The 55,013-nt window shown below is 68.2% G+C and carries 56 protein-coding genes (2 of these 56 cut by a window edge); 33 read left to right on the forward strand and 23 right to left on the reverse strand.

The window, feature by feature from the left end; genetic code table 11:
• From EEY80_RS02280 to EEY80_RS02300, 5 genes are all read right to left on the reverse strand, one after another.
• Positions 1–1,082 carry the 5' portion of an ABC transporter ATP-binding protein gene (locus tag EEY80_RS02280; RefSeq protein ID WP_126974919.1) on the reverse strand. The gene continues 559 nt to the left of window position 1, outside the view, so the window shows 1,082 of its 1,641 coding nt (coding positions 1–1,082); its start codon is at positions 1,080–1,082; its stop codon lies beyond the left edge, outside the window.
• Positions 1,079–2,182, reverse strand: a complete 1,104-nt coding sequence (locus EEY80_RS02285) for an ABC transporter permease (RefSeq protein ID WP_126974920.1) — start codon at positions 2,180–2,182, stop codon at positions 1,079–1,081. Before EEY80_RS02285 ends, EEY80_RS02280 begins: the two co-directional genes overlap by 4 nt.
• Positions 2,179–3,270 (reverse strand): microcin C ABC transporter permease YejB, encoded by a 1,092-nt coding sequence (locus EEY80_RS02290; RefSeq protein WP_126974921.1) that lies wholly within the window; start codon positions 3,268–3,270, stop codon positions 2,179–2,181. The genes EEY80_RS02285 and EEY80_RS02290 overlap by 4 nt, the downstream gene beginning before the upstream one ends.
• A gap of 30 nt (positions 3,271–3,300) precedes the next feature.
• Entirely contained in the window at positions 3,301–5,319 is a 2,019-nt protein-coding gene (locus EEY80_RS02295; protein WP_235829681.1) for an extracellular solute-binding protein, read from the reverse strand.
• A 164-nt stretch (positions 5,320–5,483) separates the two neighbouring features.
• Positions 5,484–6,014, reverse strand: a complete 531-nt coding sequence (locus EEY80_RS02300; RefSeq protein ID WP_126974922.1) for a c-type cytochrome — start codon at positions 6,012–6,014, stop codon at positions 5,484–5,486.
• A gap of 133 nt (positions 6,015–6,147) precedes the next feature.
• Here EEY80_RS02300 and EEY80_RS02305 point away from each other — a divergent pair, with 133 nt between their 5' ends.
• Entirely contained in the window at positions 6,148–6,993 is an 846-nt protein-coding gene (locus tag EEY80_RS02305; RefSeq protein WP_126974923.1) for a prephenate dehydratase, read from the forward strand.
• Positions 6,994–6,998: 5 nt separating this feature from the next.
• On the opposite strand, the gene EEY80_RS02310 is transcribed toward EEY80_RS02305, so the two are convergent.
• The 4 genes from EEY80_RS02310 to EEY80_RS02325 form a co-directional block, all read right to left on the reverse strand.
• Positions 6,999–7,202 (reverse strand): DUF1737 domain-containing protein, encoded by a 204-nt coding sequence (locus EEY80_RS02310; RefSeq protein WP_126974924.1) that lies wholly within the window; start codon positions 7,200–7,202, stop codon positions 6,999–7,001.
• Complete coding sequence (locus tag EEY80_RS02315) at positions 7,199–7,753, reverse strand: NnrU family protein (protein WP_126974925.1); 555 nt, start codon at positions 7,751–7,753, stop codon at positions 7,199–7,201. The genes EEY80_RS02310 and EEY80_RS02315 overlap by 4 nt, the downstream gene beginning before the upstream one ends.
• 20 nt (positions 7,754–7,773) lie before the next feature.
• Positions 7,774–8,643 (reverse strand): HpcH/HpaI aldolase/citrate lyase family protein, encoded by an 870-nt coding sequence (locus EEY80_RS02320; protein WP_126974926.1) that lies wholly within the window; start codon positions 8,641–8,643, stop codon positions 7,774–7,776.
• A gap of 69 nt (positions 8,644–8,712) precedes the next feature.
• Complete coding sequence (locus EEY80_RS02325; protein ID WP_126974927.1) at positions 8,713–9,459, reverse strand: sulfite exporter TauE/SafE family protein; 747 nt, start codon at positions 9,457–9,459, stop codon at positions 8,713–8,715.
• Positions 9,460–9,627: 168 nt separating this feature from the next.
• Between EEY80_RS02325 and mdh the strand changes: the two genes are divergently transcribed.
• Together mdh and EEY80_RS02335 are read left to right on the forward strand one after the other, a co-directional pair.
• A complete protein-coding gene (mdh, locus tag EEY80_RS02330; RefSeq protein ID WP_126974928.1) occupies positions 9,628–10,590 on the forward strand; it encodes a malate dehydrogenase in 963 nt (320 codons plus the stop codon).
• Between the two features lie 136 nt (positions 10,591–10,726).
• Positions 10,727–11,611: a glycosyltransferase family protein gene (locus EEY80_RS02335; protein WP_126974929.1), complete on the forward strand. Its 885-nt coding sequence runs from the start codon at positions 10,727–10,729 to the stop codon at positions 11,609–11,611.
• Between the two features lie 72 nt (positions 11,612–11,683).
• Here the strand turns inward: EEY80_RS02335 and EEY80_RS02340 are convergent, their stop codons facing one another.
• From EEY80_RS02340 to EEY80_RS02360, 5 genes are all read right to left on the reverse strand, one after another.
• Positions 11,684–13,291, reverse strand: a complete 1,608-nt coding sequence (locus tag EEY80_RS02340; RefSeq protein ID WP_126974930.1) for a bifunctional 3-(3-hydroxy-phenyl)propionate/3-hydroxycinnamic acid hydroxylase — start codon at positions 13,289–13,291, stop codon at positions 11,684–11,686.
• The gene (locus EEY80_RS02345) at positions 13,288–14,139 is read right to left on the reverse strand and encodes a fumarylacetoacetate hydrolase family protein (protein ID WP_126974931.1); all 852 of its coding nucleotides are present in this window, start codon (positions 14,137–14,139) and stop codon (positions 13,288–13,290) included. The genes EEY80_RS02340 and EEY80_RS02345 overlap by 4 nt, the downstream gene beginning before the upstream one ends.
• Before the next feature lie 10 nt (positions 14,140–14,149).
• The gene (locus tag EEY80_RS02350) at positions 14,150–14,992 is read right to left on the reverse strand and encodes a VOC family protein (protein ID WP_126974932.1); all 843 of its coding nucleotides are present in this window, start codon (positions 14,990–14,992) and stop codon (positions 14,150–14,152) included.
• A gap of 89 nt (positions 14,993–15,081) precedes the next feature.
• On the reverse strand, positions 15,082–15,834 hold the full coding sequence (locus EEY80_RS02355; protein WP_126974933.1) for an IclR family transcriptional regulator: 753 nt from the start codon (positions 15,832–15,834) through the stop codon (positions 15,082–15,084).
• A gap of 65 nt (positions 15,835–15,899) precedes the next feature.
• Positions 15,900–16,898, reverse strand: a complete 999-nt coding sequence (locus EEY80_RS02360; protein ID WP_126974934.1) for a type 2 periplasmic-binding domain-containing protein — start codon at positions 16,896–16,898, stop codon at positions 15,900–15,902.
• Positions 16,899–17,204: 306 nt separating this feature from the next.
• Between EEY80_RS02360 and EEY80_RS02365 the strand changes: the two genes are divergently transcribed.
• The 4 genes from EEY80_RS02365 to EEY80_RS02380 all read left to right on the forward strand — a co-directional run bounded on the left by EEY80_RS02365 (position 17,205) and on the right by EEY80_RS02380 (position 21,541).
• Positions 17,205–18,185 (forward strand): type 2 periplasmic-binding domain-containing protein, encoded by a 981-nt coding sequence (locus EEY80_RS02365; RefSeq protein ID WP_164738107.1) that lies wholly within the window; start codon positions 17,205–17,207, stop codon positions 18,183–18,185.
• Between the two features lie 62 nt (positions 18,186–18,247).
• On the forward strand, positions 18,248–18,760 hold the full coding sequence (locus EEY80_RS02370; RefSeq protein WP_126974936.1) for a TRAP transporter small permease: 513 nt from the start codon (positions 18,248–18,250) through the stop codon (positions 18,758–18,760).
• Complete coding sequence (locus EEY80_RS02375) at positions 18,757–20,073, forward strand: TRAP transporter large permease (RefSeq protein WP_235829682.1); 1,317 nt, start codon at positions 18,757–18,759, stop codon at positions 20,071–20,073. Before EEY80_RS02370 ends, EEY80_RS02375 begins: the two co-directional genes overlap by 4 nt.
• 22 nt (positions 20,074–20,095) lie before the next feature.
• Positions 20,096–21,541, forward strand: coding sequence for an aldehyde dehydrogenase family protein (locus EEY80_RS02380; protein ID WP_126974937.1), 1,446 nt, complete (start codon positions 20,096–20,098; stop codon positions 21,539–21,541).
• 37 nt (positions 21,542–21,578) lie between these two features.
• Here the strand turns inward: EEY80_RS02380 and EEY80_RS02385 are convergent, their stop codons facing one another.
• Positions 21,579–22,598 carry a glycosyltransferase family 2 protein gene (locus EEY80_RS02385; RefSeq protein WP_164738108.1) on the reverse strand — a complete coding sequence of 340 codons (1,020 nt, stop codon included), beginning with the start codon at positions 22,596–22,598 and terminating at the stop codon, positions 21,579–21,581.
• A gap of 210 nt (positions 22,599–22,808) precedes the next feature.
• Here EEY80_RS02385 and sucC point away from each other — a divergent pair, with 210 nt between their 5' ends.
• The 10 genes from sucC (at position 22,809) to EEY80_RS02435 (ending at position 32,991) form a co-directional block, all read left to right on the forward strand.
• Positions 22,809–24,002, forward strand: coding sequence for an ADP-forming succinate--CoA ligase subunit beta (gene sucC / locus EEY80_RS02390; RefSeq protein ID WP_126974939.1), 1,194 nt, complete (start codon positions 22,809–22,811; stop codon positions 24,000–24,002).
• A gap of 1 nt (position 24,003) precedes the next feature.
• On the forward strand, positions 24,004–24,510 hold the full coding sequence (locus tag EEY80_RS02395) for a hypothetical protein (protein ID WP_126974940.1): 507 nt from the start codon (positions 24,004–24,006) through the stop codon (positions 24,508–24,510).
• 13 nt (positions 24,511–24,523) lie between these two features.
• A complete protein-coding gene (gene sucD, locus EEY80_RS02400) occupies positions 24,524–25,408 on the forward strand; it encodes a succinate--CoA ligase subunit alpha (protein ID WP_126974941.1) in 885 nt (294 codons plus the stop codon).
• Positions 25,409–25,466: 58 nt separating this feature from the next.
• Positions 25,467–28,424, forward strand: coding sequence for a 2-oxoglutarate dehydrogenase E1 component (locus EEY80_RS02405; RefSeq protein ID WP_164738109.1), 2,958 nt, complete (start codon positions 25,467–25,469; stop codon positions 28,422–28,424).
• Positions 28,425–28,429: 5 nt separating this feature from the next.
• Positions 28,430–29,965 (forward strand): 2-oxoglutarate dehydrogenase complex dihydrolipoyllysine-residue succinyltransferase, encoded by a 1,536-nt coding sequence (gene odhB, locus EEY80_RS02410; RefSeq protein WP_126974943.1) that lies wholly within the window; start codon positions 28,430–28,432, stop codon positions 29,963–29,965.
• A gap of 48 nt (positions 29,966–30,013) precedes the next feature.
• A complete protein-coding gene (locus EEY80_RS02415; RefSeq protein ID WP_126974944.1) occupies positions 30,014–30,259 on the forward strand; it encodes a hypothetical protein in 246 nt (81 codons plus the stop codon).
• Positions 30,260–30,263: 4 nt separating this feature from the next.
• The gene (locus tag EEY80_RS02420; RefSeq protein WP_328590482.1) at positions 30,264–30,674 is read left to right on the forward strand and encodes an MAPEG family protein; all 411 of its coding nucleotides are present in this window, start codon (positions 30,264–30,266) and stop codon (positions 30,672–30,674) included.
• Positions 30,675–30,676: 2 nt separating this feature from the next.
• The gene (locus EEY80_RS02425) at positions 30,677–31,072 is read left to right on the forward strand and encodes an MAPEG family protein (RefSeq protein WP_126974945.1); all 396 of its coding nucleotides are present in this window, start codon (positions 30,677–30,679) and stop codon (positions 31,070–31,072) included.
• A gap of 44 nt (positions 31,073–31,116) precedes the next feature.
• On the forward strand, positions 31,117–32,505 hold the full coding sequence (gene lpdA / locus EEY80_RS02430) for a dihydrolipoyl dehydrogenase (RefSeq protein ID WP_126974946.1): 1,389 nt from the start codon (positions 31,117–31,119) through the stop codon (positions 32,503–32,505).
• Between the two features lie 129 nt (positions 32,506–32,634).
• The gene (locus EEY80_RS02435; protein WP_126974947.1) at positions 32,635–32,991 is read left to right on the forward strand and encodes a DUF305 domain-containing protein; all 357 of its coding nucleotides are present in this window, start codon (positions 32,635–32,637) and stop codon (positions 32,989–32,991) included.
• Positions 32,992–33,003: 12 nt separating this feature from the next.
• Here the strand turns inward: EEY80_RS02435 and EEY80_RS02440 are convergent, their stop codons facing one another.
• Positions 33,004–33,348 carry a DUF2794 domain-containing protein gene (locus EEY80_RS02440; RefSeq protein WP_126974948.1) on the reverse strand — a complete coding sequence of 115 codons (345 nt, stop codon included), beginning with the start codon at positions 33,346–33,348 and terminating at the stop codon, positions 33,004–33,006.
• Between the two features lie 179 nt (positions 33,349–33,527).
• On the opposite strand from EEY80_RS02440, the gene EEY80_RS02445 reads away from it, so the two are divergent.
• Complete coding sequence (locus tag EEY80_RS02445) at positions 33,528–33,965, forward strand: c-type cytochrome (protein ID WP_126974949.1); 438 nt, start codon at positions 33,528–33,530, stop codon at positions 33,963–33,965.
• A gap of 50 nt (positions 33,966–34,015) precedes the next feature.
• On the opposite strand, the gene EEY80_RS02450 is transcribed toward EEY80_RS02445, so the two are convergent.
• Positions 34,016–34,327, reverse strand: coding sequence for an I78 family peptidase inhibitor (locus EEY80_RS02450; protein ID WP_235829683.1), 312 nt, complete (start codon positions 34,325–34,327; stop codon positions 34,016–34,018).
• A 102-nt stretch (positions 34,328–34,429) separates the two neighbouring features.
• Here EEY80_RS02450 and EEY80_RS02455 point away from each other — a divergent pair, with 102 nt between their 5' ends.
• The 3 genes from EEY80_RS02455 to EEY80_RS02465 all read left to right on the forward strand — a co-directional run bounded on the left by EEY80_RS02455 (position 34,430) and on the right by EEY80_RS02465 (position 37,999).
• Entirely contained in the window at positions 34,430–35,560 is a 1,131-nt protein-coding gene (locus EEY80_RS02455) for an S-(hydroxymethyl)glutathione dehydrogenase/class III alcohol dehydrogenase (protein ID WP_126974950.1), read from the forward strand.
• A 144-nt stretch (positions 35,561–35,704) separates the two neighbouring features.
• Positions 35,705–37,153, forward strand: coding sequence for a sensor domain-containing diguanylate cyclase (locus tag EEY80_RS02460; protein ID WP_126974951.1), 1,449 nt, complete (start codon positions 35,705–35,707; stop codon positions 37,151–37,153).
• Positions 37,154–37,240: 87 nt separating this feature from the next.
• Entirely contained in the window at positions 37,241–37,999 is a 759-nt protein-coding gene (locus EEY80_RS02465; protein WP_126974952.1) for an NYN domain-containing protein, read from the forward strand.
• A 30-nt stretch (positions 38,000–38,029) separates the two neighbouring features.
• Here the strand turns inward: EEY80_RS02465 and EEY80_RS02470 are convergent, their stop codons facing one another.
• The gene (locus tag EEY80_RS02470) at positions 38,030–38,680 is read right to left on the reverse strand and encodes a TetR/AcrR family transcriptional regulator (protein WP_235829684.1); all 651 of its coding nucleotides are present in this window, start codon (positions 38,678–38,680) and stop codon (positions 38,030–38,032) included.
• A 55-nt stretch (positions 38,681–38,735) separates the two neighbouring features.
• Entirely contained in the window at positions 38,736–38,891 is a 156-nt protein-coding gene (locus tag EEY80_RS19970; RefSeq protein ID WP_164738110.1) for a hypothetical protein, read from the reverse strand.
• A 148-nt stretch (positions 38,892–39,039) separates the two neighbouring features.
• On the opposite strand from EEY80_RS19970, the gene mbfA reads away from it, so the two are divergent.
• From mbfA to EEY80_RS02500, 6 genes are read left to right on the forward strand one after another with little or no spacing between them, the layout of a single operon-like run.
• Positions 39,040–40,017: an iron exporter MbfA gene (gene mbfA / locus EEY80_RS02475; RefSeq protein WP_126974953.1), complete on the forward strand. Its 978-nt coding sequence runs from the start codon at positions 39,040–39,042 to the stop codon at positions 40,015–40,017.
• Between the two features lie 52 nt (positions 40,018–40,069).
• A complete protein-coding gene (locus EEY80_RS02480; RefSeq protein WP_126975100.1) occupies positions 40,070–40,996 on the forward strand; it encodes an AEC family transporter in 927 nt (308 codons plus the stop codon).
• A gap of 26 nt (positions 40,997–41,022) precedes the next feature.
• On the forward strand, positions 41,023–41,853 hold the full coding sequence (gene fghA / locus EEY80_RS02485; protein WP_126975101.1) for an S-formylglutathione hydrolase: 831 nt from the start codon (positions 41,023–41,025) through the stop codon (positions 41,851–41,853).
• A complete protein-coding gene (locus tag EEY80_RS02490) occupies positions 41,850–42,311 on the forward strand; it encodes a YaiI/YqxD family protein (protein WP_126974954.1) in 462 nt (153 codons plus the stop codon). The genes fghA and EEY80_RS02490 overlap by 4 nt, the downstream gene beginning before the upstream one ends.
• On the forward strand, positions 42,308–42,928 hold the full coding sequence (locus EEY80_RS02495; RefSeq protein WP_126974955.1) for an HAD-IA family hydrolase: 621 nt from the start codon (positions 42,308–42,310) through the stop codon (positions 42,926–42,928). Before EEY80_RS02490 ends, EEY80_RS02495 begins: the two co-directional genes overlap by 4 nt.
• Positions 42,925–43,851 (forward strand): ornithine cyclodeaminase family protein, encoded by a 927-nt coding sequence (locus EEY80_RS02500; protein WP_126974956.1) that lies wholly within the window; start codon positions 42,925–42,927, stop codon positions 43,849–43,851. Before EEY80_RS02495 ends, EEY80_RS02500 begins: the two co-directional genes overlap by 4 nt.
• A 78-nt stretch (positions 43,852–43,929) precedes the next feature.
• Here the strand turns inward: EEY80_RS02500 and EEY80_RS02505 are convergent, their stop codons facing one another.
• Positions 43,930–45,174 carry an MFS transporter gene (locus EEY80_RS02505; RefSeq protein ID WP_126974957.1) on the reverse strand — a complete coding sequence of 415 codons (1,245 nt, stop codon included), beginning with the start codon at positions 45,172–45,174 and terminating at the stop codon, positions 43,930–43,932.
• A 219-nt stretch (positions 45,175–45,393) separates the two neighbouring features.
• On the opposite strand from EEY80_RS02505, the gene EEY80_RS02510 reads away from it, so the two are divergent.
• Together EEY80_RS02510 and zapE are read left to right on the forward strand one after the other, a co-directional pair.
• Positions 45,394–46,056, forward strand: a complete 663-nt coding sequence (locus EEY80_RS02510) for a VPLPA-CTERM sorting domain-containing protein (protein WP_126974958.1) — start codon at positions 45,394–45,396, stop codon at positions 46,054–46,056.
• Between the two features lie 66 nt (positions 46,057–46,122).
• Positions 46,123–47,211 carry a cell division protein ZapE gene (zapE, locus tag EEY80_RS02515; protein WP_126974959.1) on the forward strand — a complete coding sequence of 363 codons (1,089 nt, stop codon included), beginning with the start codon at positions 46,123–46,125 and terminating at the stop codon, positions 47,209–47,211.
• On the opposite strand, the gene EEY80_RS02520 is transcribed toward zapE, so the two are convergent.
• The 3 genes from EEY80_RS02520 to EEY80_RS02530 all read right to left on the reverse strand — a co-directional run bounded on the left by EEY80_RS02520 (position 47,208) and on the right by EEY80_RS02530 (position 49,211).
• A complete protein-coding gene (locus EEY80_RS02520) occupies positions 47,208–47,588 on the reverse strand; it encodes a hypothetical protein (RefSeq protein WP_126974960.1) in 381 nt (126 codons plus the stop codon). The genes zapE and EEY80_RS02520 overlap by 4 nt on opposite strands.
• Before the next feature lie 25 nt (positions 47,589–47,613).
• On the reverse strand, positions 47,614–48,375 hold the full coding sequence (locus EEY80_RS02525; RefSeq protein WP_126974961.1) for a DUF6478 family protein: 762 nt from the start codon (positions 48,373–48,375) through the stop codon (positions 47,614–47,616).
• A 194-nt stretch (positions 48,376–48,569) separates the two neighbouring features.
• Positions 48,570–49,211, reverse strand: a complete 642-nt coding sequence (locus tag EEY80_RS02530) for a cation transport ATPase (protein ID WP_126974962.1) — start codon at positions 49,209–49,211, stop codon at positions 48,570–48,572.
• 219 nt (positions 49,212–49,430) lie between these two features.
• Here EEY80_RS02530 and accD point away from each other — a divergent pair, with 219 nt between their 5' ends.
• The 4 genes from accD to EEY80_RS02550 form a co-directional block, all read left to right on the forward strand.
• Positions 49,431–50,486 carry an acetyl-CoA carboxylase, carboxyltransferase subunit beta gene (gene accD / locus EEY80_RS02535; RefSeq protein ID WP_126974963.1) on the forward strand — a complete coding sequence of 352 codons (1,056 nt, stop codon included), beginning with the start codon at positions 49,431–49,433 and terminating at the stop codon, positions 50,484–50,486.
• 46 nt (positions 50,487–50,532) lie between these two features.
• On the forward strand, positions 50,533–51,771 hold the full coding sequence (locus EEY80_RS02540; RefSeq protein ID WP_126975102.1) for a bifunctional folylpolyglutamate synthase/dihydrofolate synthase: 1,239 nt from the start codon (positions 50,533–50,535) through the stop codon (positions 51,769–51,771).
• Positions 51,772–51,873: 102 nt separating this feature from the next.
• Positions 51,874–52,917 (forward strand): LLM class flavin-dependent oxidoreductase, encoded by a 1,044-nt coding sequence (locus EEY80_RS02545; protein WP_126974964.1) that lies wholly within the window; start codon positions 51,874–51,876, stop codon positions 52,915–52,917.
• Positions 52,918–53,093: 176 nt separating this feature from the next.
• Positions 53,094–55,013 carry the 5' portion of an oxidoreductase gene (locus tag EEY80_RS02550; protein WP_235829685.1) on the forward strand. It continues 132 nt past the right edge of the window, so only the first 1,920 of its 2,052 coding nucleotides appear in the window; the start codon lies at positions 53,094–53,096; its stop codon lies off the right edge, out of view.

A 55,013-nucleotide genomic window follows, 5' to 3' on the forward strand; every position in this document is an offset into this window, starting at 1 on the left:
CGGCGCAGCCGGCGCAGGGCGGTGCCCGACAGGCCGGTGATGTCCTGTCCGGCGAACTCGATCCGCCCTTCCGAGGCGATCAGCCGCATCACCGCCAGCGCCAGCGTGGTCTTGCCCGACCCGCTTTCGCCGACGATGCCCAGCGTCTCGCCCGCGCGGACCGACAGGCTGGCGGCATTCACCGCCTTCACATGGCCCACGGTGCGGCGCAGCAGGCCGCGCTGGATCGGGAACCAGATGCGCAGATCCTCGGTCCGCGCCACCACCGGCGCATCGGCCGCAACCGGCCCCGGCCCGCCCTGCGGTTCGGCGGCCAGCAGGGTCCTGGTATAGGGATGCTGCGGATCGGCGAAGATTCGCGCCGCCGGCCCCTGTTCGACGATCTCGCCGCCCTGCATCACGCAGACCCGGTCGGCGATGCGGCGGACGATGTTCAGGTCATGGCTGATGAACAGCAGGCTCAGCCCCTCGCGCGCCTTCAGGTCGGCCAGAAGGTCGAGGATCTGCGCCTGGATCGTGACGTCGAGCGCGGTTGTCGGCTCGTCGGCGATCAGCAGGTCCGGCCCGTTGGCCAGCGCCATGGCGATCATCACCCGCTGCCGCTGTCCGCCGGACAGCTGATGCGGATAGTCGGCGAGCCGGCCTTCCGGGTTGTCGATGCCCACCTTGGTCAGCAGGTCGATGATCCGTGCCCGCGCCGCGGCCCCCGTCAGCCCCTGATGCAGCGCGAGGCTTTCGGCCAGCTGCCGTTCCAGCGTGTGCAGCGGGTTGAGCGATGTCATCGGCTCCTGGAAGACGAAGCTGATGTCATTGCCGCGCACCTTGCGCAGCCGCGCCTCGGGTGCGCCGACCATCTGCTGGCCCTGATAGTCGATGGACCCGGTGACCTGCGCCTGAGAACCCAGCAGCGACACGGTGGACAACGCCGTGACCGACTTGCCCGACCCGCTTTCCCCGACCAGGGCTACCGTCTCGCCCTTGGTGACGGTGAAGCTGACGCCCTTCACCGCCTCGACCAGCCGGCCATCCTGACGGAAGGCCACGCGCAGGTCGCGCACGTCCAGAAGCACAGGCTCGGTCATGCGAAGGTCTTTCGCGGGTCGAAGGCGTCGCGGACGCCCTCGAAGATGAAGACCAGCAGCGACAGCATGATCGCGAAGGTGAAGAAGGCCGACAGGCCCAGCCAGGGCGCCTGCAGGTTCGACTTGCCCTGCAGCGACAGTTCGCCCAGCGACGGCATCGACGAGGGCAGGCCGTAGCCCAGATAGTCCAGCGCCGCCAGCGCGCCGATATTGGCGGTGACGAGGAAGGGCAGCATGGTCAGCGTCGCCACCATCGCGTTGGGCAGGATGTGGCGGAACATGATCGTCCGGTCCCGCACGCCGAGCGCCCGGGCCGCGCGGACATATTCGAAGTTCCGCGCCCGCAGGAATTCCGCCCGCACCACGCCCACCAGCGCCGGCCAGCCGAAGACGATGGAGATGATGACCAGCAGGGTGAAACTTCGCCCGAGGATCGCGAACAGGATGATGATGACGTAGAGCGAGGGGGTGGAACCCCAGATTTCCAGCACACGCTGGAAGATCAGGTCGGTCCGGCCGCCGAAATAGCCCTGCACCGCCCCCGCGGCGATGCCGATGACCGCCGAGGCGCCGGTGACGATCAGCGCGAACAGGACCGACAGGCGGAACCCGTAGATGATCCGCGCCACCACGTCGCGGGCGGTGTCGTCGGTGCCCAGCCAATGCGCGGCATCGGGGGCCGAGGGCGCGGTGCCCACGTTGTTGATGGTGCGGAAGCTGTAGGGGATCGGCGGCCACAGCGCCCAGCCCCGGTCCACCGGCTGCCCCGCCACCTCGCCATCGGCCGCATCCTCGATCGTGCCCTCCGGATCGTCCCAGCACTCCGGCAGGCCGCCGGTGCGGATCAGGCAATCGACGCCGGGGTCGGAATAGATCGCCTCGGTGCGGAAATCGCCGCCGAAAGTGGTTTCGGGATAGAAGCGGTAGACGGGAAAGTAGAGCTCGCCCCGGTAGCTGACGACGATCGGGCGGTCATTCGCCAGCAGTTCGGCGACGAGCGACAGCCCGAACAGCGCCGCGAAGATCCACAGCGACCAGAAGGCGCGGCCATTGGCCCGGAAGTTGCGCCAGCGGCGGGCGTTCAGCGGCGACAGCCTCATCCCTGCCTCCGCTCGAAATCGATGCGCGGATCGACGAAGACATACATCAGGTCCGACAGGATCCCGACCAGGAGCCCCACGAGGCCGAAGACATAGAGCGTGCCGAAGACCACCGGATAGTCGCGCTGCACCGCCGCCTCGTAGCCAAGCCGCCCCAGACCGTCGAGCGAGAAGATCGTCTCGATCAGCAGCGACGAACCGAAGAAGACGCCGAGGAACAGCCCCGGAAAGCCCGCGATCACGATCAGCATGGCGTTGCGGAAGACATGGCCATACAGCACCCGCCCCTCGGACAGGCCCTTGGCGCGGGCGGTCATCACGTATTGCTTGTTGATCTCGTCCAGAAAGCTGTTCTTGGTCAGCAGGGTCAGGGTGGCAAAGCTGGAAATCGTGGTGGCCAGCACCGGCAGGGTGATGTGCCACAGGTAGTCCAGCACCTTCTCGACCGGCCCGAGGCTCGACCAGTTGTCCGAGGTCAGCCCCCGCAGCGGGAAGATCTGCCAGTAGCTGCCGCCCGCGAACAGCACGATCAGCAGCACCGCGAACAGGAAGGCCGGGATCGCATAGGCCACGATGATGATCCCCGAGGTCCAGGTGTCGAAGGCGGTGCCGTCCCGCACCGCCTTGCGGATGCCCAGCGGGATCGAGATCAGATAGGCGATCAGCGTCGACCACAGGCCCAGCGTGATCGACACCGGCATCTTCTCGATCACCAGATCGACGACCGAGACCGAGCGGAAGAAACTTTCGCCGAAATCGAAGGTCAGGTAGCCGCGCATCATCAGCAGGAACCGGGTCACCGGCGGCTTGTCGAAGCCGAATTCGCGTTCCAGCTCCTCGATGAATTCGGGCGGCAGGCCGCGGGCGCCGACATAGCTGTTGCCGGTCAGGTCCGAGGTGACGCCCAGATCCGCGTCGCCTGTATTGCCGCCGAGGTTCTGCAGAACGTCGCCGCGGCCCTCCATGTTCGCGATCACCTGCTCGACCGGGCCGCCGGGGACGAACTGGGTCAGCGTGAAGTTCACGATCATGATCCCCAGCAGCGTGGGGATCAGCAGCAGGAGCCGCCTGAGGATATATGCCGCCATGTAACTGTCCGCGCTCCGCCGGTCAGGCCCTCAGCGCACCGCCCCGATGGAGCCGAGCTTCGCCGCCTTTTCCGCGTTCCACCACCAGAAGTCCAGTTGTCCCAGCGCATAGGGGGGCAGCGGGTCGGGGTATTCGTACATGTCGTAATAGGCGACCCAGTAGTTCGACTGGTACCAGGTCGGCACGATGAACAGCTCGCGGCGCATGATGCGGTCGATGGCGCGCACCGCCGCGGCCATCTCGTCATAGCTGGTCGCGTCGACGACCTTCTCGATCAGCTGGTCCACGGCCTCGGAATGATAGCCGGCCGGGTTGAACACGTCGCCCAGCCCGTCGCTGCCGAAGCGCTGGCCCAGGCCGATGCCCTCCTCGGGGCCGGTCGGGTAGCCGTCATAGATCACGTCCCAGTCGAAATCGCGTTCGCGCACCGTGTACTGGGCCGGGTCCACCCGGGTGTGGCGCGCCTCGACCCCCAGCCGGCGCAGGTTGTCGACATAGGGAATGACGAAGCGGTCCAGCGCCGGATCCTCGGTCAGGAACTCGACGTCCAGCGGCTGGCCCTCGCGGGTCAGCCGGCCGGAGGCATCCTGTTCATAGCCCGCCTCCGCCAGCAGCGCGATGGCCCGGCGCAGGTTGCCCCGGTCCAGCTGCTGTTCCCCCGACACATGCGGCATCGTCACCTCTTCGGTCAGGATGGCCGGGTCGATCAGGTCGGCGACCGATTGCAGGTATTCCAGTTCCAGCCCCTCCGGCACGCCGGTCGCGGCGAGGTCCGAGTTCTGCCAGAAACTCTCGCGCTGCTGGAACAGCCCGTATTGCAGGGTCTGGTTGGTCCAGGTGAAGTTGAACATCAGCGCCAGCGCCTGCCGCACCCGCGGGTCCTGCAGCTGCGGGCGGCGCAGGTTCAGGACGAAGCCGTTCGCCCCCGGCACGTTGCCGTTCGGCAGCTCGGCCTTCACCACCCGGCCGTCGCGCACGGCGGGGAAGTCATAGGCCGTCGCCCAGTTGATCGAGCTCGTCTCCTGCCGGAAGGTGTATTCGCCGGCCTTGAACGCCTCCAGCGCGGCGGTGGCATCGTTGAAATACTCGACCCGGATGGAATCGAAGTTGTTCCGCCCCCGGTTGATCGGCAGGTCGTTGCCCCAGTAGTCGGGATTGCGGCGATAGGTGATGCGGCGGTTGATGTCATAGCCGTCCAGCATATAGGGGCCGGAGCCGGGCGAGATTTCCATCCGCGATTCATCCAGCCGGGCACCGGTCTCTTCGTACCAGGCCTTCGACCAGACCGGCACGCCGCCCGCCTGGGTGATCAGGTTCTTGCGCGGCACGTCCGGGGCGAAGGTGAATTTCACCGTGTGCTCGTCCAGCGCCTCGACCTCGGGGATCAGCGCGCGCACCGCCTCGGCATAGGAGGGCAGGCCCTGGTCCAGCAGCAGGAAATGGCTGAAGACCACATCCTCGGCCGTCACCGGCGTCCCGTCGGAAAACGTCGCCTCGGGCCGCATGTGGAAGATCACCCAGTCCTGGCTTTCCGGGTATTCGAGGTATTCGCACAGCAGGCAGTAGCTGGCCAGTTCGTCGGCGACGTCCAGCAGCATCGACTCGTAGCCTATCGTGGACAGCGCCCCGGCCCGGCCCTTGCGGGTATAGGGGTTCATGCTGTCGAAGGTGCCGAAGGACGAGATCGAGATCTGCCCGCCTTTCGGTGCCTCGGGATTGACATAGCGCAGATGGTCGTAGTCGGGCGGCAGTTCCAATGCGCCGAAGGTCGAGAAGCCATGCGACACCGTCACCGGCTCGCCATTGGCGGCGGCCAGCGCCGCCTCGCTGGGGGCGGGCAAGGTGCCGGGCTCGCCCTGTGCCCCCGCCGGCGCCGCCAGTCCCAGCCAGACCGTGGCCGCACAGACCAGCGCCGTGCCGATCGCCAGCCCCGCCACCGCGGCGGCGCGCGGCCCGGCATCGTGACCGGACAGGCCCCCGCGCCCCGTCATCGCGACGGCCCCTGCCGTCCTGCGGTCCGGAAGCACAGAGGGGGCGGGTCGGGTCATCGGGCTCTCCTTCATCCGTCGGCGGCAATCGGCCTTCGGTGAAGCTAAAGCGCGCGGCGGCGGAGCTTCAAGTTGCGATTGCGTGAAACCGCGGTGCCGCAAGCAGAAAGGCCGCCCTTGCGGACGGCCCTGCGCATTTCCCGTGCCCCCGGCCTCTGGCCGGATCAGCCGCCCACCGACTGCAGATAGGCGATCACGTCGGCGCGATCCTCGGGCTTCGGCAGGCCGGCGAAGCTCATCTTCGTGCCGGGCGCGGCGGCCTTCGGGCTGGTCAGGAATTCGTTCAGCGCTTCGGGCGTCCAGTCGCCGCCATGCGCGACCATGGCATCGGAATAGCTGTAGCCATCGACCGAGGCGACGGCGCGGCCGACGACGCCGTCCAGATGCGGGCCGGTGCCGTTGGTGCCGTCGAGCTTGTGGCAGGCCTTGCACTTGCCGAAGACCCGCTCGCCCGCGCCGGCATCGGCGGCAGCGAAGACGGTGGCGAAGTCCGGCCCCTCTTCGACCGCCTCGCCTGGCGCCTCGCTGGCGCCCGTGTCGATCGCATAGGCCTGGGTGATCTCTTCGCCCTCGCCGCCATGGCCCGACGTGCCGGTGTGGTACAGACCTTCCGCGGCCCAGTTCCCGAGCAGCAGGATCAGCAGCGACCCGCAGAACGCGCCGCCCACCTTGGTCAGAGTCATCGTGTCGAACATGTCGGGCCCTTGCGTGCTGGCTATTCGCTGGCGCGTATGTATCCGCTTCCCTTGCCGGTTTTCAAGGTTTAGTTCTCGCGGCGAAATGCCCCGCCCTGTCGCGCGGCGGCGGCGGAAGTGGAGGATTTCCTTGATGGTTGCGCAGCAGCGGGGACGGATCGCATTCCAGGGCGAACCCGGCGCCTATTCCCATCAGGCCTGCCGCGAGGCCCGCCCGGACATGGAGGCGATGCCCTGCGCCACCTTCGAGGACGCCATCGAGGCCGTGCGCAAGGGCGATGCCGAACTGGCCATGCTGCCGGTCGAGAATTCGACCTATGGCCGGGTGGCCGACATGCACCAGCTGCTGCCGGAAAGCGGGCTGCACATCATCGACGAGGCCTTCGTGCGGGTGCATATCAGCCTGCTGGCGGTGCCGGGCACGCCGCTCGGCTCGGTCCAGCGCGCGATGAGCCACACCGTCCTGCTGGGCCAGTGCCGCGACTTCCTGCGGGCCCATGACATCCGGCCCGTCACCGGGGCGGACACGGCCGGCTCGGCCCGGCATGTCGCGGACCTGCGCGACCCGTCGGTGGGCGCGCTGGCCTCGGATCTGGCGGGCGAGATTTATGGGCTCGACATCGTCGCCCGGCATATCGAGGACCGGCAGAACAACACCACCCGCTTCCTCGTCATGGCGCGCGAGCCGGACCTGAAGCGGCGGGGCACCGGCCCGATGCTGACCACCTTCGTCTTCCGCGTCCGCAACATCCCGGCCGCGCTTTACAAGGCGATGGGCGGCTTTGCCACCAACGGCATCAACATGACGAAGCTGGAAAGCTACATGGTCGACGGCAACTTCACCGCCACGCAGTTCTATGCGGATATCGAGGGCCACCCCGATGACCGCAACGTGCAGCTGGCGCTGGAGGAACTGCGCTATTTCACCACGCATCTGGCGCTGCTGGGGGTCTATCCCTCCGACCCCCGCCGCCGCTGAGCGCGCTACTGCTCGCCCAGCTTCATGTCCGGGTGATAGTCGCCCGGAACCTCCTTCACCACCGCCTGGGCGCAGCGCATCACGCCCTTGGCGGCGTCGAAGGCGTAGGAGGGGCTGCCATGCAGGTCCCAGCCCTTCGACAGGGCGAGGCTGACCTTGTGGCAGAAGGCCGAGGTGTCGTCCTCGGTCAGCAGGCGGTACAGTTTCATCCGTAGGTTCCGGTGAAGGGGTTGTGTCCGGTCCAGATATGAACCCCGGCGATCAGCGCGTAAAGCAGCACCGTCCCGGCGAGGTTCATCGCGTCGCCCTTCGGTCCGCGCCCCTGCAGCGGCCGGTTCCAGGGCGTGCGGTTGATCAGCGCGATTTCCGCCAGCGCCCAGACGGCGATGCCGCCGAACAGGATCAGCGAGGCCAGGTCGCCATTGACCAGCAGATGCGCCGCCGACCAGATCAGCGTGCCCACCAGCATCGGGTGCCGCATCCGGGTGTAGAGGGTGCCCTTGGTGCCGCCCACGCCGAACAGGAAGACCGAGACCAGCATCAGCAGGTTGTTCAGGTGGCCCATGCCCGGGATCGGCGTGTAGACCGGCCGGAATTCCGCCCCGCGATAGCCGATCACCATCAGCACCACCGACAGCAGCAGCAGGAAGGCGATCAGGCCCTTGCCCCGGTCGCCCAGGGCGGCGCGCGCGCCGGGGGCTACGCGCTTGAACAGATGGGCGGCGGACCACAGGATCACGCCGAGGATGAGCAGGGTCACGGGGCTGGCCTCCGGGCTGGCTATCGGGATGCGGCGATGGCCCCGGCTTTCGCCAGCACCTGCCGCGCGGTGACGATATGCAGGTTTTCGACGATCTTTCCATCCAAGACGGCAACCCCCTGCCCCGCCGCCCGCGCCGCCTCATGTGCGGCGATCTGGCGGCGGGCGAGGTCGATCTCGGCCTCGGAGGGCGAGAAGGCGGCATTGGCGATGGCCAGTTGCGCCGGGTGGATCACGGTCTTGCCGTCGAAGCCCATGTCGCGGCCCTGTTCGCACTCGGCCCGCAGCCCCGCCTCGTCGCGGAAGGCGTTGAAGACCCCGTCGAGGATCAGCCGGCCATGCGCACGGGCCGCCAGCAGGCACAGGCCCAGGCCGGGCAGCATCGGCAGACGGTCGGTCCGGTCGCGCGCACCCAGTTCGCGGGCAAGGTCGTTGGTGCCCATCACCATGCCGGCCAGCGCCGGATGCGCGGCGATGGCGGGCGCGGCCAGCATCCCCGCCGCGGTTTCCATCATCGCCCAGAGAGGCGTTCCCGGCACCTGCGCCGCCACCGCCGACAGCGTGGCGGGGGTGGAGACCTTGGGCACGAGGATCGCGTCGAGCGTCAGCCCCTGCCCCATCGCCGCCGCCAGCGCCGCCAGATCGCCGGCGCCCCAGTCGCTGTCGAGCCCGTTGATCCGCACCAGCCGCAGGCGGCGGCCGTAATCGTGCCGGCCGAGCGCCCCGATCAGCAGGTCGCGCGCGGCGGGCTTCTCCTCGGGCGTCACCGCATCCTCGAGGTCGAAGATGATCGCATCCGTGGGCAGATCCTGCGCCTTTTCCAGCGCGCGGGCATTGGCGCCGGGGATGTAGAGCGCGGTCCGGCAAGGGCGGGTGGCGATGTCGGTCATGGGGCTCCTGGGGTTCCTCGGGCTTTGGCGCCAGCAAGCACGACCGCCGGCGGATCGGCAAGGCCCCGTTCAGCCCCACGCCGCCTGCCACAGCAGTTGCACCGACACCAGCAGCAGCGCCCATGTCACCAAGAGGAAGAAGCGCCGTTCCGGCAGGACGCGGACCAGCGCCACCCCCAGCCAGACCGCCGCGATCGCGGGCGGCAGCAGCAGCGCCGCCTGGCGCAGCGTGTCGGGCCCCAGTTGCCCCAGCATGGCATAGGGCAGCAGCTTGGCCGCGTTGACGATTGCGAAGAAGATCGTCGTAGTGCCGGCGAACACCGCCTTCGGCATCCGCTGCGGCAGCACATAGATCTGGTAGGGCGGCGCGCCGGCATGGCTGACGAAGCTGGTGAAGCCCGACAGCACCCCCCAGAACAGGCCGGGCGCCACCCGGGCCGGGCGCGGTTCGGGCGGAGGACCGCGCCGCAGCAATTGCATCAGCGCGAAGCTGCCCCCCACCAGCCCCACGATCGCCGTCACCGCCCGTTCCGGCATAAGCGCCGCCGTGGCCCAGCCGAAGCCTACGCCCGCCAGCGCCCCGGGCACGAGGATCAGCAGGTTGCGCCGGTCGAACTGCCGCCGGTAGGCCCAGACCCCGAAGACGTCCGACGCCACATAGACCGGCAGCAGCAGCCCCGCGGCAGCGACGGGCGAGATCAGCAGCGACATGATCGGCACCGACAGCATCCCCACCATCGGCAGCCCGCCCTTGGCCATACCGACCAGCACCGCCGCCAGCACAGCGGCGCTCCAGAAGATCAGCGGGTCTGTCATGGCGGGGATGTCCTGTCGGCCGGTGCCGCCGCGATTTAGCGCAAACATCGCCCCCGCGCCAGATCGGCAGGCGGGGACCACCCTTGCGCGGCCCGGCCCGAAGGCTTACGCATCCCCGCGTCAGATGACCTTCATCCATCCTCATTCACCCTGACACCGGAGGAATTCATGGCCAGACCCAAGATTGCGCTGATCGGCGCCGGTCAGATCGGCGGCACGCTCGCGCATCTCGCCGCGATCAAGGAACTGGGCGACGTCGTGCTGTTCGACATCGCCGAGGGCACGCCGCAGGGCAAGGCGCTCGACATCGCGGAATCCGGTCCCTCCGAGGGCTTCGACGCGGTGATGAAGGGCACGAACAGCTATGCCGACATCGAGGGCGCCGATGTCTGCATCGTCACCGCCGGCGTGCCGCGCAAGCCGGGCATGAGCCGCGACGACCTGCTGGGCATCAACCTGAAGGTGATGAAGTCGGTCGGCGAGGGCATCAAGCAATATGCCCCGAACGCCTTCGTGATCTGCATCACCAACCCGCTGGACGCGATGGTCTGGGCGCTGCAGCAATTCTCGGGCCTGCCCCCGGAGAAGGTCGTCGGCATGGCCGGCGTGCTCGACTCGGCGCGGTTCCGGCACTTCCTGTCGGTGGAATTCGGCGTGTCGATGCGCGACGTCACCGCCTTCGTCCTCGGCGGTCACGGCGACACGATGGTGCCGCTGGCGCGCTATTCCACCGTTGCCGGCATCCCGCTGCCCGACCTCGTGTCGATGGGCTGGACCACGCAGGAAAAGCTCGATGCGATCATCCAGCGCACCCGTGACGGCGGGGCCGAGATCGTGGGCCTGCTGAAGACCGGTTCGGCCTTCTATGCCCCGGCCACCTCGGCCATCGAGATGGCGGAAAGCTACCTGAAGGACCAGAAGCGCCTGCTGCCCTGCGCGGCCTGCTGCAAGGGCGAGTTCGGGCTGGACGGCATGTATGTCGGCGTCCCGACCATCATCGGCAAGAACGGCATCGAGAAGATCGTCGACATCAAGCTGAATGGCGACGAACAGGCGATGTTCCAGAAATCGGTCGATGCGGTGAAGGGCCTCGTCGAGGCCTGCAAGGGCATCGACCCGACGCTGGCCTGATCGGCGGCACGCGCAAGGATTCGGGGCCGCGCCGCAGGGTGCGGCCCTTTTCCTTGGGCCGCAGGCGGCCGCCCCTGCCCCCTTTGCTCTGCACCGACGGCTGTGGCAGAACGGGTCCAGCCTTCGGAGGATCGTCTTGACCGCGCCCGACACAGCCCCTGCCGCTGCCCCTGCCGCCACCGGACCGCGCGACGGGTTCGTCTTCGCCGCCACCGGCGCGGGCTTCACCGCGCTGGCGGCCGAGGCAGCGCGCCACTTGCGCGCCACCAATCCCGGCATCCCCGTCGACATCTTCACCGACCAGAGGCTGACGGACCCGGTCTTCGACCGCGTGCACCCGCTCGACCGCAGCTGGTTCCGCCCGAAATTCGAGGCGATGCGCCGCTCGCGCTTTCAGCGCAGCATCGTCTTCGATGCCGATGTGATCGCGGTGGCGGACATGACCGACGTGTTCGAGGTGCTGGAACGCTTCGACTTCGTCGCCGCCCATGAACAGCGGCGCAACACGAAGGGCGCGATGCGGCAGCTGACCCGGCCGATGCCCGCCGCCTTCCCGCAGATCAACAGCGGTGTCGTCGGCATTCGCAAGTCGCCGCAGATGGAGGCCTTCCTGCTTGCCGTCGAGCAGACGATCCTCGACGGCAAACATGGCCGCGACCAGTTCGTGCTGCGCGAGATGCTGTTCGACAGCGACCTGCGCCTGTGGGTGCTGCCGCCGGAATACAACCTGATGGCCGTGCGCCAAGTCGAGGTGCAGGGCTCGAAGTTCACCGCGCCCCGCCTGCTGCACCTGCCGCGCCTGCACGACCATTTCAAGCGCGGCGCCAAGCGGCTGGAAAGCCCCGCGGCGGTGATCGGCCCGGCGTTGTGGCAGCATATCCAGCGGATGATCGCCGCGGACATGACGCTGGGCGGCAGCGGCGCGCCGCTGGCCCGCCCGGTGGATCGCGGCGTCTTTGGCGGGATGCGGGCGATCGCCGCCAATGCACGGCTGGGACTGTCGCGGCTGACGGGGCGGTGAGGCACGGGCCCGGCCGCCGAGCGGAGCCGCAGAACGGCGGCCCGACGGGTTGTCGCCGCAAGGAGCGTCGGCTCAAGCCGCGGCAGCCCGTCCCGGCGCGATGACCTGCAACATCTGCCGCAGCGACGCAGCCTCTGCCACCGGGACGCAGGCGGCAATGTAGCGGTCGCGGCGCAGAAGGAAGACGTGGTCCGGCGCGGCGCCGAAGCCCGGGGCCGACAGGAAGCCGTCGTGGTCGCGAACCGTGGGGAAAGGCCCCGGCACCGGGTTGCAGCCTTCGGGCGTCACGCCGATCAGTGCCGCGCCGGCCGCGCGCAACTCGTCGCACAGCGGTGCGGGCAGCGCGGTTTCCGGTGTTTCCGAATAGACAAGAACAGCCGGCTGGTCCGGAAGCAGGGTGTCCAGCCGCACCCGGGCGCGTGCCACGGTATCGACCAGAGGCTGCGGAATCATCCGCCCGACGACCTGGGCCTTCCAGCCCGGCGCGCCCTGCCACAAGAGACCGTCGCGGAACCGCGGCTTCGGCTTGTATTTCATCTGGACGAAATAGTCGCGCGCCGGCGGGTAAAGGTTCAGCGCCCGGAAGCCTGCCCGGATAGCCGCCCCCGCCAGCGCAGAGCGGGGCATCATCACCTGGCCCATGCGTCGCGCCAGTTCGATCATCTCCCAGGCATGCGGTTTGCGTTCGTTCTGGTAGCTGGCCAGCAGCCGTTCGGGATCTTCGCTGCGCAAAGCCTCGTCCAGCTTCCACGCCAGATTGTGGGCGTCGCGCAGCCCGCTGTTCATGCCTTGCCCGGCGAAGGGCGGGGTCAGGTGCGCGGCATCCCCCGCCAGAAAGACACGGCCGGACCGCCACGAGGCGGCGTTGCGGGCATGGAAGGTATAGACCTGAATCCGGCGCAATGGCTGCTCCGCGTCCGGGCCCACCTGGGCCAGCAGCCTGCGGGCGAACGCCTCCTGTTCCGCGATCTCGGCCGTTTCGCCCGTGTTGAGCTTGAACTCGTAGCGGCGGATGCCACCGGGACCCGGCAACGTGATGCAGGACCGGGCCGGATCGCAGAACACCTCGGTATGAAAACAGCGGTTCAGCGTGCTGTGCAGATCGACGATGAGCCATGGCTCCCGGAAGGTGGAGCCCTCCATCTCGATCCCGAGAGCCTTGCGCGTGGGGGAGCGGCCTCCGTCACAGGCGACCATGTAGCGCGCCCTGATCTGTCGCAGACCTTCGTCTGCTGCCACCTCGGCCACGACGGCTTGCGCATCCTGCCGGAACCCGGTCACTTCGACCCCGAAGACCGCGGTGACAGAGCTGTGCCGCGACAGGCCATCGCGCATCAACGCCTCCAGTTCGGGCTGCTGAAAGGCGTTGCGCTTGTCGAAGCCGTATTCCTTCACCCAGGGCTTGACGGTTGCAAAGACCCTGCCGTCCGGTCCGCGGTAAATCGAGCCGTAGCCGCGTGTCGTGATCCTCGCCACCTCGCCGGACAGGCCGGCAGCCTGCAGCGCCCGCAGGGATTCGTCGTCGATCGAGACGGCGCGGGGCTGCTGGACCGTGGTCCGGTTCCTCTCGACGATCGTCGTTCGGACACCCATTCCGCCCAGAAGGTTGGCCAGAAGCAGTCCGGTCGGCCCGGCGCCGACGATCAGGATGTCCGTCTCGGATGGAAGCGGCGCCGTCATGGCCGGGCATCGGAGATGACGGTATTGGACAGCGTGCCCAACATGCCGATTTCGACCTCGGCCACCGCGCCTTCTCCCATGTACAGCGGGGGCTCGCGCTTGTCGCCCACGCCGCCGGGCGTTCCGGTGACGATCACGTCGCCGGGGGCCAGGGGCGTGAAGGTCGAGATATAGGCGATCAGCCGCTCGATGGGGAAGATCAGGTCGGCCAGCGTCGCCTTCTGCACGACCGCGCCGTTCAGGCGCGTCTCGATGGGCAGCTTGCGGTAGTCGCCCACCTCGTCCGGGGTCACGAGGAACGGTCCGAATGCCCCGGTTCCGGGAAAGTTCTTGCCGGGCGTGAACTGGAACGTGTGACGCTGCCAGTCGCGCACCGTCGCATCGTTGTAGCAGCTGTATCCGGCAATATGGTCCAGCGCCCGGTTCTCGGGAATGCACCGCCCACCCGTGCCGATGACGACCGCCAGTTCACCTTCGAAGTCGAACCGGTCAGAGATGGCGGGCTTCACCAGCGGCTGCCGGTGTCCGATCTGGCTGTCGGCAAATCGGGTGAACAGCGTCGGATGGTCCACATCGGGCCGCCCGGTTTCTTTCTTGTGGGACAGATAGTTCAGACCCACGCACAGGATCTTTCCGGGGTCCGGGATCACCGGGGCGAAGGCGAAGTCGCCCCAGTGAAGTTCGGCGCTGCGGCCGGCCGCATGGTCTGCCGCGGCCGTAACATCGCCTGCCCGGATCAGGGACCGGAGAGACCGATGCCCGCGAAATCCGGTCAGATCGACCAGCCCGCGATCGGCAACCACGCCGAACCCGGCGCCTGCCGGGCGGATAAAGCTTGCGAGTTTCATGCTGGTTTCCTCAGGACCGCAGGATGGCCTGGCCCCATTTGTTCAGCGTGCGCGGATGCTGAGGCCATTCGATGGTGTCGCGGTCGTAGATGACTTCCATTTCCGCCGAGACCTCGATCCAGTTGCCGTCCGGGTCGGTGATGAAGATGAACAAGTTGTTGCCGGGACCATGCCGCCCCGGACCCCAGCTCAACTGCACGCCCTGCGCCGCGAAGTGGTCGCACCAGTCGCGGATGTAGGTCCAGTCGCCTGCTTCATAGGAATGGTGATCCACGCCGTTCCGGTCCGGAGTGTAGAAGCAGGCGATGGTGTGGTGTTCGTGGTTCGAGGTGGTGAAGGCGGTGGCGATGCGGCCGTCGTCATGCAGGACCGTGTCGCTCAGCTGGAACCCCAGCTTGCCGACATAGAAATCGATGAAGGCCTGAACATCCTGCGACGCATAGGTCAGGTGCTGGGTCGGCCCCTGGATCCCCGTCAGGCCCGGCGTTTCGGGCAGTGCCATCCCGAAGCAGATCAGTTGCCCGTTCGGATCCCGCACGGCAAAGGCGCCGTCCGCGAAATAGGGGCTGGGGCTCGCCAGAATTTCCAGCCCCTCATCCTCGGCCCGCTGGCGCATCATCTGCAGGCCCTGCGCATCGCGCAGGGCCAGACCGGCATAGGCCAGCTGCTTGTCCTGCCCGGGCACGACGACCATGCGCCGCCTGGGCCCTTCGCAACGCCATTCATCGGATGCCGGATGGGACAGCGTCATGTCCATGACCTCGGCGTAAAAGCGCGCGAGACGCTGCGGGTCAGAACTCTGAAAGGCGACGTGATGCAGGTAGGCGCCTGCATGTACGGCAGTATTGGTCATCGAGATCCTCCATGGCTCGATTTCCTTATAATGATAACTTTGCCGCTATATCAACAGATATGTGAGCTTCGATCACATATATTGGAAATTCATGAGGTCCTCTCGACCTCCATCCGGACGTAGCTCTCGATCAGGGATGCGTGCGAGTGCAGGATCGTGCCGAGGCGTGCCTCGATCTCGGGCGTCAGGGTCGCGTGGCGGACGATCAGGCTGAGCGACCCGAAAAGCGCCTGCACCCCCGGGCTGATGGGCACGGCGATCCCGGCCAGGTCGGGGTCCACCTCGGCGACGGTCTTGACGATTCCGGCCTTCCGAATGGCCGACAGCGCGCTTCGCAAGGCTTCGGCCTCCCCGGGCGCATCGCCGACGGCCGCGGCAATGATCCGGTCGCGCTTGCGGGCGGGCAGGACGGACAGGACGGCCTTTGACGTCGCGCCGCGCAGGATGGGCATGGGACGGCCACGCTCATAGCTGGTCTTTGCGTCGAACCGGGGCGATTGCGCATCCGCCACGCACATCACGGTGTCCCCGTACAGCCGGGCCAGCGCCGCACAGCACGGGATACCCGCCTGTTCGACCAGCGGCGCCAGAAACACCGACCCGGACCGCACCAGCGGATCGCTGCGCCGCAGGTGGCGCTCGAACTCCAGAAAGATGGGGCCCAGCCGGTAGCGCGAATCTTCGGCGGCCTCCAGAAAGCCTGCCGCGACCAGTTCGCGCACGGTGCGGTAGACGTTGCTGGCCGATGTGCCCAGAGACTGGGACAGTTCCGCCACGCTCCATAGCGGAGCCCGGTCCAGAAACAGCCGGAGCAGGTTCTCGTACCGCTCAAATCCCGTCAATTCCGTCTACCCCCAAGATCTCTCCCCCGTCTCTAGCACTCCGGGGATGCGGCGCGGAAGGCAGGTCAGATGACCACATCCTGCAGACATTCCTGCGGAAACAGATCTTCCGGGGCCAGCCGGCGGTGCGTTACGCCCTGCTCGTGGCAATAGCCGAGGAAGGCATCGATGGTCGCCCGGTTCCGCGTCAGCCCGTAGGGCCAGATTTCACCGTCTCCGAACACGACCGAGTTCAGGCGCCGCATCTCCTCGGGGCCCCAGGCAATGGGCAGGTAGGATGTGGTGATCTCATCCATCGCGCGCAGCGCGTTGCGCTTTGCCTCCTCGAAGGCGTCCATCAGGTTGCGGAGGATCCAGCGGTTCGCCTCGAACAGGTCGCGCCGCACCACCATGATGTGCATGATCGGAAAGATCCCGGTCTGCCGGAAGTACGCCTCTTCCGCCGCGCGGGGATCGGCGAACAGACGCCGGACCGACGGATGGCCCTGCAGGTAGCTGTCCGGCGGGCGGGCAGAGATCACCGCGTCAAGATCCCCGCAGGCCAGCATGTCGCTGAGCGACCGCGCCGGCTCTGTCCGCAGTTTCACCCCGGCAGGCAGTCGCAGCGCCACCCCTTCCTTGCGGCCGGGGCTGTTCACGCCAGCCTGCACCCAGTCCACCGAGTCCAGCGGGACCTTGGCCTGATGCTGGAGATAGCCCTTGGCATAGACGGTGGCCGTCTGGGACCACTGCGGCAGGCCGATCCGTTTGCCCGCCAGATCGCCCACGTCCGCGATCCCCGATTCGCCGTTCACATAGAAGGCGCTTTGACGGAACACGCGGGAGGGGAAGACCGGAAAGGCCACGAGGTCCGGCCGGTCGCTGTTCGCCAGATGGGCGCAGTATCCGGCGAAGGAGAACTCCGCGATGTCGAACTCGCGCGATTGGGCGAAGCGCAGCCCGACGCGCTCGAAGGAATAGGACAGGATATTCAGAGCGATTCCAACCGGCTGTATCCGCCCGGCAACCAGATCGACGGTGTGGGCATAGTCGCTGATCGCCATGGTCATCTTCAAACGTGTCATAGGGCGCTCCTTCGGCCCCGCCTGCTCGCGGCGGATCGCGAACACACTGGCTTCATTTCTGTTATATGGCAATAGTGCCACCACAGCCGGTCCCGCGGATAGTGGGAGAAACTGGAGAGAAACACGAGTTCTATCAGAGTTTTGACGCGAAGTTTTGTCGCGACCGGGACCGAACCTGACTTCCACTCATCAAGAATGCTGTTGACTTTATTTCCACATTTTGGAAAAATGATTGCCGACACGGAGGATGCTTGTCCACCTTGCGATGGCGCAAGAGGGGACTCGCATGTCGAGGGAGGAGATCCAATGAAACAGTTTCGGACCACGGCGCTGGTGGGCATGGCGATGGCCTTCGGCGGGATCGCGCAGGCAGAAGAGGTTCTGCGCGGCGTCTCGGCCCTGCCGCCGAACAACGTCATCACGCAAAGCTTCCTGGAATATGTCGACATGGTGAACGAGGCCGGTGCCGGCGTCGTCCGCATCGAGGTGATCGGCGGACCCGAGGCCATTCCGCCCGGCCAGCAGGATACTGCCCTGCGCAATGGCGTGATCGACATTCAGGGCGGGCCGGCCGGCTACTACGCCGGTACCGTGCCGGAAAGCGAGGCGCTGACCGGCGCCACGGTGACCGCGGCCGAGGCGCGCGCGAACGGCGCCTTCGACATGCTGAAGGCAGCCTGGCGAGACCGGCTGGGCGCCGAGCTTCTGGCGTGGAACGGCAACGGCACGCAATACTACCTCTATCTTTCGGAGGTCCCCGAACTCGATGCCGAAGGCAATGTCGTGCTGAGCGGCAAGAAGCTGCGTTCAGCCGGAACCTATCGCGACTGGTTCGATGCCATCGGCGCCGAGAACGTGATGATGGAGCAGTCCGAGGTCTTCAGCGCGCTGGAACGCGGGGTCGTCGACGGGTTCGGCTGGATCGCCTTCGTGTCGGACGTGGGTGTGAACAGCCTGCTGAAGGCGCGGGTCGGCCCGGCGGTCTGGCAGGGGTCGCCCGTGATCATGATGAACGGCGCGCGCTATGACGCGCTGCCGGACGAGGCCAAGGCGGTGCTGCAGGATGCGGCACTCGCGCTGGAGGAAAAGATCGCGGCCGAGATGCCCGCCCGGATGGCTTCCGAGGAAGAGCGCCTGACGGCGGACGGGATCGAGCTGATCGAACCCGCGCCGGACGCCGCCGCGCGGTACAGCGACGTGGCCTATTCGGTGGTCTGGGACAAGCTCGCCAAGACCGCGCCGGAGTTCGAGGCAGCGATCAAGCCGCTGCTGTATCCCGCCCCGTAACCGCGTCCGCCAACCCCGCGCTGCCGTCTGCCCCGGACGGCAGTGCCGCATCGGGAAGACCCATGTCCGTCTCATCCATCGGCACAGCCTGGGCCGGTTTCATCAAACTGCTCTTCCTTCTGGGGGCAACCTATCTGGGCGCGATCGTCATCGGCACACTCTGGGATGTCATCGCCCGCAACCTGTTCGTCGGGACAGCACCTGTCTGGCTCAGCACGGCCATCGACTTCGGGCTGCCCTGTTCGGCGATGCTGGCCGCGCCCTGGCTGGTGCGGACCCGCGGCCATGTCGCCATGGAACTGATCGACGGCGCGCTGACGGCGCCCGCCCGGCGCGTGGTGATCCGGCTGACCGATCTGGCGGCCGCGGCCATCTGCCTGCTGGTGGCCGGCTACGCCGCGCTTGGCGGGCTGGCGGCCTTTCAGCGGGGCGAGGTCATCCTGCGATCCGTCGATGTTCCGCGCTGGTCGCTTTACGCCATCCTGTCGGCGGGCCTGTTCCTGTGCGCGATCGAATTCCTGCGGCATGTGGCCTTGTCCCTCGGCGGCCGGAACACGGGCAGCGTGCAATCATGATGGCCTGGTATTCCAGCTTCGGCCTGATGATCGGGCTGATCCTGACGCTGATGGCGCTGCGCGTTCCGATCGCCTTCGCCTTCCTCATCGCCAACGCGATCGGCGTCTACCTGTTCATGGGCGGCCATTTCGGTCTCGTGCAACTGGCGGCGAATTCGTCCGAAGCCCTGATGAACTATTCACTCATGCCGATTCCGCTGTTCATCCTGATGGGAGAGTTGTTCTTCCACACCGGGATCGCCGGCCGCGTCTTCGTGGTGGTCGACCGTCTGCTGGGCCGGGTGCGTGGCCGGCTGTCCTATGTCGCCATCGGCGGCGGCACCCTGTTCAGCGCCCTGTCCGGCTCCAGCCTCGGCAATGTGGCGATGATGGGGTCCAGCATGTATCCCGAGATGCGCAAGGCGGGCTATGCCGACACGCTGTCCATCGGCCCGATCATCGCCACCGGCGGCCTCGCCGCCATCATCCCGCCCTCGGGCCTCGCGGTCGTGCTGGGCAGCCTCGCCGGGCTGGATGTGGGACGGCTGCTTCTTGCGGGGCTGGTGCCCGGACTGCTGCTGGCGCTCGGCTATGCCGTGCTGGTGTTCGTCATCACCCGCCTGCGCCCCGATGCCGCCCCCGCCTACGACGTTCCTACGACGAGCCTCGGCGAAAAACTGAGGCTCGTGGCGGTCAACCTGCTGCCGATGATGTTCATCATCTGTGCGCTGATGGGAACCATCATCTTCGGCATCGCCACGCCCACCGAGGCGGCTGCGTTCGGCGTGCTGTCCGTCCTGATCGTGGCCGCCTTCTTTCGCAGCCTGACGCTGGCGTCCGTGGTCAGCGCGGCGCAAAGCGCCATGAAGATCAGCGGCATGATCTTCATGATCATCCTCGCATCGACGACCTTCAGCCAGATCCTCGCCATATCCGGCGCGACGCGCGGGCTCGTGGGCTGGGTGCAGGGGATGGATGCCAGCCTGCCGGTGATCTTGCTGGCCATCGCGCTGGTGCTGCTGATCCTCGGCGCCTTTCTTGAACCGGTCGGCATCATGCTGCTGACCATTCCGATCTTCCTGCCCATGGTCCAGGCCTACGGTGTGGACCCGATCTGGATGGGCGTCTTCATCCTGATCTTCGTCGAGGTCGGGCTGGCCACCCCGCCGTTCGGGATGGCGCTGTACGTCATGCTGGGCGCGACAGAGGGAAAATCGCTTGCCGATGTGTCGCTTGCCGTCGCCCCCTACCTGCTTTGCACGATGGCGCTGGTGCTGCTGATCACGATCTTCCCCGGGATCGTGCTCTACGTGCCGTCGCTCGTCCGCAACTGACCGAAAGACCGAAGGACCGACCATGGGACAGATCGAAGGCCGCCTGCTGATCGACGGCGCGTTGGTGGAGAGTGAAAGCGGCCGTTGGGAGCCGTCGCTCAATCCCGCGAATGAAGAGGTGATCGGGCGGGCGGCACTCGGCTCGGCGGCCGACATGGACCGCGCCATTGACGCGGCCCGTCGCGCCTGGCCCGACTGGGCCGCACGTGATGTGGACGAACGGGCCGAGATCCTGCGGCAGTTCGGCGATCGTCTGGCGGAACGCTTCGACGAACTGGCCCGGATCGAGGTGCTGGACAGCGGCAATACGCTGAAGCCCACCCTTCACGCCATGGACGAGACGCTGAAGACCTTGCGGTTCTACGCAGGCCTGGCGCCTGCGATGCGGGGGGAAACGATCCCGGCGTCGCACCGCAACCTGCACATGACCCTGCTGGAACCCTATGGTGTGGTGGGGCGGATCGCGGCCTACAATCATCCGGCGCTGTTTTCGGTGGCGCGGACGGCGGCGGCGCTGGCAGTCGGCAATGCCGTCGTGGTCAAACCGCCGGAAACCTCGCCCCTGTCGGCGCTCGTTCTGGGCGAGGTCGCGCGCGAGGTCCTGCCGCCCGGCGTGTTCAACATCGTCAACGGCACGGGACCCGAGGCCGGCGCGGCACTGGTCCGGCATCCCGACGTCAAGCGGCTGGCGCTGATCGGGTCGGTGCCGACGGGACGGGCCATCCAGCGCGCGGCCGCCGAGGTTGCGGTCAAGCATGTGACGCTGGAACTGGGCGGCAAGAACCCGATGATCGTCTTTCCGGATGCCGATCCCGACAAGGCGGCGGCCAGCGCGGTGCGCGGCATGAACTTTGCCTGGCAGGGACAGTCCTGCGGCTCGAACTCGCGGGTGCTGGTGCATCGTGACATCTATGAAGATGTGCTGCGCCGGATCTCGGACCGGGTGGCGGCGCTGCGGCTTGGCGATCCGATGGCGCCGGACACCGATATGGGTCCGATCAACAACGCCCGCAGCCATGCCCATGTGATGAGCTTTCTGGACGCAGAGCAGACCCGCGGCGCCCGTCTGATGACCGGTGGCAAGCGGCCGGCAGGGGCGGCCTTCGCCAAAGGATATTGGGTGGAGCCGACCGTGTACGGCGACGTGACGCCCGCGATGCGGCTTTGGCGCGAGGAGATCTTCGGCCCGGTGATGGCGGTTGCCCCCTGGGACGACTACGGCGCGATGATCGCCGATGCCAACGACACCTCCTACGGCCTGTCGGCAGCGATCTGGACGAATGACATCACCACCGCCCTCGCCACGGCCCGACGCCTGCGGGCCGGCAGCATTTTCGTCAACGGATCGAACACCCATTTCGTGGGCATGCCATGGGGCGGGTTCAAGAACAGCGGCGTCGACCGCGAGGAAGGGATCGAGGAGATGCGCAGCTATCTTGAAACCAAGGCGCTGAACATCCTGCTGTAGGCCGCCCGCAACGCCCCGGCCCCCGCGGCCGGGGGTGCTACACCGCCAGCCCCGTCGCCGCGATCAGTTCTGCCTCGCGCGCCTGCAGCGCGGCGTCGAAGGTGTCGGGCGACAGGTCCAGCCCCGGCAGCGCCTGCCCCGCGACCTGTGCGATATCGGCGGGCGGGTCCGGCGCGAACAGGCCGTGGCGCGCGGCCAGCGCCGCCTCCTGCGCCTCGGTCACCGTCTGCAGGCGGCGCAGGAATTCGCGCCAGCCGCGCCGGTCGGGGGCCAGCCGCGCCATCTCGGTGAACTGGGCGATGCGGTGGGCGCCGTGGGGGCGGGGCGGGCCGCCATAGGTCTCGGTCGCGCGCTTCAGGAGTTTCAGCGCCAGATGCAGCGGCGTCAGTCCGTCGAAATGCAGCAGGCGCAGGTCCCGCGCCGCCGCGCCGGTCCAGGCCCGGCCGGCCGCCGGAACGGGGGCGTGAATGCCGATCTCGATCCCGCGGCCGGTGCGGAACAGGCCCTTGCCGGCGGTATGGCCGGTCAGGCCCCGGTTCAGGTATCCGGCCTCCCCTCCATGGATCAGCGGGCCGGCTTCAGCCCAGTCCTCCAGCGGGCGGCGGAACAGCCCGTCGAACAGCCCCTCCTGCGGCAGCGGGCGGAAGGCGCGTTCCGCGACGGGCAGCGTCAGCCAGTCGGTGTCCGCCTCCGCCGCATCGAGGGCGGGGCGGGGCGGGGCCGACAGGAACTCGTCCGCGTCGCAATGCAGGATCCACGCGGCATCCGTGCCCGCCTGCACCAGCGCCGCGTTCGCCTTCTGCCGGGCGGTGTGGCGGGGCGGGCGCTGCCCGCGCGGATGCCGCGCCCAGTAGGCCGGGTCGCAAAGGGTGACCCGCACCCCCGGCAGACCGGACAGCAGCGCCTGCGCGCCGGCATCCGGCCGGTCGAGGAACAGCTGCACCTGCCGCGCCCCCATCGCCAGATGATGCGCCGCGAAGGCCGCCAGCAGGGGCGCCGGTTCGTCCACCGTCGCCACCACGATCCAGTCGCCGCCCTGCCCGTCCTGGCGCATCATGCCCGCTCCTCCCACCAGTGATTCGTGTTGCATTGCAGCATGTTTCCAGCGGCTTTGCGCCCGGCAACCGCTTCGTGATCACAGCCTTCGGGCATGTGATCACGAACCTTGCAAAAGCGGCTGCATTCCGCCAACCCGGCCCGAAAAGGCTTTCGGGCACGCCGCACCCGTGCGAGACAGCCGCAAACCACACCAGCATGGGACAGTACCATGAACATCCACGAATACCAGGCGAAGGCTCTGCTCAAGAGCTATGGCTGCCCGGTCTCGAACGGCCGCATCGTGCTGAAGGCCGACGAGGCGAAGACCGCGGCGGGCGAGATGGACGGGCCGCTGTGGGTCGTCAAGGCGCAGATCCACGCCGGTGGTCGGGGCAAGGGCAAGTTCAAGGAGCCCGAGGCCGGCGAGAAGGGCGGCGTCCGCCTCGCCAAGTCGGTGGAAGAGGCGGAAACGCTGGCCAAGCAGATGCTGGGCCGCACCCTCGTGACCCACCAGACCGGCCCGGCCGGCAAGCAGGTCAACCGCATCTATATCGAGGACGGCTCGGACATCGCGCGCGAGCTGTACCTCGCGCTGCTGGTCGACCGCGCCACCAGCCGCATCTCCTTCGTCGTCTCGACCGAGGGCGGGATGGACATCGAGGAGGTCGCGGCCTCCACCCCTGAAAAGATCGTGTCCTTCAGCGTCGACCCGGCCTCGGGCCTGTCGGATTTCCACGGCCGCCGCGTCGCCTTCGCGCTCGGCCTGAAGGGGCCGCAGGTCAAGCAATGCGTCGCGCTGGTCAAGAACCTCTACCGTGCCTTCGTCGAGAAGGACATGGAGATGCTGGAGATCAACCCGCTGATCGTGATGGAAGACGGCAACCTGAAGGTGCTGGACGCCAAGGTGGGCTTCGACAACAACGCGCTCTACCGCCAGCCTGACATCCTCGCGCTGCGGGACGAGACCGAGGAAGACCCCAAGGAACTCGCCGCCTCGAAGTTCGACCTGAACTACATCGCGCTGGATGGCGAGATCGGCTGCATGGTCAACGGCGCGGGCCTTGCCATGGCGACGATGGACATCATCAAGCTCTACGGTGCGGAGCCGGCGAACTTCCTCGACGTGGGCGGCGGCGCCACCAAGGAGAAGGTGACCGAGGCCTTCAAGATCATCACGAGCGACCCGAACGTGAAGGGCATCCTCGTGAACATCTTCGGCGGCATCATGCGCTGCGACATCATCGCCGAGGGCGTGCTGGCCGCGGTCAAGGAAGTGGGCCTGCAGGTTCCGCTGGTCGTGCGTCTGGAAGGCACGAACGTGGAACTGGGCAAGGACATCATCAAGAATTCCGGCCTGAATGTCATCGCCGCCGACAACCTGTCGGACGCGGCGGAGAAGATCGTGAAGGCGGTCAAGGGCTGAGATGCTGCGCGCCGCCTCGCTTCTTGCTGTAGCCCTGCTGGCCGGTTGCGTGGAAACGCAATCGGCCGGAACGGTCGCTGCGGCCCAGGTCGGGCCCGGGTCCTCCCTGCTTGATCCGGAAGACCAGATTTTTGCCGCTATGCTCTTCAACGACGTCTGCGGTGATACCGGGGCGAAACCGGCTGCGGCAAAGGCGGTGCTGGCAAAACTGCCAGTGACGCAGCATCCCGAAACCGGGACCTATTATCATCAGAACCTCGACCTTTCCTTCAAACTTGTGAAGGAAGGTTCGCACGATGTCTGCTCAATGGTCTTCGGGTCTCGTTCTGAGTTGTCCAGCATCGGGCTGATGCTCGCGGCAGGTTCTGCCGCCAAGGGGGCTCCCGTCGGCATGGATCCCGACACGGGGGAGATCGAGGCAAAGGCCGCCAAAGGCGGTACCTTGTACTTCGCCCCCATCAACCAACAGAACGGCCGCAAGTACTATCGCGCCTGGATCACGAATTAAGGAGACGCCGCACATGGCCGTACTCGTCGACGAAAACACCAAGGTAATCTGCCAAGGCTTCACCGGCAGCCAGGGCACCTTCCATTCCGAACAGGCCATCGCCTATGGCACCAAGATGGTCGGGGGCGTGACCCCCGGCAAGGGCGGCACCACCCATCTGGACCTGCCCGTCTTCGACTCGGTGCACGAGGCGGTGGAGCGGACCGGCGCCAATGCCAGCGTGATCTACGTGCCGCCGCCCTTCGCGGCCGACTCGATCCTCGAGGCGATCGACGCCGAGGTGCCGCTGATCGTCTGCATCACCGAGGGCATCCCGGTGCTGGACATGATGAAGGTCAAGCGCGCGCTGATCAATTCGAAGTCGCGGCTGATCGGCCCGAACTGCCCGGGTGTCATCACCCCCGGCGCCTGCAAGATCGGCATCATGCCGGGCCATATCCACAAGCGCGGCAAGATCGGCGTCGTGTCGCGTTCGGGCACGCTGACCTATGAGGCGGTGAAGCAGACCTCCGACCTCGGACTCGGCCAGTCCTCGGCCGTGGGCATCGGCGGCGACCCGATCAAGGGCACCGAACACCTGGAAGTGCTGGAAATGTTCCTGGCCGACCCGGAGACCGAGGCGCTGATCATGATCGGCGAAATCGGCGGCGATGCCGAGGAGATGGCGGCGCAGTTCCTCGCCGACGAGGCGAAGAAGGGCCGCGCCAAGCCCTGCGCCGGCTTCATCGCCGGCCGCACCGCGCCGAAGGGCCGCCGCATGGGCCATGCCGGGGCGATCGTGTCGGGCGGCAAGGGCGACGCGGAAAGCAAGATCGAGGCGATGAAATCCGCCGGAATCGTGGTGGCCGACAGCCCCGCCCATCTGGGCGAGGCGGTCATGAAGGCCATGGGCAAGTAACATCCAAGCTTCCGCGCCCTATATGAGGGGCGCGGATTTCCAATTGTCAGGTGCGACCATGACGGACCAGAGCCCCAACGACCAGTTCCACGCCTCGAGCTTCCTGCAAGGGCACAACGCGGAATACATCGAACAGCTGTATGCGCGCTACGCGACCGACCCGGCCGCGGTCGATCAGGCCTGGGCCGATTTCTTCCGCAGCCTCGGCGATGCCGAGACGGATGTGCGCAACGAGGCGAAGGGTGCGTCCTGGACGCGGGCGGACTGGCCGCCGCTGCCCGGCGACGATCTGACCGCGGCGCTGACCGGCGAATGGCCGGCGGCGGCGAAGGAGCTGAAGGGCGCGGGCGACAAGATCAAGGCGAAGGCCGCCGAGACCGGCGTCCCGGTGACTGACGAGCAGATCAAGCGCGCCGTCCTGGATTCGATCCGCGCCATCATGATCATCCGCGCCTATCGCATCCGCGGCCACCTTGCCGCCGATCTCGATCCGCTGCGCATGCAGGACGACAACGCCCATCCGGAACTGGACCCGCGGTCCTACGGCTTCGCCGAGGCCGACATGGACCGCCCGATCTTCATCGACAATGTGCTGGGGCTGCAATTCGCCTCGATGCGGCAGATCCTCGACATGGTGAAGCGCACCTATTGCGGCACCTTCGCGCTGCAGTACATGCACATCTCGGACCCCGAACAGTCGGCCTGGCTGAAGGAGCGGATCGAGGGCTACGGCAAGGAGATCGCCTTTACCCGCGAAGGGCGCCGCGCGATCCTGAACAAGCTGGTCGAGGCGGAGGGCTTCGAGAAGTTCTGCCACGTCAAGTTCATGGGCACCAAGCGCTTCGGCCTCGACGGTGCCGAGGCGCTGATCCCGGCGATGGAGCAGATCATCAAGCGCGGCGGCGCGCTCGGCGTGCGCGAGGTCGTGGTCGGCATGCCGCACCGGGGCCGGCTGAACGTGCTGGTGAACGTGATGAGCAAGCCCTACCGGGCGCTGTTCCACGAATTCCAGGGCGGCAGCTTCAAGCCCGACGACGTGGATGGATCGGGCGACGTGAAATATCACCTCGGCGCCTCGTCCGACCGCAGCTTCGACGGCAACATCGTCCACCTGTCGCTGACGGCCAACCCCTCGCACCTTGAGGCGGTGAACCCGGTGGTGCTGGGCAAGGTCCGCGCCAAGCAGGACCAGCACAACGACAGCGACCGCACCCGGGTGCTGCCGGTGCTGCTGCACGGCGACGCGGCCTTTGCCGGCCAAGGCGTCGTGGCGGAATGCTTCGGCCTGTCGGGCCTGCGCGGCCACCGCACCGGCGGCACGATCCATGTCGTCGTCAACAACCAGATCGGCTTTACCACCGCGCCGCATTTCAGCCGGTCCTCGCCCTACCCGACCGACATCGCGCTGATGGTCGAGGCGCCGATCTTCCACGTGAACGGCGACGACCCCGAGGCCGTGGTCCATGCCGCCAAGGTCGCCACCGAATATCGCCAGAAGTTCCACAAGGACGTGGTTCTGGACATCTTCTGCTATCGCCGCTTCGGTCACAACGAAGGCGACGAGCCGATGTTCACCAACCCGGCGATGTACAAGAAGATCAAGAGCCACAAGACCACGCTGCAGCTGTATACCGAACGGCTGGTCAAGGACGGCCTGATCCCGGAAGGCGAGATCGAGGACATGAAGGCCGCCTTCCAGGCGCGCCTGAACGAGGAGTTCGAGGCCGGCAAGCAGTTCAAGCCGAACCGCGCCGACTGGCTGGACGGCAAGTGGACCGGCATCGAACAGGAAGGCGCCGAATATCAGGCCGGCAAGACCGCGATCACGCCGGAGCTGATGGCCGATATCGGCGCGCGCATCACCAGCGCGCCCGAGGGGTTCGACCTGCACAAGACGGTCGGCCGGCAGCTGGAAGCCAAGGCGAAGATGTTCGAGACGGGGCAGGGCTTCGACTGGGCGACGGCCGAGGCGCTGGCCTTCGGCGGTCTGGTGGCCGAGGGCTTCCCGGTGCGGCTGTCGGGTCAGGACTGTATCCGCGGCACCTTCAGCCAGCGGCATTCGGCCTTCGTCGACCAGACGACCGAGGAACGCTATTTCCCGCTGAACCACATCAAGCCCGGGCAGGCGCGGCTGGAAGTCATCGACTCGATGCTGTCGGAATATGCGGTTCTGGGCTTCGAATACGGCTATTCGCTGGCCGAACCCAACGCGCTGGTGATGTGGGAGGCGCAGTTCGGCGACTTCGCCAACGGCGCGCAGATCATGTTCGACCAGTTCATCAGCTCGGGCGAGCGCAAGTGGCTGCGGATGTCGGGCCTCGTGATGCTGCTGCCCCACGGGTTCGAGGGTCAGGGTCCGGAACATTCCTCGGCCCGTCTGGAACGCTTCCTGCAGATGTGCGCCGAGGATAACTGGATCGTCGCCAACTGCTCGACCCCGGCGAACTACTTCCACATCCTGCGCCGGCAGGTGCACCGCAACTTCCGCAAGCCGCTGGTGCTGATGACGCCGAAATCGCTGCTGCGCCATCCGATGTGCGTGTCCGAGGCGGCCGATTTCACCACCGGGTCCAGCTTCCACCGGGTGCTGGCGGACAGCGCCGAACGCGGCGGCGAGCTGACGCTGCGCCCGGATGCCGAGATCAAGCGCGTGGTCCTGTGCTCGGGCAAGGTCTATTACGACCTGCTGGCGGAACGGAACGCCCGCGGTATCGACGACGTCTACCTGATGCGTGTCGAACAGTTCTTCCCGTTCCCGACGCAGTCGCTGGTGAAGGAACTCGACCGCTTCAAGACCGCCGAAGTGGTCTGGTGCCAGGAAGAGCCGAAGAACCAGGGGGCGTGGAGCTTCCTCGAACCCAATCTGGAATGGGTTCTGGGCCGGATCGGCGCCACGCATGGCCGCGCGCGCTATGTCGGCCGCGCCGCCTCGGCATCGCCCGCCACGGGTCTCGCCTCGCGCCACAAGGCCGAGCAGGAGGCCCTCGTCAACGAAGCCCTGAGCATCGGAGGATAACCCCCGTGTCCATCGAAGTCCGCGTGCCGACACTGGGTGAAAGCGTGACCGAGGCGACGGTCGCCACCTGGTTCAAGAAGGTCGGCGATCATGTCGCCGCCGACGAGATGCTGTGCGAACTGGAAACCGACAAGGTGACGGTCGAGGTCCCCGCGCCGGTTGCCGGCACGCTGGCCGAGATCGTCATCCCCGAGGGAGAGACGGTCGGCGTGAACGCGCTGCTCGCACAGATTGCCGAAACCGGGAATGCCGGTCCGGAAGAGATGAAGCCGAAGAAAGCCGCCGAGGCCGCGACGCCCGGCGCAGGAGAGGGCAAGATGACCGACGTGATGGTGCCGACGCTGGGAGAAAGCGTGACCGAGGCGACCGTGTCCACATGGTTCAAGAAGGTCGGGGACGCCGTCGCGCAGGACGAGATGCTGTGCGAGCTGGAAACCGACAAGGTATCGGTCGAGGTGCCCTCGCCCGTGGCCGGCGTGTTGACCGAGATCCTCGCCCCCGAGGGCACCACCGTCGATGCCAAGGCCAAGCTGGCCGTCGTCGCCGAAGGGGCCGCCGCCTCGGCCGCCGCGCCGAAGTCGGACGAGGCGCCCGCCGCGAAGGCCGCCACGCCGGATGCCGACAAGGCCGCGACCAAGGGCAAGGCCAAGGATGTCGAGGATGCGCCCTCGGCCAAGAAGGCGATGGCCGAGGCGGGCCTCTCCGCCGATCAGGTCACCGGGTCCGGCCGTGACGGCCGCATCATGAAGGACGACGTGGCCCGCGCGGCCGCCGCCCCCAAGGCCGCGGCGGCCCCTGCCCCCGCCTCGGTGCCGCGCGCGCCGGTGCCCGCCGATGACGCGGCGCGGGAAGAGCGGGTGAAGATGACCCGCCTGCGCGCCACCATCGCCCGCCGCCTGAAGGACGCGCAGAACACCGCCGCGATGCTGACCACCTACAACGAGGTGGACATGTCCGGCATCATGGAACTGCGCAACGCCTACAAGGACCAGTTCGAGAAGAAGCACGGCGTCAAGATGGGCTTCATGTCCTTCTTCGTGAAGGCCTGCTGCCACGCGCTGAAGGAAGTGCCCGAGGTCAATGCCGAGATCGACGGCGGCGATGTGGTCTACAAGCATTACGTCCATATGGGCGTCGCGGTGGGCACCCCCACCGGACTGGTGGTGCCGGTGGTGCGCGATGCCGACCAGATGTCCTTTGCCGCGATCGAGAAGAAGATCGGCGAGCTGGGCCTGCGCGCCCGCGACGGCAAGCTGACGATGGCCGAGATGCAGGGCGGCAGCTTCACCATCTCGAACGGCGGGGTCTATGGCTCGCTGATGTCCTCGCCGATCCTGAACCCGCCGCAGTCGGGCATCCTCGGCATGCACAAGATCCAGGACCGCCCGGTGGTGGTGAACGGCCAGATCGTCATCCGCCCGATGATGTATCTCGCGCTCAGCTACGATCACCGCATCGTCGACGGCAAGGGCGCCGTGACCTTCCTCGTGCGGGTGAAAGAGGCGCTGGAAGACCCGCGCCGCCTGCTGATGGACATCTGATCCCCGCAGGGCGGCCTTCGGGCCGCCCTTTCCGAAAGGAGCCCCGTCATGCTGCAACTGCTGTGCCAGATCGACGCCGCCGACCCCGCCGCCTGGCGGGAGATGTTCGACGACGATGCCGAAAACCGGGCGCAGGCCGGGCTGACCTTGCTGCAGATGTGGTCGGATGCCGACACGCCCTCGCATGTGGTGCTGCTGTTCCAGGTGAACGACCGCGGCCGGGCGCAGGCCTGGCTGGACCGGTCCGCGGGCTTCGGCCGCCCCGTCGCCGCGCATTTCCTGAAGACGGCGTGATCCGATGGCGGCCGGCCTGACCCCGGAACTGGCCGCGCTGGCGGCGACGGTGCTGATCCACCTCGCCGCCGTCGGCTGGTCGCAGGCGGCGCTGACCCGCGACGTGGGGCCCCGCGGCAACATGGGGCCCCGGGACGGCGACCTGCCCTTGTCGCAGCAGACGCTGCGCCTGCGCCGGGCGCTGGCCAACCATGTCGAGAATACCGGGCTGTTCCTGACCGCCGTGGTGCTGGTCAGCCTGACCGGGTCGAACAGCTGGTTCACCGCCGCCTGCGCCTGGGTCTATGTCGCGGCCCGCGCGCTGTATCTGCCCGGCTATGCCTTCGGCTGGGTGCCGGGGCGGTCGATCCTGTTCACCATCGGCCTTGTCGCGACGCTGGCGATGGTCGCGGCCGGCGTGGCCGGGGGAGTTTGACAATGACGGCGGAACTGACCGTGCTGGCCCTTGCCATCCTGCTGCATGGCGGCCTGTTCGTGGCCTTCGCGCTGATCGCCAACCGCGAGCTCGGCCCGCGCTGGACGACCTCACCTCGCGACGAGCCGCCGAAGCGGCCGCTGTCCGTTACCGGCGGACGGCTGCAGCGGACGCTCGACAACTCCTTCGAGTCGCTGATCCTGTTCGCCCCCGCCGCGCTGATGATCCCCGTCAGCGGCCAGTCCACGGCCGTGACGGCGGCGCTGGCCTGGGCCTTCCTGCTGGCCCGCATCCTCTACATTCCCGCCTATGTCCTCGGCTGGTGCCCCGCGCGCTCGGCCATCTGGGGGGTGGGCTTTCTCGCAACCGTGGCGATGGTCGTCGCCGCACTGATCTGACGAAGCCGGGCGCGAAGACCCGGCCCGAACCCAGGAGACCCGCAATGGCAACATTCGACGTGATCGTGATCGGCGGCGGCCCCGGCGGCTATGTCTGCGCCATCCACTGCGCGCAGCTCGGGCTGAAGACCGCCTGCGTCGAGGGCCGCGAAACGCTGGGCGGCACCTGCCTGAATGTCGGCTGCATCCCCTCGAAGGCGCTGCTGAACGCCACGCATCACCTGCACGAGGTTCACGAGAATTTCGAGAAGATGGGCCTGATGGGCGCGGCCCCCACCGTCGATTGGGCCAAGATGCAGGCCTACAAGCAGGACGTGGTGAACGGCAACACCAAGGGCATCGAGTTCCTGTTCAAGAAGAACAAGGTGACCTGGCTGAAGGGCTGGGGCTCGATCCCCGAGGCCGGCAAGGTCAAGGTCGGCGACGAGGTCCACGAGGCGAAGTCCATCGTCATCGCCACCGGGTCCGAGGCCGCCTCGCTGCCCGGGGTGACGGTGGACGAGGAAACCGTCGTCACCTCGACCGGCGCGCTGAGCCTGAAGGCGATCCCCGAAACCATGGTGGTGATCGGCGCGGGCGTGATCGGGCTGGAAATGGGGTCGGTCTATGCCCGGCTCGGCACCAAGGTCACCGTGGTCGAATACATGGACGCGATCATTCCCGGCGCCGATGGCGAGGTCGTGAAGGCCTTCCACAAGATCCTGACGAAACAGGGCTTCGACTTCGTCATGGGCGCGGCCGTGCAGAAGACCGAGGTCGCGGACGGTAAGGCTAAAGTGACCTACAAGCTGCGCAAGGATGACAGCGAGGCCACGATCGAGGCGGATGCGGTGCTCGTCTCCACCGGCCGCAAGCCCTACACCGAAGGGCTGGGGCTGGAGGCGCTCGGCGTCGAGATGCTGCCGCGCGGGATGGTCAAGATCGACGATCATTTCCAGACCAGCGTGAAGGGCGTCTATGCCATCGGCGACTGCGTGCCCGGCCCGATGCTGGCCCACAAGGCCGAGGACGAGGGCATGGCGGTGGCCGAAATCCTCGCCGGCAAGCATGGCCATGTGAACTATGGCGTCATCCCCGGCGTGATCTACACCACGCCCGAGGTCGCCAGCGTCGGCCAGACCGAAGAGATGCTGAAGGAACTGGGCCGCACCTACAAGGTCGGCAAGTTCCCGTTCATGGGCAATGCGCGGGCGAAGGCGGTGTTCCAGGCCGACGGTTTCGTCAAGCTCTTGGCCGACAAGGAAACCGACCGCATCCTCGGCTGCCACATCATCGGGCCGGGCGCGGGCGACCTGATCCACGAGGTCTGCGTCGCGATGGAATTCGGCGCCAGCGCGCAGGATCTGGCGCTGACCTGCCACGCCCACCCGACCTATTCCGAGGCGGTGCGCGAGGCGGCGCTGGCCTGCGGCGACGGCGCGATCCACGCCTGACCTGGTCGGGACGCACGAACGGGGGGCCGGCCGATGCGCCGGCCCTTTCCGTTGCGCCTGCAGCCGCTTGCCCTGCGCCCGCAGCCATGATCCTCTGACACGGATCACGGATCGGTGGAGGATAGGGACATGAGGATGCTGCGCCTGATTTCGCTCGCAACCGCGATGCTGGCCGGCCCCGCGCTGGCGCAGGACCATGCCGGGCATGGCGTGCCGGGCAGCGCGATGCAGGGCTACATGGACGCGATGGCCACGATGGACATGGCGATGCAGGACATGCCCTCGACCGGCAATGCCGATGCGGATTTCCTGCTGATGATGATCCCGCATCACCAGTCGGCGCTGGACATGGCGAAGGTGCAGCTGGAACTGGGCGAGGATGCCGAAACCCGCGCGCTGGCCGAAGAGATCATTGCCGCGCAGGAGCGCGAGATCGCACAGATGCAGGCGATGCTGCGGCGAATGGGGTTCGATCCGGCGCCGTAGGGCCGACCGGCCCTACTCCACCGTCCGGATCATCCGGCGTTCCAGCACCCGCAGCACCGTCTTCAGGTCATGGCCCCGGCGCAGCACCTGTCCATCCATGCCGATTACCGCATATTGACCCTGCCGGGCGCGCAGCCTGGGGCGCTTCTCGATCCGGTAGAGCGGGAATTCCGCCGTCCGGCGGAAGACCGAAAACACCGCCACCTCGCGCAGGAAGCTCATGCCATAGTCGCGCCACTCGCCGGCCGCGACCATGCGGCCATAGAGGCCCAGCAGCACCGACAGTTCGGCGCGGTCGAAAGCGACCTGATCGGCCGGCACGGGTGCGGGGAAGGGCGTGGGCGGGATCACCGACATGAAGGGAATGTGACGCCGCTTCCCGCGCAAATCAAGCGCCGGCGCGGCCTTCCCCCCGCCGCCCGGAGGCCCGGGGCGGCCGGGGATGACAAGCGCGTTATCACGCCAATGCTGTTTCGCGGCAGTGACATAAACATGCCTATGGTTCCCTGACCGTCCCAACCAGCAAGGAGCAAGTCGTGATCGTCAAGACCCGCCACATCGGCGCCGCCCTCATCATCCTCGCCGCCGGCATCGCCTCGGCCCAGGACACGGCCAGCAATCCCGTCGTCAAGGAACGCATCGACCTGATGGGCGTGATCCGGGTAAACACCGGGACGCTGGGCGACATGGCCTCGGGCAAGGCGCCGTTCGATGCGGCCAGGGCCGAGACGGCAAAGGCGGCGCTGGCCGAGGCCGCCGCGCAGATTCCCGCCCGGTTCGAGCCGCAGGAAACCGACCCGGTGTCCGAGGCGAGGCCGGAGATCTGGACGAACTGGGACGATTTCGTCGCCAAGGCGCAGATGCTGCAGACCGCGGCCGAAGGCATCGACACCGGCAGCCTCGATGGCGTGAAGGCCGGGATGGGCGCGGTGGGCGGCGTCTGCCGCGAATGCCACACGCCCTATCGCATGTGACGGGGTCGACCGGGGCGCGCGCGATCCTGTGCGCGCGCCCTGCCCCGGCCTCAGCCGCAATAGACGCGGGTGATGCGTCCGTCCTCGCCCACGGCGAAGTTCAGACGCTCGACATTGTAATCCATGGTCACCGCCTGCCCGGGCCGGATCACGCGCATCGGCTGCGCGAAGCGCATGGTGTCCAGCGCGCTGGCCGGCTGGCCCACCATCTGCTGCAGACCCGCGGCGCCGCAGGCATCCTCCATGGGCGGCGTGCCACCCCCCGCCCCGCCTTCGGGCATGCAGGCGACCAGACCCAGCAGCGCCGCCCCGCCAAGGCCGAGATCCCGGCCCACGCGACGCCGGCCGATAATGTCCACCATCCTTCGCTCCTCCTCCGTTGCCCGTTGCAAGATCGCGCGGTTTCGCACAACCTCCGCCCCGCCACGAGTAGCAGCCCGGACACAGAAGAGGGAGTCACAGACATGAGAACGCGCGCCGCCGTCGCCGTCGCCCCCGGCAAGCCGCTGGAAATCATGGAGGTGAACCTCGAAGGCCCGAAGAAGGGCGAGGTTCTGGTCGAAATCAAGGCCACGGGTATCTGCCACACCGACGAATTCACCCTGTCGGGCGCGGACCCGGAAGGCATCTTCCCGGCGATCCTGGGGCATGAGGGCGCGGGCGTCGTGGTCGAGGTCGGCGAGGGCGTGACCTCGCTGAAGCCGGGCGACCACGTGATCCCGCTCTACACCCCCGAATGCCGCGAATGCCCTTCCTGCCTCAGCCGCAAGACCAATCTCTGCACCGCGATCCGGTCCACCCAGGGCCAGGGGCTGATGCCGGACGGGACCACGCGGTTTTCCATGCTCGATGGCACCCCGATCCATCACTACATGGGCTGCTCGACCTTCGCCAACCACACCGTGCTGCCGGAAATCGCGCTGGCCAAGGTGGACCCGACCGCGCCCTTCGACACGATCTGCTATATCGGCTGCGGCGTCACCACCGGCATCGGCGCGGTGATCAACACCGCCAAGGTCGAGATCGGCGCCAAGGCCGTGGTCTTCGGTCTGGGCGGGATCGGGCTGAACGTGATCCAGGGCCTGAAGATGGCGGGCGCCGACATGATCATCGGCGTCGACCTGAACGACGACAAGAAGGAATGGGGCGAACGCTTCGGCATGACCCATTTCGTCAACCCGAAGGCGGTGGAGGGCAGCGTCGTCCAGCATATCGTCAACATGACGAAGACGCCCTTCGACCAGATCGGCGGGGCGGATTACAGCTTCGACTGCACCGGCAACGTCAAGGTGATGCGCGACGCGCTGGAATGCACCCATCGCGGCTGGGGCGTCAGCGTGGTGATCGGCGTGGCCCCGGCGGGGGCGGAAATCCAGACCCGCCCGTTCCAGCTGGTGACGGGCCGCGTCTGGAAGGGCACCGCCTTCGGCGGCGCGCGCGGCCGCACCGACGTGCCGCAGATCGTCGACTGGTACATGCAGGGCAAGATCGAGATCGACCCGATGATCACCCATCGCCTGACGCTGGACGAGATCAATACGGGTTTCGACCTGATGCATCAGGGCAAGTCGATCCGCAGCGTCGTGGTGTTCTGAGGCGCTTTCGTCGGCACGCATTGACCGAAACGCGTCGCCGCGGCCACTGCGGCGGCGCTTTCCCTTGCCTCGGCGGGTAAAAATTCTATACCCCGGCTACAACTTAGGGGTAAGACGATACTAACGCAGAAGGGGAATGCCGCGATGCCGCCACGCCTGACCTCGGCGGGGGATGAAGACGTCTTCGACCTCGCCCCCGTTTCCATGTGGCTGGAGGATTACAGCGCGGTCGCCCGGCAGTTCGACGAATGGCGAGCCGATGGCATTACCGACCTGCGTGCCTACCTGACCGAAGACCTGTCCCGCGTCGCCGACTGTTCGCGCCTGATCCGGGTGCTGCGGGTCAACCGCCGCACGCTCGACCTGTTCGAGGCGCGCGATCTGGCGCATCTGGAGGCCAATCTCGACAAGGTCTTCCGCGACGACATGCTGGAAACCCATGTGGGCGAACTGGTGCAGCTGTGGGACGGGCAGCAGCAGTTCGACAGCCTCGCCGTCAACTACACGCTGGGCGGGCGCCGGCTGGACATCCGCCTGCGCGGCGCGGTGCTGCCGGGCCACGAGGCGACGCTGGCCCGGGTGCTGCTGACCGCCGAGGACGTGACCGACCGCGAAACCGCCCGCCGCGAGGCCGAGGCGAGCCGGCTTTATGCCGAGGGCGTCTTCGCCTATTCGCCCGTCTCGCTGTGGGTCGAGGATTTCAGCCGCATCCGCGAGATGCTGGAAGATCTGCGCCTGCGGGGCATTCAGGATCTGCGGGTCTTCACCGATGTGCATGGCGAATTCGTGCGCCAGTGCATGGGCGAGATCCGGGTGCTGGACGTGAACGAGGCGACGCTGCAGATGTTCTGCGCCCCCGACCGCGACACGCTCTGTTCCCGACTGGGCGAAGTGTTCCGCGACGACATGGAGGTGCATTTCCGCGAACAGCTGATCGAGCTGTGGCAAGGCCACCTGCATCACAGCCGCGAGGTGGTGAACTACGCGCTGGATGGCAGCGAGCGGGTGGTCATCATGCATTTCGCCGTGCTGCCGGGCCACGAGCGGGACTGGCGGCAGGTGCTGATCTCGCTGACCGACATCACCGCGCGCAAGAAGGCCGAGGCCTATCTCGCCTATCTCGGCCGCCACGACGTGCTGACCGGCCTGAACAACCGGGCGCACTACATCGACCTGATCAACCGGCTGGACCGGCAGCAGATCAGCCCCGTCTCGGCCGTGATGATCGACCTGAACGGGTTGAAGGCGGTGAATGACGAACTGGGCCACGATGCCGGCGACGCGCTGCTGCGCCGGACCGGCGAGGTGCTGAAGGAGGCGGCGGGGGACGAGGCGCATGTCGCGCGCATCGGCGGCGACGAATTCGCCATCGTCATCCCCCGCGGTGCCGCGGTCGAGGCAGAGGCAATGGTCGACAACGTCCTGCGGCTGCTCGACATCAACAACCGCTACTACTCGACCCTGCCGCTCAGCATCGCGATCGGGGCGGCGACCGGCACCGATGGCGAGCCGGTGGAGGCGACGATCCGCCGGGCCGATCAGGCGATGTATGCGCACAAGCGCAAGTACTACGCCGAACGCGCCGGCGGCTGAGCGGCGCCCGGCGGCCGGCGACGCCACTGCCGGCCTTTCGCTGCGGCGCGTTTTCGGGCAAGACCGGGGAAACCGGAAGGACCGCCCATGCCAGAACCCCGCTCGCCCCGCCTTTGCGTCCTGATCGACGCCGACAACGTGCCCGCCCACTATGCCGGCGCGATCTTCGACGAGGTGGCAAGCCTCGGCGAGGCCAGCGTGCGGCGCATCTATGGCGACTGGTCGGCGGTGCGGCTGAACAAATGGGCCGAAAAGGTCGCGGCGCTCGGGCTGGTGGCGGACCAGCAGTTTTCCAACACCAAGGGCAAGAACGCCTCGGACATCGGGCTGGTGATCGCGGCGATGGACTTCCTGCATTCGGGCCTGTTCGACGGCTTCGTCCTGGTGTCGTCGGACAGCGACTTCACCCGGCTGGCCGCGCGCATCCGCGAACAGGGGCTCGACGTCTATGGCATCGGCGAAAAGAAGACGCCCGAGGCCTTCCGCATGGCCTGCAAGCGGTTCATCTATGTCGAGAACCTGGGGGCGGACGATGCGCCCGCCGAGGGCGGCGAGCCGTCGCTGCCGGAACCCGCCGGCACAGCCCGCACGCCGGAGCCCGCGCGCCGCGGCAAGGAGCCGCCCACGCAGGCGATCCCGCTGATCGTGGCGGCGATGCGGGCCATCGACCCCGACGGCGAATGGTATTCGCTGGGTCCCATCGGCCAGTTCATCACCCAGGCCAACCCCGATTTCGACGTGCGCACCTATGGCGTGTCGAAGTTCAGCGACCTCGTGCGCAAGACCGGGCGGTTCGAGGTGAAGCAGGGACCGGGCAACACCCTGCTGGCGCGCGATCTGGCCTGATCTGACGTCAGGCCAGAGCTGGCAGCCGCCTCAGGCCAGCTTCCGCGCTGCCATGCCATAGCGCGCCATGAACATCTCCACCGCGCCGTCGATGGTGCGGCGGGCATCGCGCGCCGTCGCCTCGGCCGCGATGCCGAAGATCAGCCGCGCATGCAGGTCCGCCTTGCACAGTTCCGCGAACTGGTCGGCGGCCAGGTCGATATCGTCGATGGCCAGCTCGCCCCGCCCCACGGCAAGGCGCAGGTAATCCGCCAGCCGTTCCCGCACCAGCAGCGGCCCGGACTGGTAGAATTCCTGCCCGAGCGCGGGGAAACGGTCGCTTTCGGCCACGCAGATGCGGAACATCTTCTGCCCGAAGTCGGAAGACAGGAACGCCACGATGCGTTCGGCCGCGCCGCGCAGCACAACTTCGGGCGGGGCGGTGAGGTCCAGCACCTGCAGCGCCTCGTCGGCCTGCCGGGCGCATTCGCCCTTCGCCACCTCCATGAACAGCAGACGCTTGTCGGGGAAATAGGCGTAGAGCGTCGCCTTCGACACCCCGGCCTCGCGCGCGATGTCATCGACGCTGGCGCCTTCGAAACCGTCGCGCAGAAAGATCGTGCGGGCGCCGTCCAGCACCTGGTCGAACTTCCGCCCTTTCCTGATGCTGCCCTGCCGGTCGTCCATGCGCCTCGCGTCCATGGGGGCGATCATAGCCCGCCGCTCGGGCGCGGGGCAAGACAGGCCGGACCGCGGCTCAACGCGACGGCGCTGCCGGCAGGGCGGTGGACTGGGTGCTGACGACCGGCTCGGACGGGAATTGCAGATGCGGCAGATCGAAGCCGAAGCCACCGGCAAAGGCGGGCGCGGCGGTCAGGGCGAGGGCGGCGACAAGCAGCGGAAGACGGGGCATGATGCGACTCCTTGGTGGGTGATGCGCCAAATCTAAACCGATTGGTTCAGATTACAAGCGGATTTTGAACTGACCTGTTCATTTTCCGCGTTTGATCTTCGCCCTGCTCCGGATATATTTAGAAGCATTCTAAAGAACGGATCCCGTCATGTTCTCGATGCCCTCCGGCCGCCACCGCTTTGCCGATCTGAGCGAGCGCGAAATCCTCGCGCTCGCGATCTCGTCCGAAGAGGACGATGCCCGCATCTATCGCAGCTATGCCGACCGGCTGCGCGGCGACTATCCGGCGACGGCCGCGATCTTCGAGGGTATGGCGGCCGAGGAAGACGGCCATCGCCAGCGGTTGATCGACCTGTTCCGCAGCCGGTTCGGCGACACGATCCCGCTGATCCGCCGCGAACATGTCGCGGGCTATTATGCCCGCCGCCCCGTCTGGCTGATCGAGACTCTCGGGCTCGACCGCATCCGTGCCGAGGCCGAGACGATGGAGCGGGATGCCGAACGCTTCTACCTCGCCGCCACCGCCCGCACCCGCGATGCCGCCACCCGGCGGCTGCTCGGCGATCTGGCGGCGGCCGAATCCGCCCATGGCAGCCGTGCCGCGGCGCTGGCGGCCGACAGCCTGCCCGACCCTGTGCGCGCCGACGAGGATCGTGCCGCCCGCCGCCAGTTCGTGCTGACCTGGGTGCAGCCGGGTCTGGCCGGGCTGATGGACGGATCGGTCTCGACCCTCGCGCCGATCTTCGCCACCGCCTTCGCCACCCGCGACCCGCATACGACGCTGCTGGTGGGGCTGGCGGCCTCGGTCGGTGCCGGCATCTCGATGGGCTTCACCGAGGCAGCGCATGACGACGGCGTGCTGTCCGGGCGCGGCAGCCCGTGGAAGCGCGGGCTCGCTTCGGGCGTAATGACGGCGGCGGGGGGTCTGGGCCATGCCCTGCCCTATCTGATCCCGCAGTTCTGGACGGCGACGCTGCTGGCCATCGCGGTGGTCTTCATCGAGCTGTGGGCCATCGTCTGGATCCAGAACCGTTTCATGCAGACGCCCTTCCTGCGCGCGACTTTCCAGGTGGTGCTGGGGGGCGCGCTGGTCTTCGCGGCGGGGGCGCTGATCGGCGCGGGCTAGCCCGGCGCGACCGCTGGCCTGCGGCGGTGCAGCATGATAGGCCTTGCGCAACATGCTGGCCATCTTCCTCAAGACGCTGCCGTTCTTCGGCCTGATCGGTCTCGGCTGGGCCGCGGGCCGGCTGCGCGTCTTCCCCGAGGAGGCGACGACCTGGCTCACGCGCTTCGTCTTCTACTTCGCGCTGTCGGCGATGCTGTTCCGCTTCGCCGCGACCCTGTCGCTGGCCGAGCTCTTCGATCCGGCCTTTGTCGCGGCCTATCTGACGGGCTCGGGGCTGCTGTGGGGGCTGGTCTTCTGCATCGGCCGGGCGCGGGGCGAGCCGCTGGCCCCCGCCGCGATGGAGGCGCATGCCGCCGTCAGCGGCAATACCGGCTTCCTCGGCGTGCCGATGCTGGTGGTGCTGCTCGGCGCGGCGGCGGCGGGGCCGGTGCTGATGGTGCTGACGGTGGACATGATCGTGTTCTCCTCGCTCATCACCCTGATCGTTGCGGCGGTGCGGCAGGGACGGGTCTCGCCGGCGCTGGCCGGGGCGCTGGCCAAGGGGCTGGCCCGCAACCCGATGATCATGTCGATGGCGGCCGGTCTGGCATGGTCCGCGGCCGACCTGCCGATGCCCGCGCCCGCGGACGAATTCCTGACCCTGCTCGGCGCGGCGGCGACGCCCGGCGCGCTGTTCGCCATCGGCGCCTCGCTGGCCGCCCGGCGGGGGGCGGAACGGCCCGGGCCGGCGATCTGGCTGTCGGCGGCCAAGCTGGCGCTGCACCCGCTGGCGGTGGGGGTGGCGGCATGGGCCTTCGCCGTCGATCCCTTCGCGGCCGGCGTGATGGTCGCCGCCGCCGCGCTGCCGGTCGCGGGCAATGTCTATATCCTCGCCAGCCACTTCCGGCTGGCCGAACGCCGCGTCTCTGCGGCCATCCTGATCTCGACCGCGGCGAGCATCCTGACGCTGCCCGCCGTGATCGCCCATCTCGGCCCCTGAGGGGCAGATCCATGACGGAGGAACCGATGCGGACCATCGCGGAAAACAAGTGCTTCGGCGGCGTGCAGGGGGTCTATGCCCATGACTCGGACGCCTGCGGCTGCGAGATGACCTTTGGCCTGTTCCTGCCGCGCGAGGCCGAGGACCGGCCCGTGCCGCTGGTCTGGTACCTGTCCGGGCTGACCTGCACCCACGAAAACGCCATGACCAAGGCCGGCGCACAGCAATGGGCGGCGGAATTCGGGCTGGGCGTGATCTTCCCCGACACATCGCCCCGCGGCGAGGGCGTGGCCGATGACGCGGCCTATGACCTCGGGCAAGGCGCGGGCTTCTATGTCAACGCCACCGAGGCCCCCTGGGCGCCGCATTTCCGCATGTGGGACTATGTGGCCGACGAACTGCCGCGCCTCGTCACCGCCACGTTCGAGGTCGATGACGACCGCCAGTCGATTACCGGGCACTCGATGGGCGGGCATGGCGCGCTGACGCTGGCGATGCGGCTGCCGGGGCGGTTCCGCGCCGTATCGGCCTTCGCGCCCATCGCCAACCCCACGGCCTCGGACTGGGGGCGCAAGCAGTTCGCGGCCTATCTCGGCCCGGATGAAAGCCTGTGGGCCGACCATGACGCGACGCTGCGGATGCGGGCGGTGGGCTTCGACGGGCCGATGCTGGTGGATCAGGGCGCCAAGGACCAGTTCCTGAACCTGCTGCGCCCCGAGGCGCTGGCCGAGGCGATGATGGCCCGCCGCCAGCCCGGCCAGTTCCGCATGCAGCCCGGCTATGACCACAGCTATTTCTTCGTCTCGACCTTCATGGGCGACCATATGGCCTTCCATGCCGAGGCGCTGCACGCGTGACGCGGCTCTACGTCGATGCCGATGCCTGCCCGGTCAAGGACGAATGCCTGCGCGTGGCGGAACGTCTGGGGGTGCGGGTGATCTATGTCGCCAATGGCGGCATCCGCCCCTCGCCGCATCCGCTGGCCGAGACGATCTTCGTCGGTCAGGGGCTGGACGAGGCGGACCGCTGGATCGCCGACCATGCCGGGCCGGGCGACATCGTCGTGACCTCGGACATCCCTCTTGCCGCCCGCTGCGTCGAGGCGGGGGCGCGGGCGCTGAAACCGAATGGCGAGCCGCTGACCGCCGCCAATATCGGCAACGTGCTGGCGATGCGCGACCTGATGGCCGACCTGCGCAGCGCCGACCCGTTCCGGCAGGGCGGCGGCAAGGGCTTTACAAGGGCAGACCGGTCCCGTTTCCTCGACGCGCTCGACCGGATGCTGCGGGCGGCGATGAAAGAGGACGGCACATGACACCGAAGGCCGTGGTCTACGACATCGGCAACGTGCTGATCGAATGGCAGCCCGAACGCTTCTACGACACGATCATGGACATCGACCGCCGCAAGCGCCTGTTCGCCGAGGTGGACCTGCACGGCATGAACGAGGAGATCGACGCAGGCGCGCTGTTCCGCGAAACGATCTACGACTGGGCCGACCGCCATCCGGACTGGGCCAACGAGATCCGGCTGTGGCACGACCGCTGGATCGACATGGCCTCGCCGATCATCGACCGCTCGCTTCGGCTGCTGCGGGCGCTGCGCGGCAAGGGCGTGCCGGTCTTCGCGCTGTCGAATTTCGGCATCCACAGCTTTGCCTATGCGCAGACGCAATACCCGTTCCTGACCGAATTCGACCGCCCCTATATCTCGGGCCATATGGGCGTCACCAAGCCCTCGGCGCGCATCTACGAAATGGTGGAACAGGATTGCGGCCTGCCGCCCGGGGCGCTCCTCTTCACCGACGACCGGGCCGACAATATCGCCGCCGCCGCCGCCCGCGGCTGGCAGACGCATCTTTTCGATGGCCCCGACGCCTGGGCCGCGCGGCTGGTGGCCGAGGGCCTGCTGACCGAGGCAGAGGCGGGATGAGCATTGAGATCGTTGGCCCCGAGGCCGAGGCACAGCTGGACTGGATCGCCCTGACCGACGCCATCGCCGCGGGCCATGCGCTGCCGCGCGCCGAGGTGGCCGACACCTTCCTCTATCGCGGCGAGGACACGCTCCTGACCCGGTCCGCCTGGATCGACGGGCTGGGGCTCGCCATCAAGGGCGCGACGGTGATGCCGGGCAACCCTGCGCGGGGCCGGCCGATGGTCAACGGCGCGGTCAACCTCTTCTCCGACAGCGACGGCACGCTCGAGGCGATCGTCGATTTTCACCTCGTGACGAAATGGAAGACGGCGGGCGACTCGCTTCTGGCCGCGCGCCGCCTCGCCCGGCCGTCGGCGCGGCGGATCCTGATCGTCGGTGCGGGCAGCGTCGCCCGCTCGATGGTCGCCGCCTATTCCGCCGCCTTCCCCGGCGCGGCCTTCGCCGTCTGGAACCGCACCCCGGCGGGGGCCGAGGCGATGGCCCGCGACCTGTCCGCCATGGCCGAGATCCGGCCCGCCGCGGATCTGGCCGCGGCGGCGGCCGAGGCCGAGATCATCGCCACCGCCACCATGTCCTCCGCCCCGGTGATCCGGGGCGAATGGCTCTCGCCCGGCACCCATCTCGACCTGATCGGCGCCTATCGCCCCGACATGCGCGAGGCCGACGATGCCACCCTGCGCCGCGCCCGGATCTTCGTCGACGCCCGCGCCACCACGCTGCACCATATCGGCGAGCTGAAGACGCCGCTGGCCGAGGGCGTGATCGCGGAAAGCGATGTGCTGGGGGATTTCTACGACCTGCCCCCGGGCCGCTTCGCCCGGACGTCGGACGACGAGATCACGCTGTGCAAGAACGGCGGCGGCGCGCATCTCGACCTGATGACGGCGAAATACATCCTCGCCGCCTGGCGGGCGCGCTGACCGCGCCTGCATCTTCTGTTCCGAAATATCCTCGGGGGTGAATTGCGCCGCAGGCGCAAGAGGGGGCAGACAGCCCCCCTATGCCGGCACCGCCACCGGCCCCGCCGGGCGTTCGCGCACCGGCAGGTGCACGATGGCCGAGAAGGCGCCCACCGCGACGCCGATCCACCAGACCGCGTTGTAATTGCCGTAGACGTCATAGAGACGCCCGCCCAGCCACACGCCCATGAACCCGCCCAGCTGATGGCTGAGGAAGACGAAACCATAGAGCGTGCCCATGTAGCGCAGCCCGTAGATATGCGCGACCAGCCCCGAGGTCAGCGGCACCGTCGCCAGCCACAGCGAACCCATCACCACCGAGAAGACCAGAACCGTGGTCGGCGTGATCGGCAGGATGATGAAGATCGCCGCCGCCAGCGTCCGGCCGGTATAGATCGCCGCCAGCAGGTACTTCTTCGTATAGCGCTTGCCCAGCCAGCCGGCGGTGATGGTGCCCACGATGTTGGCCAGCCCGATGACCGAGATCGCGACCGCCCCCAGCGCCGAGGTCGAGGTGACGCCGACCGAGGCCAGCATCCCCGAGGGGTCGATGGCGCCGCACATCTCGGTCACGAAGGCGGGGAAATGCGCGGTGATGAAGGCCAGCTGATAGCCGCAGGAAAAGAACCCGAGGAAGATCAGCACATAGGACGGATCGGTGAAGGCGCGTTTCAGCACCGTGCCCATGCTCTCTTCCAGCTGCGCGCGGCTGACCCGTTCCGGCGCCCGCATGAAGGGCAGCGCGAACAGCGTCGCCAGCACCACCGCCGCGAAGATCAGGAACACCGTCTGCCACGGATAGACCTGCAGCAGCGCCTCGGCCACCGGGGCGCCGAAGACCTGCCCCGCCGATCCCGCCGCCGTCGCGATGCCGAGCGAGATCGAGCGGTTCTCGTCGCTCGTCGCCCGGCCCACCACCGCGAGGATCACCCCGAAGCCGGTGCCCGCGATGCCGAAGCCCACGATGATTTCCAGCAGCTGGTGCTGCAGCGGCGTCACCGCGAAGGAGGACAGCACCAGACCCGCGGCATACATCAGCGCGCCTGCGACGATCGCGCGGCGGTCGCCGAAGCGTTCGGCCAGGGCGCCGAAGACCGGCTGCCCAATCCCCCAGGCCAGGTTCTGGATGGCGATGGCGAGGCTGAACTCTGCCCTCGGCCAGCCGAACTCGTTGGCAATGGGCAGCTGGAACACGCCGAAACTGGCGCGGACGGCAAAGCTCAGCAGGATGACCACGCAGGCGGACACCAGCAGGGGCGTGATCAGGGGGGAGGATTTCGACATGGGAAACTCGGGAGGGAGGGAGGCGGCGGGCCGGGAAATGGCCGGCAGCATCCGCCGAACCCGGCGGCGCGTCAAATCTGCGTTTGTGATGGAGACAATTCGCCCGCGTGACGGTGACGCGGCGGCGACGGGACGATTGTTACAGAACCATCACGCGTTGGCAGTATATGTTTTGAACTCCGTCCGCAGGCTCGGGGGACACGCAAATCGGAGATTCCCATGTCCCTCAACCTGTTCCGGGCCGCGGCGCTTGCGCTGGCCGGCCTCTTCGTCGCCGGCGCCGGCTCTGCCGCCACCATCCTCGACACGACCAGCCCCAACAGCGAACCCTTCGCCTATTCCACCAATCCCGAAGGCATCCGCTTCTTCAACGTGGGCTATTACGGCCCCGTGGGACAGAGCTTCACGCTGGACAGCGACTACGAAGACCTCAGCGTCGGCGCCTATTTCTCGACCTTCGGGACCAGCTACGACATGACCGTGTCGCTGGTCTATGGCGAGGGCGTGGACGGCGACGTGATCGCCACCGCCGAAACCTCGATGACCGGCACCAGCCGCTATGACGCGACCTACACCACGCTCGATTTCAGCGAGGCCGGCACGCTGGCCGCGGGCACCTACACCGTCGTCTTCGAAGGCACCGGCACGCTGGGCGGTGGCGAGGTCGTGGCGACCGGGCCGAACAGCTATGTCGGCACCGACACGCCCGGCACCGCCGCCTATGACGAGAACGGGCTGTTCAACTTCGGCTCGAACCCGGCGCGCGACTTCGGCATCCATGTCAGCGGCACCCCCGTCGCGCCCGTGCCGCTGCCCGCCTCGGCGCTGCTGCTGGGCGGGGCGCTGGCCGGGCTGGGCCTGATGCGCCGCCGCCGCGCCTGACGGCGACAGGATGCAGGCGCGGCATCGCGCTTGCATCCGCCCGGCATCGCGCTTAGCCCCAAGCGCATGAGCGCGACCCTGGCCGAGATCTATGAACAGCGGGTGCGGGACGGGACCTTGCGTCCCGACCCGGCCCAACGCGCGGCGCTGCCCCTGTTGCAGACCGTGCGCGAGGCGCTGGAGGCGCCGCCGCCGAAACGCGGCCTGTTCGGCCTCTTCGCGGGCAAGTCCCCCGCCGCCGTCCGGGGTCTCTACCTCTGGGGCGGGGTCGGGCGCGGCAAGTCGATGCTGATGGACCTGTTCATGGAACAGGTGGACATCCCGGCCAAGCGCCGCGTGCATTTCCACGCCTTCATGCAAGAGATCCAGGCCAAGCTGCACGAGGTCCGCAAGACCGGCGTGCAGGACGCGATCCGCCCGGTGGCGCAGGCCGTGTCGGAACAGGCCCGGCTTCTGTGTTTCGACGAGATGCAGATCACCGACATCGCCGATGCGATGATCGTGGGCCGGCTCTTCCAGTACCTGTTCGAACTGGGGGTGACGGTCGTCACCACCTCGAACCGGGTGCCCGAGGATCTGTACAAGAACGGGCTGAACCGGCCGCTGTTCCTGCCCTTCATCGCGCTGATCCGCGGCAACATGACCGTCCACGAACTGGCCAGCGACACCGACTATCGCCAGCACCGGCTGGCGGGCACGCAGGTCTATTTCTGCCCCGCCGATGCCCGCGCTGCCGGGGCGCTGGACGCGATCTGGCAGGAACTGGCGGGGACCGGGCCGGCCGCGCCACTGGTGCTGACGGTGAAGGGGCGCGAGGTCACGCTGCCCGCCGCCCGCAACGGCGTGGCCCGGGCCAGCTTCTGGGATCTCTGCGCCCGCCCGCTGGGCCCCGCCGACTATCTGGCGGTCGCCGATGCCGTCCGGGTGCTGATCCTCGAGGGCATCCCGCTGCTGTCGGCCTCGAACTTCAACGAGGCGAAACGCTTCGTCACCCTGATCGACGCGCTGTACGAGGCGAAGGTGCGGCTGATCTGCTCGGCGGCCGAGATCCCGGAACGGCTTTATGTCGAGGGCGAGGGCAGCTTCGAGTTCGAGCGCACCGCGAGCCGCCTGCGCGAGATGCAGGACGCCCGCTGGGGTGCCGCAGAGGCCTAGCCGCGCCCTTCGGCGACGTGGCGGCGGAAGGCGCGCTTCAGCAGGTCCAGTTCCGCGCGCAGCAGATCGACCTCGGCGCGGATGTCATCCTCCAGCGGCACGCCGGTGACGATGGTGAACTGCGCCAGCAGGCCATCATCGATGCTGTCGCGGATGACGAAGCTCTGCACCCCGTCCTGCAGCGCCTCGGCCGGGATCGGCACCGTCACCCGCCAGCGCCCGGGGCGGTCGTCGATGGGCGCCACCTCCACCCCCGGCAGATCCTGTCCCAGATGCGAGGCGGCGATCCGCGGCGGCGCGGCGCCCTGCGGCAGCTTCAGCACGCCTTCCCAGCGTCCGGCATGGATGCGCGTCTTGGTCAGCACGATGTCGGACATCGGTCCTCCTTACAGATCGGCCCGCTTACAGGTCCGCCCGGGGCCGGCGGCTGAAGGTCAGGTCGCGCAGCAGCACCTGGTTCATCTGCGGCCCCTCGAAGATCAGGTCCACCCAGGCCCGTTCGACCCGCTTCTCGTTCATCCGGGTATAGGCCAGGTCGAATTCCGCCATCGTCTCGCCGCCCGAGGGCGGCAGTTCCCGCACGATCTGTTCGGTGTTCGGCCCGTGCTTGATGTTCAGCCGGGCGAAGACCTCCAGCGGGGCCTCGCGCTCGATCACGGTGTCGAGCCGGATGACGTGGCGCAGCTTCAGCCCCTGCACCGCCGCCTCGGGCAGGTCCACCGCGAGGCTGAGGAACGATCCGTCGAACTGCAGCACGTCGAGCCGCAGCCCGAACGGCGCCAGATCCTCGGCGCGCGTATTGCGCACCTGCCGAAGGGTCAGGCCGCTGTCGGCGCAGTCGTGAAAGACCGTCACCTCGCTGCCGATCCGCGCCCGCGTCTCGACCCCCGCCTGCCCGGCGGGCGAGACGGGGCCGGACCACAGTTCCGGCCGCCAGGACCAGTCTGTGCCCAGGGGCTTGCGCATCGCGGTAGACCCGATCACCGGCAGGGTCAGCCGCCCCTCGGCCACATGCAGCACGCGGTCCAGTTCGCGGCGCATCTGCCGCGCCCGCGACCGGAGGGCGCGCAACGTCTCCAGTTCCGCCGCCTCGGCCTCCTGCGCGGCCTTGCCCCAGCGTCTGAGGACGCGCCGGTGCATCAGCCGGTCGAACAGGGATGCCATCTGGTCATTCATGGCCGGCGTCACGCGAAGCGGGTGTATCGGTCATGTCGCATCCGTGCTGGCACCGGGAATCGGCACTTTGTCTTGTCGCGGTAAACGGTTGATACCTTCCGTGGCGTGGACCGCAAAGCCCGAATGCGCACAGGTTTCTGCACCCGCGACATCCGGCGCCGCCACAGCCCTGTCACCAGTCCTCAGTTCGCGGCGCGGATGGGATTCGCGGCCCGCATCCGGGCCACGAAAGCCTCCAGCAGCGGGCGGGCCGCCCCGGGCGGCAGGGGACGGTCGGCATGGGACAGCACGGACAGCGTGACCATCCGGCCGCGCAGCACCAGGATCGCGCGCCAGTATTCGGGTTCGACCCGTTGCGCCCCGCCCGCCGACCTGTCCACCAGCCGCAGGTACAGCACATCGCCCACAGACAGCGCCTCGGCCAGCGTGACGCTGTCGGCATCGCCCGAGCGGCTGAGCGCGGCGCGGCCGGCCTCGGACGCGAAGTGGCGGGCGAGCGCGGGGAACTGCGTCGCGTCCAGCCCGGCGCCCGATCCGCCCGGCGTCACCGATGCGGTCAGCACCGCCGGCGTGCCCTCGGGCCGGGCGCGACCGCCGCCGAGGGCCGCGCAGCTGCCGAGCAGGACGAAGGCGCCGGCCGGCCCCTCGGCCGAGCCGGCGCGGTCGACGCAATAGCCCGACGGACCCGTGACCACCACCGCCCGCCCGTCCACCGTCACCCGCAGCGGCGCAGATCCCTGCTGCGCCGCAGCAGGCGCGGCAGCCGCCAGGGCCAGCGCCAGAACCGGCGCCAGCAGCGCGACGCCCACCCCACCCGTCCGCATCGCCGCCAATCCCCGCCCCGATCCGCCCTCGCCCGGCCTTCCCTCGCGCATAGCCAGCCGCCGCCGGCCCGGCAAGCCGCCGGTCGCCCGATCCTGCCCCGCGGCCCGGACTGTTGCTGCGAATGCATCCGCCGGCGGCGCGCGCGATTGCAATTCCCCCTCTGCGCCGCTATCTCGGTTCCCGCACAAGGCCCCAAGTCAACCGCCCGGAGCGACGCGATGAACTGGATCTCGAACTACGTGCGGCCGAAGATCAATTCGCTCTTCTCCCGCCGCGAGGTGCCCGAGAACCTTTGGACCAAGTGCCCCGAATGCGGGACCATGCTGTTCCATCGCGAACTGGCCGACAACCTGAACGTCTGCACCAACTGCGACCATCACATGGCGATCACGCCGCGGGCGCGCTTTGCCGCGCTGTTCGATGGCGGCATCTTTACGGAAGTGAAGGTGCCGGACCCGATTGCCGACCCGCTGATGTTCCGCGACCAGAAGAAATATCCCGACCGGATGAGGGCGGCGCAGAAGTCGACCGGCGAGAAGGAAGCGATGCTGGTGGCGGAAGGCGAGATCGCCCGCACCCCCGTCGTCTGCGCCGCGCAGGACTTTTCCTTCATGGGCGGGTCGATGGGCATGTATGTCGGCAACGCCATCGTCGCCGCCGCACAGCGCGCGGTCGAACTGAAGCGGCCGCTGATCCTGTTTTCCGCCGCCGGCGGCGCGCGGATGCAGGAGGGCATCCTCAGCCTGATGCAGATGCCGCGCACCACCGTCGCGGTCGAGATGCTGCGCGAGGCGGGGCTGCCCTATGTCGTGGTGCTGACCCACCCGACGACCGGCGGCGTCACCGCCTCCTATGCGATGCTGGGCGATGTCCATATCGCCGAGCCGAACGCGCTGATCTGCTTTGCCGGCCCCCGCGTGATCGAACAGACCATCCGGGAAAAGCTGCCCGAAGGTTTCCAGCGGGCGGAATACCTGCTGGACCACGGGATGCTGGACCGGGTGACGCATCGCAAGAAGCTGCGCGAGGAACTGGTGACGATCCTGCGCATGCTGACCCGCCAGCCGCCTGCGGTCCGCGCCGACCTGCCGGCGCCGAAGCCCGAGGTCCGGGCCGAGTCGGCGACCGCCGATGCCCCGGCCGAGGCAGCGATGCCCGCCCCGGACGCGCCGGAAACGGCGCCCGAGCCCGCCAAGGCCGCGGCGAAGCCCGCCGAACCGGCGGCCGCACCGCCCGCCGCAAAGCCCGGCGCCGACAAGCCCGCCAAGGCCTGATCCCGTGACCGCCGCAGCCGCGGGCTCCGACGCGATCCTCGCGCGGATGATGGCCCTGCATCCCAAGGTCATCGACCTGACGCTCGACCGCGTCTGGCGGCTGCTGGCGGCGCTCGGCCATCCGGAACGGGACCTGCCGCCGGTCATCCATGTCGCGGGCACCAACGGAAAGGGCTCGACCCAGGCGATGATCCGCGCGGGGCTGGAGGCGCGGGGCGACCGCGTCCACGCCTATACCTCGCCGCATCTGGCGCGCTTTCACGAACGCATCCGCGTCGCGGGCGCGCTGATCGACGAGGCGGCGCTGACCGCCCTGCTGGACGAGTGCTGGCAGGCGAATGACGGCGCCCCGATCACCTTCTTCGAGATCACCACCTGCGCGGCCTTCCTCGCCTTTGCCCGCATCCCGGCGGACTGGACGCTGCTGGAGGTGGGCCTGGGCGGCCGGCTCGACGCCACCAACGTGGTGGATCGGCCGCGGCTGACCGTGATCACCCCGGTGTCGATCGACCACCAGCAGTTCCTGGGCGAGACGCTGGCCGAGATCGCGGGCGAAAAGGCCGGCATCCTGAAGCGGGGCGTGCCCTGCATCGTCGGCCCGCAGGCGGAAGCGGCGCTGGAGGTGATCGAACGGCAGGCAGCCCGGCTGGGCGCGCCGCTGCTGACCTTCGGCGAGCACTGGCATGCGCGGGAAGAGGACAGCCGGCTGGTTTATCAGGACGAGACCGGGCTTCTGGACCTGCCGCTGCCGAACCTGCCCGGCCCGCACCAGATCCACAATGCCGGGGCGGCGCTGGCGGCGCTGCGCGCGCTCGGCGCCGGCGAGGCCGCCTGCGAGGCGGCGGTGACGCGCGCGGAATGGCCGGCGCGGATGCAGCGCCTGCGCCACGGCCCGCTGGTCGATCTGGCGCCGCAGGCTGAACTCTGGCTCGACGGCGGGCATAACCCGGCAGCGGGCGAGGCGCTGGCGGCGACGCTGGCACGGATGCCCCGCCGGCCGACGCATCTGGTGGTGGGGATGCTCAACACCAAGGACATCGCCGGTTACCTGCGCCCGCTCGCCGCCCATGCCGACAGCCTGACCGCGATCTCGATCCCCGGCGAGGCCAACACGCTGCCGGCCGAAGCGACCGAGGCCGCCGCCCGTGCCGCGGGCATCGCAGCCGCCACGGCGGCCAGCCTGCGCGAGGCGCTGTCGGGCATTGCCAGCGCGGAACCGGGCGCGCGCATCCTGATCTGCGGTTCGCTCTACCTCGCCGGCCATGTGCTGCGCGAGAATGGCTGAGGCCCGGCGCACAGGATCGGCCCGCCTGCGCACAGATGCACAGGTTGCCGGGTTGCTGTGCGCCGCCTACCTAGGGCGCAACGCTCAACAGGGGACATGACGATGACCCAGACCACAGATCCGACCGCGCTCGAACTCGGGCTCGACACCTTCGGCGACGTCACCGCCGATTCCGAGGGCCGCCTGCTGCCGCAGGGCCAGGTGCTGCGCGACCTGGTCGACGAGGCGGTGCTGGCCGACGAGCTCGGCATCGACTTCATCGGCATCGGCGAACATCACCGCGCCGACTTCGCCGTCTCGGCGCCCGAGATCGTGATGGCCGCCATCGCCGCCCGCACCCGCCGCATCCGCATCGGCACCGCCGTCACCGTGCTGTCCTCGGACGATCCGGTGCGCCTGTTCCAGCGCGCGGCGACGCTCGACGCGCTGTCCGAGGGCCGCAGCGAACTGATCCTCGGCCGCGGCTCCTTTACCGAAAGCTTCCCGCTGTTCGGACAGGACCTGTCCGACTACGAGGTTCTGTTCGAGGAAAAGCTCGACCTTTTCACCCGGCTGATCCGCGACGACACGGTGACCTGGCAAGGCCGCACCCGCGCCGGACTGAAGGGCGCGACCGTCCATCCCCGGCCGGAACGCCCGCTGCGCGCCTGGATCGGCGTCGGCGGCAGCCCCGAGTCGGTGATTCGCGCCGTCAGCCACGAATTGCCGCTGATGCTGGCAGTGATCGGCGGCGATCCGCGCCGGTTCCGCCCCTTCGTCGACCTGTGGCACCGGGCCTGGGACCAGGTGGGCAAGCCGGCGCTGCCGGTGGGCATCCATTCCCCCGGCCATGTCGGACCCACGGATGACGAGGCGAAGGAACGCTTCTGGCCCGGTTACAAGAAGATGCACGACCTGATCGGCGGCTCGCGCGGCTGGCCGCCGCTGCGGCGCGAGGATTTCGAACGCGAGATCGCCCATGGCTCGCTCTATGTCGGCGGGCCCGAGACGGTGGCGAAGAAGATCGCGGCGACGGTGCGCGCGCTCGGCGTCAGCCGGTTCGACCTGAAATACTCCGCGGGCCCGCAGCTGCCCTCGGTGCTGCAGGACGGCATCCGCCTCTATGGCGAGCAAGTCGTGCCGATGGTGCGCGACCTGCTGGCCTGACGCGGATGGCGGCGCCGGGGGGCCATCGCGCGCCCCGGCCCCCCGCGGGATTGCCGGTTCAGGTTCAGGGGCAGTTGCCCCGGACCGTCCCGTGACGCCGCGTTCCGGATGACGCGGCGGTAGGTCTGCGGCACCGTCGCGTCCAGCCAGCGGAGCGCCAGGGGAGGGGCCGCGCCATGACCGATGCCATGACGGAGACCTTGACCGAGACCGGGACCGACTACCCGCATCTGTTCCGGCCGCTCGATCTGGGGCATGTCACCCTGCCGAACCGGGTGCTGATGGGATCGATGCATACGGGGCTGGAGGAAACCGGCGACTGGAACCGGGTGGCGGAGTTCTACGCGACCCGCGCCCGGGGCGGCGTCGCGCTGATGGTCACCGGCGGCATGGCCCCCAACCGCGAAGGCGGGGTCTTTCCCGGCGCGGCCGGACTGTTCACGCCCGAAGACATCGCCCATCACCGCATCGTCACCGACAGGGTGCATGCGGCGGGCGGGCGGATCGCCATGCAGATCCTGCATGCGGGCCGCTATGCCTATGGGAAGGACTGCGTGTCCGCCTCGGCGATCAAGTCGCCGATCAGCCCCTTCCCGCCCCGCGAACTCGACGAGGCGGGGATCGAGGCGCAGATCGCCGACATCGTCACCGCCGCCGCCCGCGCCCGCGAGGCAGGCTATGACGGGGTCGAGGTGATGGGATCCGAGGGCTATTTCCTCAACCAGTTCATCGTGCGGCACACCAACCGGCGCGAGGATCGCTGGGGCGGTCCCTTCGAGAACCGGATGCGCCTGCCGGTGGAGGTGATGCGCCGGGTCCGGGCGGCGGTGGGGCACGACTTCATCGTCATCTTCCGCATCAGCCTGATCGACCTCGTGCCCGACGGCTCGACCTGGGACGAGGTGGTGCGGCTGGCCCGCGCCATCGAGGCGGCCGGCGCCACCATGCTGAACACCGGCATCGGCTGGCACGAGGCGCGGGTGCCGACCATCGCCACCTCGGTGCCCCGCGCGGCCTTCGCCCATCTGACCGGCCGGCTGCGCCCCGAGGTGGGCATCCCCGTGATCGCCTCGAACCGGATCAACCGGCCCGAGGTGGCCGAGGATCTGCTGGCGCGGGGGATGGCCGACATGGTCAGCATGGCGCGGCCCTTCCTCGCCGATCCCGATTTCATCGCCAAGGCGCAGGCGGGGCGCGCGGCAGAGATCGCCCCCTGTATCGCCTGCAACCAGGCCTGCCTCGACCATACCTTTTCGGGGCGGCTGACGTCCTGCCTCGTCAACCCGCGCGCCTGCCACGAGACGGTGCTGCGCTACGATCCCGCCCCGCAGGCCCGGCGGATCGCGGTGGCGGGCGCGGGGCCGGCGGGCATGGCCGCCGCCATCGTCGCGGCGGAACGCGGGCACGAGGTGACGCTGTTCGAGGCCGCGGACCGGATCGGCGGGCAGCTGAACCATGCCGCCGCGATCCCGGGCAAGGAGGAATTCGCCGGGCTGATCGACTGGTTCGCCACCATGCTGCGGGTCCGCGGCGTCGATCTGCGGCTGGCAACGCCCGCCACGCCCGAGGCGCTGGAGGGCTTCGACGAGGTGATCGTCGCCACCGGCGTCCGCCCGCGCGATCCCGGCATCCCCATCGAACCGGGGGCGGAGGTCATCGACTATGCCCGGCTTCTGTCCGGCGCGGCGGGCGCGGGACCGCGCGTCGCGGTGGTGGGCGCGGGCGGCATCGGCTTCGACGTGGCGGAATGGCTGGTCGAACGGCCCGGCGACAGCCCGACGCTGCATCCGGACGACTGGCGGCGCGACTGGGGCGTGGGCGACCCGGCGCAGGTGCCGGGCGGCCTCGCCCCGCCCGACCCCGCGCCCCCCACACGGCAGGTGACGCTGTTGCAGCGCAAACCGGAAAAGCCGGGACGCGGGCTCGGCAAGACCACGGGCTGGATCCACCGCGCCGCGCTTGCCGCGAAGGGCGTGCAGATGATCGGCGGGGCAAGCTATGACCGGATCACGCCCGAGGGGCTGGAGATCCGGCTGAACGGCGAGCCGCGGCTGATCCCGGCGGATACGGTGGTCCTGTGCACAGGGCAGGACAGC

Source organism: Frigidibacter oleivorans (assembly GCF_003993775.1).
GTDB lineage: Bacteria > Pseudomonadota > Alphaproteobacteria > Rhodobacterales > Rhodobacteraceae > Frigidibacter > Frigidibacter oleivorans.

What these genes read in the sequence shown, in the direction of transcription:
- EEY80_RS02285 (WP_126974920.1), bottom strand. Translation starts at nt 2,182, where the DNA reads ATGAGGCTGTCGCCGCTGAACGCCCGCCGCTGGCGCAACTTCCGGGCC.
- EEY80_RS02290 (WP_126974921.1), bottom strand. Translation starts at nt 3,270, where the DNA reads ATGGCGGCATATATCCTCAGGCGGCTCCTGCTGCTGATCCCCACGCTG.
- EEY80_RS02295 (WP_235829681.1), bottom strand. Translation starts at nt 5,319, where the DNA reads ATGACCCGACCCGCCCCCTCTGTGCTTCCGGACCGCAGGACGGCAGGG.
- EEY80_RS02300 (WP_126974922.1), bottom strand. Translation starts at nt 6,014, where the DNA reads ATGTTCGACACGATGACTCTGACCAAGGTGGGCGGCGCGTTCTGCGGG.
- EEY80_RS02305 (WP_126974923.1), top strand. Translation starts at nt 6,148, where the DNA reads ATGGTTGCGCAGCAGCGGGGACGGATCGCATTCCAGGGCGAACCCGGC.
- EEY80_RS02310 (WP_126974924.1), bottom strand. Translation starts at nt 7,202, where the DNA reads ATGAAACTGTACCGCCTGCTGACCGAGGACGACACCTCGGCCTTCTGC.
- EEY80_RS02320 (WP_126974926.1), bottom strand. Translation starts at nt 8,643, where the DNA reads ATGACCGACATCGCCACCCGCCCTTGCCGGACCGCGCTCTACATCCCC.
- EEY80_RS02325 (WP_126974927.1), bottom strand. Translation starts at nt 9,459, where the DNA reads ATGACAGACCCGCTGATCTTCTGGAGCGCCGCTGTGCTGGCGGCGGTG.
- mdh (WP_126974928.1), top strand. Translation starts at nt 9,628, where the DNA reads ATGGCCAGACCCAAGATTGCGCTGATCGGCGCCGGTCAGATCGGCGGC.
- EEY80_RS02340 (WP_126974930.1), bottom strand. Translation starts at nt 13,291, where the DNA reads ATGACGGCGCCGCTTCCATCCGAGACGGACATCCTGATCGTCGGCGCC.
- EEY80_RS02345 (WP_126974931.1), bottom strand. Translation starts at nt 14,139, where the DNA reads ATGAAACTCGCAAGCTTTATCCGCCCGGCAGGCGCCGGGTTCGGCGTG.
- EEY80_RS02350 (WP_126974932.1), bottom strand. Translation starts at nt 14,992, where the DNA reads ATGACCAATACTGCCGTACATGCAGGCGCCTACCTGCATCACGTCGCC.
- EEY80_RS02360 (WP_126974934.1), bottom strand. Translation starts at nt 16,898, where the DNA reads ATGACACGTTTGAAGATGACCATGGCGATCAGCGACTATGCCCACACC.
- EEY80_RS02365 (WP_164738107.1), top strand. Translation starts at nt 17,205, where the DNA reads ATGAAACAGTTTCGGACCACGGCGCTGGTGGGCATGGCGATGGCCTTC.
- EEY80_RS02370 (WP_126974936.1), top strand. Translation starts at nt 18,248, where the DNA reads ATGTCCGTCTCATCCATCGGCACAGCCTGGGCCGGTTTCATCAAACTG.
- EEY80_RS02375 (WP_235829682.1), top strand. Translation starts at nt 18,757, where the DNA reads ATGATGGCCTGGTATTCCAGCTTCGGCCTGATGATCGGGCTGATCCTG.
- EEY80_RS02380 (WP_126974937.1), top strand. Translation starts at nt 20,096, where the DNA reads ATGGGACAGATCGAAGGCCGCCTGCTGATCGACGGCGCGTTGGTGGAG.
- EEY80_RS02385 (WP_164738108.1), bottom strand. Translation starts at nt 22,598, where the DNA reads ATGATGCGCCAGGACGGGCAGGGCGGCGACTGGATCGTGGTGGCGACG.
- sucC (WP_126974939.1), top strand. Translation starts at nt 22,809, where the DNA reads ATGAACATCCACGAATACCAGGCGAAGGCTCTGCTCAAGAGCTATGGC.
- EEY80_RS02395 (WP_126974940.1), top strand. Translation starts at nt 24,004, where the DNA reads ATGCTGCGCGCCGCCTCGCTTCTTGCTGTAGCCCTGCTGGCCGGTTGC.
- sucD (WP_126974941.1), top strand. Translation starts at nt 24,524, where the DNA reads ATGGCCGTACTCGTCGACGAAAACACCAAGGTAATCTGCCAAGGCTTC.
- EEY80_RS02405 (WP_164738109.1), top strand. Translation starts at nt 25,467, where the DNA reads ATGACGGACCAGAGCCCCAACGACCAGTTCCACGCCTCGAGCTTCCTG.
- EEY80_RS02415 (WP_126974944.1), top strand. Translation starts at nt 30,014, where the DNA reads ATGCTGCAACTGCTGTGCCAGATCGACGCCGCCGACCCCGCCGCCTGG.
- EEY80_RS02420 (WP_328590482.1), top strand. Translation starts at nt 30,264, where the DNA reads ATGGCGGCCGGCCTGACCCCGGAACTGGCCGCGCTGGCGGCGACGGTG.
- EEY80_RS02425 (WP_126974945.1), top strand. Translation starts at nt 30,677, where the DNA reads ATGACGGCGGAACTGACCGTGCTGGCCCTTGCCATCCTGCTGCATGGC.
- lpdA (WP_126974946.1), top strand. Translation starts at nt 31,117, where the DNA reads ATGGCAACATTCGACGTGATCGTGATCGGCGGCGGCCCCGGCGGCTAT.
- EEY80_RS02435 (WP_126974947.1), top strand. Translation starts at nt 32,635, where the DNA reads ATGAGGATGCTGCGCCTGATTTCGCTCGCAACCGCGATGCTGGCCGGC.
- EEY80_RS02440 (WP_126974948.1), bottom strand. Translation starts at nt 33,348, where the DNA reads ATGTCGGTGATCCCGCCCACGCCCTTCCCCGCACCCGTGCCGGCCGAT.
- EEY80_RS02450 (WP_235829683.1), bottom strand. Translation starts at nt 34,327, where the DNA reads ATGGTGGACATTATCGGCCGGCGTCGCGTGGGCCGGGATCTCGGCCTT.
- EEY80_RS02455 (WP_126974950.1), top strand. Translation starts at nt 34,430, where the DNA reads ATGAGAACGCGCGCCGCCGTCGCCGTCGCCCCCGGCAAGCCGCTGGAA.
- EEY80_RS02460 (WP_126974951.1), top strand. Translation starts at nt 35,705, where the DNA reads ATGCCGCCACGCCTGACCTCGGCGGGGGATGAAGACGTCTTCGACCTC.
- EEY80_RS02465 (WP_126974952.1), top strand. Translation starts at nt 37,241, where the DNA reads ATGCCAGAACCCCGCTCGCCCCGCCTTTGCGTCCTGATCGACGCCGAC.
- EEY80_RS02470 (WP_235829684.1), bottom strand. Translation starts at nt 38,680, where the DNA reads ATGGACGCGAGGCGCATGGACGACCGGCAGGGCAGCATCAGGAAAGGG.
- EEY80_RS19970 (WP_164738110.1), bottom strand. Translation starts at nt 38,891, where the DNA reads ATGCCCCGTCTTCCGCTGCTTGTCGCCGCCCTCGCCCTGACCGCCGCG.
- mbfA (WP_126974953.1), top strand. Translation starts at nt 39,040, where the DNA reads ATGTTCTCGATGCCCTCCGGCCGCCACCGCTTTGCCGATCTGAGCGAG.
- EEY80_RS02480 (WP_126975100.1), top strand. Translation starts at nt 40,070, where the DNA reads ATGCTGGCCATCTTCCTCAAGACGCTGCCGTTCTTCGGCCTGATCGGT.
- fghA (WP_126975101.1), top strand. Translation starts at nt 41,023, where the DNA reads ATGCGGACCATCGCGGAAAACAAGTGCTTCGGCGGCGTGCAGGGGGTC.
- EEY80_RS02495 (WP_126974955.1), top strand. Translation starts at nt 42,308, where the DNA reads ATGACACCGAAGGCCGTGGTCTACGACATCGGCAACGTGCTGATCGAA.
- EEY80_RS02500 (WP_126974956.1), top strand. Translation starts at nt 42,925, where the DNA reads ATGAGCATTGAGATCGTTGGCCCCGAGGCCGAGGCACAGCTGGACTGG.
- EEY80_RS02505 (WP_126974957.1), bottom strand. Translation starts at nt 45,174, where the DNA reads ATGTCGAAATCCTCCCCCCTGATCACGCCCCTGCTGGTGTCCGCCTGC.
- EEY80_RS02510 (WP_126974958.1), top strand. Translation starts at nt 45,394, where the DNA reads ATGTCCCTCAACCTGTTCCGGGCCGCGGCGCTTGCGCTGGCCGGCCTC.
- zapE (WP_126974959.1), top strand. Translation starts at nt 46,123, where the DNA reads ATGAGCGCGACCCTGGCCGAGATCTATGAACAGCGGGTGCGGGACGGG.
- EEY80_RS02520 (WP_126974960.1), bottom strand. Translation starts at nt 47,588, where the DNA reads ATGTCCGACATCGTGCTGACCAAGACGCGCATCCATGCCGGACGCTGG.
- EEY80_RS02525 (WP_126974961.1), bottom strand. Translation starts at nt 48,375, where the DNA reads ATGGCATCCCTGTTCGACCGGCTGATGCACCGGCGCGTCCTCAGACGC.
- EEY80_RS02530 (WP_126974962.1), bottom strand. Translation starts at nt 49,211, where the DNA reads ATGCGGACGGGTGGGGTGGGCGTCGCGCTGCTGGCGCCGGTTCTGGCG.
- accD (WP_126974963.1), top strand. Translation starts at nt 49,431, where the DNA reads ATGAACTGGATCTCGAACTACGTGCGGCCGAAGATCAATTCGCTCTTC.
- EEY80_RS02540 (WP_126975102.1), top strand. Translation starts at nt 50,533, where the DNA reads ATGATGGCCCTGCATCCCAAGGTCATCGACCTGACGCTCGACCGCGTC.
- EEY80_RS02545 (WP_126974964.1), top strand. Translation starts at nt 51,874, where the DNA reads ATGACCCAGACCACAGATCCGACCGCGCTCGAACTCGGGCTCGACACC.